General features: G+C 64.5%; 53 protein-coding genes and 1 pseudogene. 21 read left to right on the top strand and 33 right to left on the bottom strand.

The genetic code is table 11. The features are described from left to right. Positions 1-196: 196 nt before the first annotated feature. The 16 genes from ureG to urtA form a co-directional block, all read right to left on the bottom strand. Complete coding sequence (gene ureG / locus QMZ05_RS21290; RefSeq protein WP_353702512.1) at positions 197-853, bottom strand: urease accessory protein UreG; 657 nt, start codon at positions 851-853, stop codon at positions 197-199. Positions 854-1,034: 181 nt separating this feature from the next. Continuing rightward, a complete protein-coding gene (locus QMZ05_RS21285; protein WP_353702514.1) occupies positions 1,035-1,772 on the bottom strand; it encodes an urease accessory protein UreF in 738 nt (245 codons plus the stop codon). Then, on the bottom strand, positions 1,753-2,400 hold the full coding sequence (ureE, locus tag QMZ05_RS21280) for an urease accessory protein UreE (RefSeq protein WP_353702511.1): 648 nt from the start codon (positions 2,398-2,400) through the stop codon (positions 1,753-1,755). The genes QMZ05_RS21285 and ureE overlap by 20 nt, the downstream gene beginning before the upstream one ends. Before the next feature lie 7 nt (positions 2,401-2,407). Continuing rightward, entirely contained in the window at positions 2,408-2,707 is a 300-nt protein-coding gene (locus tag QMZ05_RS21275; protein ID WP_021076828.1) for a putative quinol monooxygenase, read from the bottom strand. Between the two features lie 25 nt (positions 2,708-2,732). Then, on the bottom strand, positions 2,733-3,032 hold the full coding sequence (locus tag QMZ05_RS21270) for a putative quinol monooxygenase (protein WP_353702510.1): 300 nt from the start codon (positions 3,030-3,032) through the stop codon (positions 2,733-2,735). A gap of 112 nt (positions 3,033-3,144) precedes the next feature. Further along, complete coding sequence (gene ureC, locus QMZ05_RS21265; protein ID WP_353702509.1) at positions 3,145-4,860, bottom strand: urease subunit alpha; 1,716 nt, start codon at positions 4,858-4,860, stop codon at positions 3,145-3,147. Positions 4,861-4,896: 36 nt separating this feature from the next. Continuing rightward, positions 4,897-5,436: an HD domain-containing protein gene (locus tag QMZ05_RS21260; RefSeq protein ID WP_353702508.1), complete on the bottom strand. Its 540-nt coding sequence runs from the start codon at positions 5,434-5,436 to the stop codon at positions 4,897-4,899. A gap of 377 nt (positions 5,437-5,813) precedes the next feature. Beyond that, on the bottom strand, positions 5,814-6,287 hold the full coding sequence (locus tag QMZ05_RS21255) for an endonuclease domain-containing protein (RefSeq protein WP_353702507.1): 474 nt from the start codon (positions 6,285-6,287) through the stop codon (positions 5,814-5,816). Positions 6,288-6,451: 164 nt separating this feature from the next. Next, the gene (locus tag QMZ05_RS21250; RefSeq protein WP_353702506.1) at positions 6,452-6,757 is read right to left on the bottom strand and encodes an urease subunit beta; all 306 of its coding nucleotides are present in this window, start codon (positions 6,755-6,757) and stop codon (positions 6,452-6,454) included. Between the two features lie 9 nt (positions 6,758-6,766). Next, positions 6,767-7,069: an urease subunit gamma gene (locus QMZ05_RS21245; protein WP_353702505.1), complete on the bottom strand. Its 303-nt coding sequence runs from the start codon at positions 7,067-7,069 to the stop codon at positions 6,767-6,769. 29 nt (positions 7,070-7,098) lie between these two features. Next, the gene (locus QMZ05_RS21240) at positions 7,099-7,935 is read right to left on the bottom strand and encodes an urease accessory protein UreD (protein ID WP_353702504.1); all 837 of its coding nucleotides are present in this window, start codon (positions 7,933-7,935) and stop codon (positions 7,099-7,101) included. A gap of 51 nt (positions 7,936-7,986) precedes the next feature. Then, positions 7,987-8,682: an urea ABC transporter ATP-binding subunit UrtE gene (gene urtE, locus QMZ05_RS21235; protein ID WP_279707770.1), complete on the bottom strand. Its 696-nt coding sequence runs from the start codon at positions 8,680-8,682 to the stop codon at positions 7,987-7,989. Between the two features lie 2 nt (positions 8,683-8,684). Next, positions 8,685-9,446: an urea ABC transporter ATP-binding protein UrtD gene (gene urtD / locus QMZ05_RS21230; RefSeq protein ID WP_146989055.1), complete on the bottom strand. Its 762-nt coding sequence runs from the start codon at positions 9,444-9,446 to the stop codon at positions 8,685-8,687. A gap of 4 nt (positions 9,447-9,450) precedes the next feature. Then, a complete protein-coding gene (gene urtC / locus QMZ05_RS21225) occupies positions 9,451-10,620 on the bottom strand; it encodes an urea ABC transporter permease subunit UrtC (protein WP_353702503.1) in 1,170 nt (389 codons plus the stop codon). Further along, entirely contained in the window at positions 10,617-12,227 is a 1,611-nt protein-coding gene (urtB, locus tag QMZ05_RS21220; RefSeq protein WP_353702502.1) for an urea ABC transporter permease subunit UrtB, read from the bottom strand. Before urtB ends, urtC begins: the two co-directional genes overlap by 4 nt. A 99-nt stretch (positions 12,228-12,326) precedes the next feature. Then, the gene (gene urtA / locus QMZ05_RS21215; RefSeq protein WP_146989050.1) at positions 12,327-13,655 is read right to left on the bottom strand and encodes an urea ABC transporter substrate-binding protein; all 1,329 of its coding nucleotides are present in this window, start codon (positions 13,653-13,655) and stop codon (positions 12,327-12,329) included. A gap of 532 nt (positions 13,656-14,187) precedes the next feature. On the opposite strand from urtA, the gene QMZ05_RS21210 reads away from it, so the two are divergent. The 3 genes from QMZ05_RS21210 to QMZ05_RS21200 all read left to right on the top strand — a co-directional run bounded on the left by QMZ05_RS21210 (position 14,188) and on the right by QMZ05_RS21200 (position 16,406). Then, a complete protein-coding gene (locus QMZ05_RS21210; protein ID WP_353702501.1) occupies positions 14,188-15,606 on the top strand; it encodes a DEAD/DEAH box helicase in 1,419 nt (472 codons plus the stop codon). Between the two features lie 24 nt (positions 15,607-15,630). Next, positions 15,631-15,924: a translation initiation factor IF-1 gene (gene infA, locus QMZ05_RS21205; protein WP_016842649.1), complete on the top strand. Its 294-nt coding sequence runs from the start codon at positions 15,631-15,633 to the stop codon at positions 15,922-15,924. Between the two features lie 269 nt (positions 15,925-16,193). Next, on the top strand, positions 16,194-16,406 hold the full coding sequence (locus QMZ05_RS21200) for a cold-shock protein (RefSeq protein ID WP_016842648.1): 213 nt from the start codon (positions 16,194-16,196) through the stop codon (positions 16,404-16,406). Positions 16,407-16,592: 186 nt separating this feature from the next. Here QMZ05_RS21200 and QMZ05_RS21195 read toward each other — a convergent pair whose 3' ends face one another. From QMZ05_RS21195 to QMZ05_RS21180, 4 genes are all read right to left on the bottom strand, one after another. Continuing rightward, positions 16,593-17,240, bottom strand: coding sequence for a TadE/TadG family type IV pilus assembly protein (locus QMZ05_RS21195; protein ID WP_353702500.1), 648 nt, complete (start codon positions 17,238-17,240; stop codon positions 16,593-16,595). Beyond that, positions 17,231-17,785, bottom strand: coding sequence for a TadE/TadG family type IV pilus assembly protein (locus tag QMZ05_RS21190; protein WP_353702499.1), 555 nt, complete (start codon positions 17,783-17,785; stop codon positions 17,231-17,233). The genes QMZ05_RS21195 and QMZ05_RS21190 overlap by 10 nt, the downstream gene beginning before the upstream one ends. 171 nt (positions 17,786-17,956) lie before the next feature. Next, positions 17,957-18,463 (bottom strand): pilus assembly protein N-terminal domain-containing protein, encoded by a 507-nt coding sequence (locus QMZ05_RS21185; protein WP_083632777.1) that lies wholly within the window; start codon positions 18,461-18,463, stop codon positions 17,957-17,959. Positions 18,464-18,714: 251 nt separating this feature from the next. Next, positions 18,715-19,047, bottom strand: coding sequence for a hypothetical protein (locus tag QMZ05_RS21180; RefSeq protein WP_353702498.1), 333 nt, complete (start codon positions 19,045-19,047; stop codon positions 18,715-18,717). Between the two features lie 70 nt (positions 19,048-19,117). On the opposite strand from QMZ05_RS21180, the gene QMZ05_RS21175 reads away from it, so the two are divergent. Continuing rightward, positions 19,118-19,840 (top strand): phosphatase PAP2 family protein, encoded by a 723-nt coding sequence (locus tag QMZ05_RS21175; protein ID WP_353702497.1) that lies wholly within the window; start codon positions 19,118-19,120, stop codon positions 19,838-19,840. A gap of 43 nt (positions 19,841-19,883) precedes the next feature. On the opposite strand, the gene QMZ05_RS21170 is transcribed toward QMZ05_RS21175, so the two are convergent. Both QMZ05_RS21170 and QMZ05_RS21165 read right to left on the bottom strand, forming a co-directional pair. Continuing rightward, positions 19,884-21,329, bottom strand: coding sequence for a hypothetical protein (locus QMZ05_RS21170; RefSeq protein WP_353702496.1), 1,446 nt, complete (start codon positions 21,327-21,329; stop codon positions 19,884-19,886). 24 nt (positions 21,330-21,353) lie between these two features. Then, positions 21,354-22,184, bottom strand: a complete 831-nt coding sequence (locus QMZ05_RS21165; RefSeq protein ID WP_353702495.1) for a sterol desaturase family protein — start codon at positions 22,182-22,184, stop codon at positions 21,354-21,356. A gap of 278 nt (positions 22,185-22,462) precedes the next feature. Here QMZ05_RS21165 and QMZ05_RS21160 point away from each other — a divergent pair, with 278 nt between their 5' ends. The 9 genes from QMZ05_RS21160 (at position 22,463) to QMZ05_RS21120 (ending at position 31,213) form a co-directional block, all read left to right on the top strand. Further along, positions 22,463-22,627: a Flp family type IVb pilin gene (locus QMZ05_RS21160; protein ID WP_353702494.1), complete on the top strand. Its 165-nt coding sequence runs from the start codon at positions 22,463-22,465 to the stop codon at positions 22,625-22,627. 165 nt (positions 22,628-22,792) lie between these two features. After that, entirely contained in the window at positions 22,793-23,317 is a 525-nt protein-coding gene (locus tag QMZ05_RS21155) for a prepilin peptidase (RefSeq protein ID WP_353702493.1), read from the top strand. A 127-nt stretch (positions 23,318-23,444) separates the two neighbouring features. Next, positions 23,445-24,239, top strand: coding sequence for a Flp pilus assembly protein CpaB (gene cpaB / locus QMZ05_RS21150; RefSeq protein ID WP_353702492.1), 795 nt, complete (start codon positions 23,445-23,447; stop codon positions 24,237-24,239). 2 nt (positions 24,240-24,241) lie between these two features. Further along, complete coding sequence (locus QMZ05_RS21145) at positions 24,242-25,726, top strand: type II and III secretion system protein family protein (protein ID WP_353702491.1); 1,485 nt, start codon at positions 24,242-24,244, stop codon at positions 25,724-25,726. Between the two features lie 8 nt (positions 25,727-25,734). Next, positions 25,735-26,487, top strand: a complete 753-nt coding sequence (locus QMZ05_RS21140; protein ID WP_353702490.1) for a CpaD family pilus assembly protein — start codon at positions 25,735-25,737, stop codon at positions 26,485-26,487. Next, positions 26,484-27,752, top strand: coding sequence for an AAA family ATPase (locus QMZ05_RS21135; RefSeq protein WP_074126886.1), 1,269 nt, complete (start codon positions 26,484-26,486; stop codon positions 27,750-27,752). The genes QMZ05_RS21140 and QMZ05_RS21135 overlap by 4 nt, the downstream gene beginning before the upstream one ends. A gap of 24 nt (positions 27,753-27,776) precedes the next feature. Beyond that, positions 27,777-29,240 carry a CpaF family protein gene (locus QMZ05_RS21130; RefSeq protein ID WP_146989032.1) on the top strand — a complete coding sequence of 488 codons (1,464 nt, stop codon included), beginning with the start codon at positions 27,777-27,779 and terminating at the stop codon, positions 29,238-29,240. 11 nt (positions 29,241-29,251) lie between these two features. Then, positions 29,252-30,229, top strand: coding sequence for a type II secretion system F family protein (locus QMZ05_RS21125; protein WP_353702489.1), 978 nt, complete (start codon positions 29,252-29,254; stop codon positions 30,227-30,229). A 9-nt stretch (positions 30,230-30,238) separates the two neighbouring features. After that, positions 30,239-31,213, top strand: a complete 975-nt coding sequence (locus tag QMZ05_RS21120; protein ID WP_353702488.1) for a type II secretion system F family protein — start codon at positions 30,239-30,241, stop codon at positions 31,211-31,213. Positions 31,214-31,333: 120 nt separating this feature from the next. On the opposite strand, the gene QMZ05_RS21115 is transcribed toward QMZ05_RS21120, so the two are convergent. Further along, complete coding sequence (locus QMZ05_RS21115) at positions 31,334-32,131, bottom strand: tetratricopeptide repeat protein (RefSeq protein ID WP_353702487.1); 798 nt, start codon at positions 32,129-32,131, stop codon at positions 31,334-31,336. A 208-nt stretch (positions 32,132-32,339) separates the two neighbouring features. Between QMZ05_RS21115 and QMZ05_RS21110 the strand changes: the two genes are divergently transcribed. Further along, the gene (locus tag QMZ05_RS21110) at positions 32,340-33,719 is read left to right on the top strand and encodes a leucyl aminopeptidase family protein (protein ID WP_353702486.1); all 1,380 of its coding nucleotides are present in this window, start codon (positions 32,340-32,342) and stop codon (positions 33,717-33,719) included. Then, a complete protein-coding gene (locus QMZ05_RS21105) occupies positions 33,712-34,554 on the top strand; it encodes an NlpC/P60 family protein (RefSeq protein ID WP_353702485.1) in 843 nt (280 codons plus the stop codon). The genes QMZ05_RS21110 and QMZ05_RS21105 overlap by 8 nt, the downstream gene beginning before the upstream one ends. 112 nt (positions 34,555-34,666) lie before the next feature. On the opposite strand, the gene QMZ05_RS21100 is transcribed toward QMZ05_RS21105, so the two are convergent. The 6 genes from QMZ05_RS21100 to QMZ05_RS21075 all read right to left on the bottom strand — a co-directional run bounded on the left by QMZ05_RS21100 (position 34,667) and on the right by QMZ05_RS21075 (position 43,150). Continuing rightward, positions 34,667-36,292, bottom strand: a complete 1,626-nt coding sequence (locus QMZ05_RS21100; protein WP_353702484.1) for an ABC transporter ATP-binding protein — start codon at positions 36,290-36,292, stop codon at positions 34,667-34,669. Positions 36,293-36,295: 3 nt separating this feature from the next. Beyond that, entirely contained in the window at positions 36,296-37,480 is a 1,185-nt protein-coding gene (locus QMZ05_RS21095) for an ABC transporter permease (RefSeq protein WP_146989021.1), read from the bottom strand. Further along, positions 37,480-38,589, bottom strand: a complete 1,110-nt coding sequence (yejB, locus tag QMZ05_RS21090) for a microcin C ABC transporter permease YejB (RefSeq protein WP_353702483.1) — start codon at positions 38,587-38,589, stop codon at positions 37,480-37,482. The genes QMZ05_RS21095 and yejB overlap by 1 nt, the downstream gene beginning before the upstream one ends. 3 nt (positions 38,590-38,592) lie before the next feature. After that, the gene (locus QMZ05_RS21085) at positions 38,593-40,464 is read right to left on the bottom strand and encodes an extracellular solute-binding protein (RefSeq protein WP_353702482.1); all 1,872 of its coding nucleotides are present in this window, start codon (positions 40,462-40,464) and stop codon (positions 38,593-38,595) included. A gap of 17 nt (positions 40,465-40,481) precedes the next feature. Beyond that, positions 40,482-42,386 carry an extracellular solute-binding protein gene (locus tag QMZ05_RS21080; RefSeq protein WP_353702481.1) on the bottom strand — a complete coding sequence of 635 codons (1,905 nt, stop codon included), beginning with the start codon at positions 42,384-42,386 and terminating at the stop codon, positions 40,482-40,484. Positions 42,387-42,601: 215 nt separating this feature from the next. Beyond that, the gene (locus QMZ05_RS21075; protein WP_050422188.1) at positions 42,602-43,150 is read right to left on the bottom strand and encodes a cytochrome c family protein; all 549 of its coding nucleotides are present in this window, start codon (positions 43,148-43,150) and stop codon (positions 42,602-42,604) included. 201 nt (positions 43,151-43,351) lie between these two features. On the opposite strand from QMZ05_RS21075, the gene QMZ05_RS21070 reads away from it, so the two are divergent. Beyond that, on the top strand, positions 43,352-44,092 hold the full coding sequence (locus QMZ05_RS21070) for a 3-deoxy-manno-octulosonate cytidylyltransferase (protein WP_353702480.1): 741 nt from the start codon (positions 43,352-43,354) through the stop codon (positions 44,090-44,092). Positions 44,093-44,170: 78 nt separating this feature from the next. After that, positions 44,171-45,031: a prephenate dehydratase gene (locus tag QMZ05_RS21065; RefSeq protein WP_353702479.1), complete on the top strand. Its 861-nt coding sequence runs from the start codon at positions 44,171-44,173 to the stop codon at positions 45,029-45,031. A gap of 169 nt (positions 45,032-45,200) precedes the next feature. Here QMZ05_RS21065 and QMZ05_RS21060 read toward each other — a convergent pair whose 3' ends face one another. Then, a complete protein-coding gene (locus QMZ05_RS21060; protein ID WP_353702478.1) occupies positions 45,201-46,223 on the bottom strand; it encodes an LLM class flavin-dependent oxidoreductase in 1,023 nt (340 codons plus the stop codon). Between the two features lie 390 nt (positions 46,224-46,613). On the opposite strand from QMZ05_RS21060, the gene metF reads away from it, so the two are divergent. The 3 genes from metF to maiA all read left to right on the top strand — a co-directional run bounded on the left by metF (position 46,614) and on the right by maiA (position 52,377). Continuing rightward, a complete protein-coding gene (metF, locus tag QMZ05_RS21055; RefSeq protein ID WP_353702477.1) occupies positions 46,614-47,528 on the top strand; it encodes a methylenetetrahydrofolate reductase [NAD(P)H] in 915 nt (304 codons plus the stop codon). Position 47,529: 1 nt separating this feature from the next. Then, a complete protein-coding gene (gene metH, locus QMZ05_RS21050; protein ID WP_353702476.1) occupies positions 47,530-51,384 on the top strand; it encodes a methionine synthase in 3,855 nt (1,284 codons plus the stop codon). Positions 51,385-51,717: 333 nt separating this feature from the next. Beyond that, positions 51,718-52,377, top strand: coding sequence for a maleylacetoacetate isomerase (gene maiA, locus QMZ05_RS21045; RefSeq protein ID WP_353702475.1), 660 nt, complete (start codon positions 51,718-51,720; stop codon positions 52,375-52,377). Positions 52,378-52,735: 358 nt separating this feature from the next. Here maiA and QMZ05_RS21040 read toward each other — a convergent pair whose 3' ends face one another. From QMZ05_RS21040 to QMZ05_RS21030, 3 genes are all read right to left on the bottom strand, one after another. After that, positions 52,736-53,824 (bottom strand): Cj0069 family protein, encoded by a 1,089-nt coding sequence (locus tag QMZ05_RS21040; protein WP_353702474.1) that lies wholly within the window; start codon positions 53,822-53,824, stop codon positions 52,736-52,738. Between the two features lie 121 nt (positions 53,825-53,945). After that, positions 53,946-55,043, bottom strand: a complete 1,098-nt coding sequence (locus tag QMZ05_RS21035) for a nickel/cobalt efflux transporter (RefSeq protein WP_353702473.1) — start codon at positions 55,041-55,043, stop codon at positions 53,946-53,948. A 22-nt stretch (positions 55,044-55,065) separates the two neighbouring features. Beyond that, positions 55,066-55,344, bottom strand: coding sequence for a metal/formaldehyde-sensitive transcriptional repressor (locus tag QMZ05_RS21030; RefSeq protein WP_353702513.1), 279 nt, complete (start codon positions 55,342-55,344; stop codon positions 55,066-55,068). Positions 55,345-55,598: 254 nt separating this feature from the next. On the opposite strand from QMZ05_RS21030, the pseudogene QMZ05_RS21025 reads away from it, so the two are divergent. Beyond that, positions 55,599-55,775, top strand: a pseudogene (locus QMZ05_RS21025) (sulfurtransferase); the annotation flags it as partial.

The following is a 55,775-nucleotide window of genomic DNA, read 5'->3' as shown; positions in this document are numbered from 1 at the left end:
CCCCCGCAAGGGGGGAGGGAGCCTGACCATCGTGCTCACCTTACTTCGTAATGCACGACGCAACTCCGCACACCGATGATCGAGCGTGAGGGAAGCACTGGCGGCAGGGCTCCCTCCCCCCTTTGCGGGGGAGGGCCGGGGAGAGGGGTGCCGCTTGCTCAGCTGGAAAGAACAGTCCGGCCGTTCGCCACAATGATTAACGCGCTACCTCGCCTTGGCCGGCCTTGCCTCCGCCCTCCGACCGAAGGCCGCCCTTGGTCTCGATGAAGCTGATGATGCGGTCGAGGCCCTCGCTCTTCTTCAGATTGGTCATCACAAAGGGCCGCTCGCCGCGCATCCGCCTGGCGTCGGTGTCCATCTTCTCAAGCGACGCACCGACATGGGGCGCGAGGTCGATCTTGTTGATCACCAGGAGGTCGGATCGCGTGATGCCCGGGCCGCCCTTGGAGGGGATCTTGTCGCCGGCGGCGACGTCGATGACGTAGATCGTGAGGTCGGCCAATTCCGGCGAGAAGGTCGCCGCCAGATTGTCGCCGCCGGACTCGATCAGGACCAGATCGAGGTCGGGGAATTTCGCGCGCATGTCGGCGACCGCAGCGAGGTTCATCGAGGCGTCCTCGCGGATCGCGGTGTGCGGGCAGCCACCGGTCTCGACGCCAGCGATGCGGTCCGGCGTCAACGAGCCGGAGCGCACCAGAAACTCGGCGTCCCATTTGGTGTAGATGTCGTTGGTGATCGCCGCGATGTCGTAGCGCTCGCGCATCGACTTGCAGAGCAGATCCATCAGCGCGGTCTTGCCGGAGCCGACCGGACCGCCGACACCGACGCGGAGTGGGCCGTGAGAAGTGGGCATGTGAGTGCTCTCTCCGTTATCGTCGTCCCGGCCTAGTGCGCAATTGCGCACGGGAGCCGGGACCCATAGCCACCGAACTCAATTGTTGCGACGCGCTGGGGCCACAGCCATGCATAACAACAAAGGCCTGTGGTTATGGGTCCCCGCTTTCGCGGGGACGACGCGTGGATGGTATAGCGCATCATGACCGGAACAGCCTCGTATACTGCGTTTCGTGACGCAGGCTTGCGAGATCGGCCCTGAAGGTCGCGCTGCCGAGATCGTCGAGCGCGGCTGCATTGGCCCGCGCGGCGGTCGCGGCGACAACCGGCTCGAGATCGGCCAGCACGCGCTGGCTGTCGGTCTGCCCGAGCGGGATCAGCCGGGCGCCCGCAGAAATCCAGTTGGAGAGCACGGCATGCAGGAAGGCGTGCAGCGATGGCGCCAGCCGGATGCCATGCGCTGCGCTGACGATGCCGACCGCGACCGGATACACGATGGGGCCGTCGCAAGCGACGACAATTGCGTCGAGGCCTGGCGAATTCCAGGCCGCCCGGGCGATCTCGATGAAGGCGCGTCCCTGGGTCGTGGTCTCGAGCTGCCGTTCGCGCGACGGCACGAAGGCGGCGGCAAGCTCGGCGGTCTCCTTCAGCCCGGCGTGGCCGGGCTCCGACGCCGCGCGATAACTCTGCGCAAGAAACACGGCGTCGCAAAATCCGCTGCCGTCGGTCAGCATCGCGGCGAGCCAGTCCCGCAGCGTCGCGGCATCGGTGATGTCGCCGGCCTCGACCGCCCATTCGATGCCGCTGGAATAGGCGAACGCTCCCACCGGAAAGGACGGCGACAGCCACGTCATCAGCCGGTACAGCGCGGCCGCCTCGTCCTCCGCCATCCCGCCGCGCAGCGCGGCGGGATCGGGCTCATTTGTGGTCATGAGCATGGGAGTGGTCGTGGTGATGATGGGCGTGCTCGCAATGCTCATCATGATGATGGTGATGATCGTGGTCATGCCCGTGATCATGGTGATGTCCATCATCGTGGTGATGCCCATCGTCATGACGATGACCATGATCGTGCGCATGGCTATGCGCATGATCGTGCCCGGTGTGAGCATGCGCGTGCGCGTCGGCATGCGCATGCTCGGCATAGGCGCCGCCCTCAGGATCGAACGGCGCTTCGATCTCGATGACACGGGCACCCAAGCCCTTCACCATCGCCTCGATCACGTGGTCCCTGCGGATGCGCAGGCCCTTCGGCATGATCTGCGTCGGCAGATGGCGGTTGCCGAGATGCCAGGCGACCCGGATCAGGTGATGCGGATCGCTGCCGCGGATTTCCGCGAGCGGCTCGGGAGCTGCGACCACCTCGACGAGGCGGCCGTCCTCCAGCACCAAGGCATCACCACCGCGCAGCGCGATGGCGTTTTCGAGATCGAGCAGGAATTCGAGCCCGCGCGTCCCGGTCATGGCCATCCGCCGCCGGTGCCGGTCGTCGAAATCGAGCACGACGGTGTCGGCTGCCGCTTCCTTGAAGCGATGCTGTCCCAGGACCTTGGTTGCGCGGATCATCGATGCCTCAGAGCTTCTGAACCTTGGCGTCGCTGATGATCTCGATCACCGTCGGCCCGGTCTTCATGTCGGCGGAATATTCGCGCCACACCTTCATGTGCGGCGCCTTGCTGTGCGCGGTCAGGTCGTCGCGGGTTTCCCAGCGCTCGACCACCACATAGAGATTCGGATCGTTGACGCTGACATGGCCCTCATAGGAGAGGCAGCCCTTCTCCTTGTGGGTCTCGGCGATGCACGCCTTGTGCCCCCTGATGAAGTCGTCCTTGTTCTCCGGCTTCATCGGCGTGGTGGCGATGACATAGATCATGCTGTTTCTCCCATTCTTGTTTTTATTAGCGGACGTCGACCTTCTCGGGCGTGATCACCTCGATCTTCGGCGGCGCGGCCATGCACTTCACGGCGACCCGGCCGAACGTCTTCATGTGCTCGGCAGTGCGATGCGGCACCGTTGCCTCGACGTTCTCCCACTGCTCGACGAACACCATCTTGCTGTGGTCGGTGACGCTCTCATGCAGATCGTAGGCGATGTTGCCGGGCTCCTTGCGGGTTTCCTTGATGCAGGCCGTCGCCGCAGCGATGAATTCGGCGCGGGTCTCGGGCTTGATGGTCAGCGTAGCAACGACGTAAATCACGGAAATCCCTCCCGGTTTTCTCTTTTGTCTCGAGCCCTGTTGTGGGCGCGTTTTCTTTCCGCAAGCCGGAAATCGGCTTCGTTCGAAAACGCTCTGGCTACCGGGAGCGGTTTTAGAACATAAAATAGCGCTGTGCCATGGGCAGTACCTCGGCCGGCGCGCAGGTCAGAAGCTCGCCGTCTGCACGTACCTCATAGGTCTCCGGATCGACCTCGATCTCGGGCGTCGCATCGTTGTGGATCATGCTCTTCTTGGAGATCTTTCCGCGGGTATTCTGCACCGCGTAGAGCTTTTTGTTGATGCCGAGCTTGCGTGCGAGGCCGCCGGTGACCGCAGCCTTCGAGGTGAACACCACCGAGGACGCGGTGAGCGACTTGCCGAAGGCGGCGAACATCGGCTGGTAGTGTACCGGCTGCGGCGTCGGGATCGAGGCATTAGGATCGCCCATCGGCGCGGCCACGATCGAGCCGCCCTTGATGATGCAGTCCGGCTTGACGCCGAAGAAGGCCGGCGACCACAGCACGAGATCGGCGAGCTTGCCCTTCTCGACCGAACCGATCAGCTTCGAGACGCCGTGCGCGATCGCGGGATTGATGGTGTATTTGGCGATGTAGCGCTTGACGCGGAAATTGTCGTTGTCGTTGCCCTTGTCCTGCGGCAGCGCGCCGCGCTGCTTCTTCATCTTGTCGGCGGTCTGCCAGGTGCGGATGATAACTTCGCCGAGCCGGCCCATTGCCTGCGAGTCCGACGACATCATCGAGAGCGCGCCGAGATCGTGCAGGATATCCTCGGCCGCGATGGTCTCCTTGCGGATCCGGCTTTCGGCAAACGCAAGATCTTCGGCGATCGAGGGATCGAGGTGATGACACACCATCAGCATGTCCAGATGCTCGTCGATGGTGTTGCGGGTGAACGGCCGGGTCGGATTGGTCGAGGACGGCAGCACGTTCTTCAGGCCGGCGATCTTGATGATGTCAGGCGCGTGGCCGCCGCCGGCGCCTTCGGTGTGGAAGGCATGGATGGTGCGCCCCTTGAACGCCTTCACCGTGTCCTCGACGAAACCGGATTCGTTCAGCGTGTCCGAGTGCAGCATCACCTGGACGTCGTAATCGTCGGCCACCGAAAGACAGGTGTCGATCGCCGACGGCGTGGTGCCCCAATCCTCGTGCAGCTTCAGCGCGCAGGCACCGCCCTTGATCATCTCGACCAGCGCCGCGGGGCGCGACGCATTGCCCTTGCCGGAGATGCCGAGATTGACCGGGAAGGCGTCGAACGACTGGATCATCCGCCCCATGTGCCACGGGCCGGGCGTGCAGGTGGTGGCGAAGGTGCCGTGCGACGGGCCGGTGCCGCCGCCCAGCATCGAGGTGACGCCAGACATCAGCGCGTGCTCGATCTGCTGTGGGCAGATGAAATGGATGTGGCTGTCGAACCCGCCCGCGGTGAGGATCTTGCCCTCGCCCGCGATCACGTCGGTGCCGGGTCCGATGATGATGGTGACGTTGGGCTGGATGTCCGGATTGCCCGCCTTGCCGATCGCGGCGATCATGCCGTCCTTGATCGCGACGTCGGCCTTCACGATGCCCCAGTGATCGACGATCAGCGCGTTGGTGATGACGGTATCGGCCGCGCCCTGCGCGTTGGTCACCTGCGACTGCCCCATGCCGTCGCGGATCACCTTGCCGCCGCCGAACTTCACTTCCTCGCCATAGGTGGTGAGATCCTTCTCGACCTCGATGATCAGATCGGTGTCGGCGAGCCGCACCCTGTCGCCGATGGTCGGGCCGAACATGTCGGCATAGACGGAACGCTTGATCTTCACGGACATGTCAGCCCCGTTTGCGTTTGAATTGTTGACCGGCGGTCACAGCGAGTGCCTCGCCCTTCGCACCACGTCGTCGAACTTGGTATCAAGCCAGGAATTGCCGCCACGACAGCCCGCGACCACTTGCTCGGCCCAATCGGTGTAGTCGACCAGGTCGTCGCGCTCCTCCGTCGTTGGATCAGAGTGAATACGCGCGCCGATATTGCTGATCTTGTCGGCAATCTTGATCAGCTTGGCGTCGGCCGACTTCTTCGGCGCGTCGACGACTTGCAGCCGCCGCCGCTCGGCCTTTGGCAGGCTCATGTCATCGGTGCATTCGATGACGAGGGAGGCGACGCGCGCGCTGAACTTTTGCGCGAGCTCTTCGCGTGTGGTGTCGGTGTCCTCCATCGTATCGTGCAGCCAGCCGGCCGCAACGAGTTCGGCATCCGCACCATCGGTTGCGATCGCAAGCAGGCTCGCGACCTCGGCGAGATGGTTGATGTAGGGCTCGTTGCCCCGTCCTTTGCGTGCCATCCCGTTGTGACGGCGCGCGGCGAGATCGGCGGCTTCGGAGACGAGGCGGATTGCGGGAAGCATGGGTTACAACGCTCCCTCGCATCCGAACTCGCGGCGATTGGTGGCGCATCGCAAGATGTCCTCGGCCGGAGCTCGAGGCTTACCCCTCTCCCCAACCCTCCCCCGCAAGGTAGGGCTATCGCATATGGAAATTCCCGAGTCTCTTCCGATAGTTGGATTGGTCTCGCGTTGATGTGCCCCATGCAAGTGTTGGAATCGGATGGAGAACAAATCGGAATCGAACCGCGAATGGCGAGCATGCTCGTTCGAACTGTCCGTCGCAGAACCATCGATTCCACGCGGGTTTCTTTCATATGCGATAGCCCTACCCCGCAAGGGGGGAGGGAGCCTGACCAGTGTGCCCACCTCACGTCGCGTTGCGACTTCTCCAGCTTGCATCACGGCGTCTCCCCTCCATCGACATCAGATGTAAGGGACGCACCAGATGTAAGGGAGGCACCGGCGGAAGGGTTCCCTCCCCCCTTGCGGGGGAGGGTTAGGGAGAGGGGTACCGCTTGCTCCGCTGCTTCCGCGATGCTGAGAACGACGCCCTCCAGATTTTTCAGCACATCATCGTTGGTGAAGCGAAGGACGCGATAGCCGCGCGACTTCAGCCACGCATTCCGCCGCTCATCATGACGGATGCGTTCCTCAAAATCATGGCTCTCGCCGTCAACTTCGACGACGAGCTTGCGGCCGTGCGCAACAAAATCGGCGATGTAATTGCCAATTGGCGCTTGCCGGCGAAAGTTGAGACCGGCGAGACGATCGGCCTTCAGGTGACGCCACAGCAAGGTCTCCGCGCGCGTCATCGTGCGGCAGAGCTGCTTGGCGCGATCGCGCTGGATGTCGCTCACTTGAGTATGCGGCATACCCCTCTCCCCACCCTCCCCCGACGCAAGTCGGGCTCGCCCGACTTGCGCAAATATACGATGCGCAACCGGGGTACACCCCGGTTGCGTGGGGGAGAGAGCCCGACCACGGTGCTCACTTCACTGTCGATCATTGCCAGAGTTCTCAACGCGTCAGGTCAAGTTCACAGCTTCCCCTTCACCTCAGCGCGGAAGCCGTGGATCACGCGCTTGCCGGCGAGGGCGACGAGCTGGACGTCGCGGGTCTGGCCGGGCTCGAAGCGGACGGCGGTGCCGGCGGCGATGTCGAGGCGCATGCCGCGGGCTTGCTTGCGGTCGAATTTCAGCGCCGGGTTGGTTTCGAAGAAATGGTAGTGCGAGCCGACCTGGATCGGACGGTCGCCGGTATTGGCAACCGAGAGCGTCACGGTCTTGCGGCCGGCATTGAGCTCGATCTCGCCGTCCTTGATGAAGAGTTCGCCGGGGATCATGTCGCGCTCCTATCGGATCGGCTCGTGCACGGTGACGAGCTTGGTGCCGTCGGGGAAGGTCGCCTCGACCTGGATGTCGTGGATCATCTCCGGGATGCCGGCCATCACCTGATCACGGGTCAATACCTTGGCGCCGGCCTGCATCAGATCGGCGACGGTGCGGCCGTCGCGCGCGCCCTCGACGATGAAATCGGTGATCAGCGCGATCGCCTCGGGATGGTTCAGCTTGACGCCGCGCTCGAGCCGGCGGCGCGCCACCATGGCCGCCATCGATATCAGCAGCTTATCCTTTTCGCGGGGAGACAAATTCATGCGAGCACTCTGATCGTTCTTTGAAAGGTCTAGTTGAGCCACAGCCGCGGCAGCGGCACGGCGGAGGCGCGGCCGAGCATCGCTATCATGTCGGCGCGCAGCCGGGCCGCATCTTGGGCACAGAAGCGCGCCATTGCAAAGCCATTCCAGGCGGAGATGCCGACTTCGCCACTGAGGCTGTCCGACACCGCGCGGATGCGCTCGACCAGCGCCTCGTCACCCGGCACGATCAGCGCGGTGCCGATCGCAGCGCCGCCACCCGCGCACGCGCGCCGTGCCAGCTTCTCGCCGATCTCGCCGTCGAGCCTGACGGTCTCGGCGAACACCAGCCGGCCGCCACGGCGCATCCGCCAGCGGTCGACGAACTCGCCGTGGCGCATCGTCTCGCCCATCGCGGCGCGGCCGAACACCACGATCTCGCAGAGCAATAGCGAGGCCCCCTCCGCAAGTTCGATGTCGAAGCTCCTGGTGATGCGGGCGCGGTCGAACAGGATGGTCTCCTGCGGCAGCCAGGACAGATGCGCGCCGTCCGCGATCTTCAGCGCGATGTCGAGCCGCGCCGCAGCGCCCGGGGCACGATAGACCTTTTCCGCGGCTGCCGTGGTCAGCGTGAGGCGAGCGCCCTCGCCGGCCGTAATCGCAATGTCGAAGCGGTCACCGCCGGCAATGCCTCCTGCGGTGTTGACGAACATCGCGGAAAGGCCCTCGTCCTCCGGCGACGGAAAGCGGACGCGCAGCGAGCCCGACTCATGCAGGTCGCCGCGGCGGGTGGCGCCATCCCTCAGATGCACACCAAACCGCACCGCGCCCTGGGCGCGGTTGGCCGCAAACGTCGCCGCTGCCGCGCCTGCGATCCCGCTCCGCATTCCCCCGACGCTCCCTTAACGTACGCCGCGAAGGGCGGCGTCACATCCTGTTCACAGCGCCATCTGGCGGCTGATCTCGGCGGGATCGAGGCTTGCGCGGTCGCAGGCATATTTCACCGCGCCCCGGTCCATCACGGCAAAACTGTCGCCGAGTTCGCAGGCAAAGTCGAGATATTGTTCGACCAGCACGATCGCGATGTTGCCGAGATTGCGCAGATAGGAGATGGCGCGGCCGATATCCTTGATGATCGAGGGCTGGATGCCCTCGGTCGGCTCGTCGAGCAGCAGGAGCTTTGGCCGCATCACCAGCGCGCGGCCGATCGCGAGCTGCTGTTGCTGGCCGCCGGACAGGTCGCCGCCGCGGCGGCCGAGCATGGTCTCCAGCACCGGGAAGAGCGAAAAGACATCATTGGGGATGTTGCGGTCTTCGCGCTTCAGCGGCCCGAAGCCGGTCTTGAGGTTTTCCTCCACCGTCAGCAGCGGAAATATCTCGCGGCCCTGCGGCACGAAGCCGATGCCGCGCCGCGCCCGCTCATACGGCTTCAGCGCGGTGATGTCCTTGCCGTCGAAATTGATCGCGCCGGACGCGATCGGATACTGACCGACCATGGCGCGCAGCAGCGAGGTCTTGCCGACGCCGTTGCGGCCGAGCACGCAGGTGACCTTGCCCGGCTCGGCGGTCAACGAGACGCCGCGCAACGCCTGCGCCGCACCGTAATAGAGGTTGATGTTGTCGACCTTCAGCATCGCTAGCGCCCCAGATACACTTCGACCACCCGCTCGTTCGACGACACCTGGTCGATCGAACCTTCGGCGAGCACCGAGCCCTCGTGCAGGCAGGTCACCTTGACGCCAAGCTCGCGCACGAAAGTCATGTCATGCTCGACCACCATGATGGTGTGGTTGCGGTTGATCTCCTTCAGCAGCTCCGCGGTCAGATGCGTCTCGACGTCGGTCATGCCGGCAACGGGCTCATCGACCAGCAGCACCTTCGGATCCTGCGCCAGCAGCATGCCGATCTCGAGCCATTGCTTCTGGCCGTGCGACAGGCTGCCGGCAAGCCGGTTGCGCGCGTCGGTCAGGCGGATGGTTTCAAGCACCTTGTCGATGCGTTCGGACTCGGCCTTGCTGCCGCGCCAGAACAGCGTGCCGCGCACGGAATGATCGACATTGAGCGCGAGCAGGAGGTTGTCCTGCACGGTCTGGCTCTCGAACACCGTCGGCTTCTGGAACTTGCGGCCGATGCCGAGCTCGGCGATGCGGGTCTCGTCGAGCCGGGTCAGGTCGACGGTGCCGTCGAACAGCACGGTGCCCTCGTCCGGCTTGGTCTTGCCGGTGATGATGTCCATCATCGTGGTCTTGCCGGCTCCGTTCGGGCCGATGATGGCGCGCATCTCGCCCGGCGCAAGCGTCAGCGACAAATTGTTGATGGCGTGAAAACCATCGAACGAGACGTGCACGCCGTCGAGATAGAGCATGGCCGAAGTTGCGCGGGTATCCATAACGTTCATCTGCCTACTCCGCCGGGTTCGGTGCGCCGACGCCGTCTTCGCGCGCGGCGCTGTCCGCGTCGGGAGAGCCGTTCCTTGCCTCTGACGTCTCCCACCAGCTGTTGAAAGTGCCGACGATGCCCTTGGGCAACAGCAGCGTGACCAGGATGAACAGCGCGCCCAGCATGAACAGCCAGTACGGCGCGAGCGGGCCGGAGGTGAAGAACGTCTTGGCGTAGTTGACGACGACGGCGCCGAGCGCGGCACCGACCAGCGTGCCGCGACCACCGACCGCGACCCAGATCACTGCCTCGATCGAATTGCCCGGTGCGAACTCGCTCGGATTGATGATGCCGACCTGCGGCACATAGAGCGCGCCGGCAACGCCGGCCATGCAGGCCGACAGCGTGAACACGAACAGCTTGTAGGATTCGACACGATAGCCGAGGAAGCGCGTCCGGCTTTCGGCGTCGCGCACCGCGATCAAGACCTTGCCGAGCTTCGAGGTCACCACCGCGCGGCAGATCAGGAAGGCGATCACGAGCGCAAGGCAGCTCAGCAGGAATAGCACGCAGCGCGTGCCCTCGGCCTGCACATTGAAGCCGAGGATGTCCTTGAAGTCGGTCAGGCCGTTATTGCCGCCGAAGCCGAAATCGTTGCGGAAGAAGCCGAGCAGCAGCGCATAGGTCATCGCCTGGGTGATGATCGACAGATAGACGCCGGTGACCCGCGAGCGAAAGGCGAGCCAGCCGAAGCAGAAGGCGAGCAGGCCCGGCACCAGCAGCACCATCAGCGCCGCGAAGGCGAACTTGTCGAAGCCGTACCAGTACCAGGGCAGCTTGTCCCAGTTCAGGAACACCATGAAGTCGGGCAGGATCGGATTGCCGTAGACGCCGCGGCTGCCGATCTGCCGCATCAAATACATGCCCATGGCGTAGCCGCCGAGCGCGAAGAACGCGCCGTGACCGAGCGAGAGGATGCCGCAATAGCCCCAGATCAGATCGATCGAGAGCGCGAGGATGGCGTAGCAGACATATTTGCCCCACAGCGCCACCAGATAGGTCGGCACCTGGAACATCGAGCCCTGCGGCAGCAGCAGGTTCGACAGCGGGATCAGCACGCCGACCGCGGCGACGATCAGCACGAACGCGGTCGCGGCGCGGTCGAGCGAACGGGTGAGGATGTGCGGCGTCATGCTTCCACCGCCCGGCCCTTGAGCGCGAACAGGCCGCGCGGCCGTTTCTGGATGAACAGGATGATCAAGACCAGGATCGCGATCTTGCCGAGCACCGCACCCGCCACCGGCTCGAGGAACTTGTTGGCGATGCCGAGCGTGAAGGCGCCGACCAGCGTGCCCCAGAGATTGCCGACGCCGCCGAACACCACGACCATGAAACTGTCGATGATGTAGCTCTGGCCGAGATTCGGGCTGACATTGTCGATCTGCGACAGTGCCACGCCGGCAATGCCGGCGATCCCCGAGCCGAGACCGAAGGTCAGCGCATCGACGCGCGAGGTGGCGATGCCCATCGAGGCCGCCATGCGGCGGTTCTGCGTCACCGCCCGCATCTCGAGGCCGAGCGCGGTGTAGCGCAGCATCGCGAGCAGGATCGCGAACACCGCGAGCGTGAAGCAGAGGATCCAGAGCCGGTTATAGGTGATGGTGATCTGGCCAAGCTCGAAGGCGCCGCTCATCCACGAGGGATTGCCGACCTCGCGGTTGGTCGGGCCGAACGCGGTGCGCACCGCCTGCTGCAACACCAGCGACAGGCCCCAGGTCGCGAGCAGCGTCTCCAGCGGACAGCCGTAGAGGAAGCGGATGATGGTGCGCTCGATCAGGACGCCGATGAAGCCGGCGACCAGGAAGGCGAGCGGCACCGCGATCAGCAGCGAATAATCGAACAGCGCGGGATAGCGGGTGCGGATCACCTCCTGCACCACGAAAGTGGTGTAGGCACCCAGCATCACCATCTCGCCATGCGCCATGTTGATGACGCCCATCACGCCAAAGGTGATGGCAAGTCCGATTGCCGCAAGCAGCAGCACTGATCCGAGCGACAGGCCGTACCAGGCGTTCTGCACCATCGACCACATCGCAAGATTGCTCTGGATCGAGGAGACAGCGCTCGCGGCCGCCTTGGCAACCAGCGGCGGCTGGTCGCCAAGCCCGGTGAGCAGCGCCAGCGCCTCCTGGTCGCCGCGCGCCTTGACCACGGCGACAGCGTCGAGCTTGTCGCTGTCGGACGCATCCGACTTGAACAGGACGATGGCCGCGCGCGCCTCGGCGAAGGCCTGCTTGATCGACTTGACGCTCTCCTTGGCGAGCGCGCCCTCCACCGTCGGCAGCAAATTCTCTTCGTGGCTCTTGAACACCGATTGCGCCGCGGCGAGCCGCTTGGCCGGATCCGGCGACAGCAGCGTCAAGCCACCGAGCGCGGCCTCCACGGTGCGGCGCAGGCGGTTGTTGAGCCGGACGGCCGCGGCGTTGTCGGGCAGCTTGTCGACGGCCGCGCCGGTCGTGGCGTCGACGATCTTGCCGTCGCTCTGCGTGATGAAGACCTTCTTGCTGTCGGGATCGGCCGACAGCCGGCCGTCCTGCAGCGCGCTGATGATCGGCGACGCCAGCGCATTGCCCGATGCGGCGACCTCGCCGATCGCAGCCTCGGTGTCGGAGAACTCGTCATTGGCGAATTTGGCGACCGAATCCTCGAACGGGCCAGCCAGCGCCGGCACAGCAAGGCAGCTCAGCAGCAGGATCGAGAGACAAAGCGCACGAAAGCGATCGATACAATTAGCGAACACGTCAGTACCCCGGCAGGAGTGGGAGGAGAAGGCGGCGATCGATGCCGCCTTCTCCAATGTTGGAAGGTTGTGTTGTGTCGTTAGGTCAGCAGCGCTCGATTACGAGCCCTGGCCGCCGCACTTGTTGGTCTTGGTGTTGTAATTGCCGCACTTCTTGCCGACCCAATCGCCGATCAGGTCCTTGGAGCCCTCGAGCTCCTTCGACCAGGCGTCGCCGGCCACCAGGCCCGGGGTCTTCCAGACCACGTCGAACTGGCCGTTGCCCTTGATCTCGCCGATGAACACCGGCTTGGTGATGTGGTGGTTCGGCAGCATCTTCGAGGTGCCGCCGGTCAGGTTCGGCGCTTCGATGCCCGGGAGAGCGTCGATCACCTTGTCCGGATCGGTCGACTTCACCTTCTCGACTGCCTTCACCCACATGTTGAAGCCGATGTAGTGCGCTTCCATCGGATCGTTGGTCACGCGCTTCGGGTTCTTGGTGTAGGCCTGCCACTCCTTGATGAACTTCTCGTTCGCCGGAGTCTTGATCGACTCGAAGTAGTTCCAGGCGGCGAGATGGCCGAGCAGCGGCTTGGTGTCGATGCCGGCGAGCTCTTCTTCGCCGACCGAGAACGCGACAACAGGGATGTCGGTCGCCTTGATGCCCTGGTTGCCGAGCTCCTTGTAGAACGGAACGTTGGCGTCGCCGTTGATGGTCGAGACCACCGCGGTCTTCTTGCCGGCCGAGCCGAACTTCTTGATGTCGGCGACGATCGTCTGCCAGTCGGAGTGACCGAACGGCGTGTAGTTGATCATGATGTCGTCCTGGGCGACGCCCTTCGACTTCAGATAGGCTTCCAGGATCTTGTTGGTGGTGCGCGGATAGACGTAGTCGGTGCCGGCCAGCACCCAGCGCTTCACCTTCTCTTCCTTCATCAGATAGTCGACGGCGGGGATCGCCTGCTGGTTCGGCGCAGCGCCCGTGTAGAACACGTTGCGCTCGGACTCCTCGCCCTCATACTGCACCGGATAGAACAGGATGTTGTTCAGCTCCTTGAACACCGGCAGCACGGATTTGCGCGACACCGAGGTCCAGCAGCCGAACACGACTGCAACCTTGTCCTTGGTGATCAGCTCGCGGGCCTTTTCGGCGAACAGCGGCCAGTTCGATGCGGGGTCGACCACGACGGGCTCGAGCTTCTTGCCGAGCACGCCACCCTTCTTGTTCTGCTCGTCGATCAGGAAAAGGATCGTGTCCTTCAGCGTGGTTTCGCTGATGGCCATGGTGCCCGACAGCGAGTGCAGAATGCCAACCTTGATGGTGTCGTCGGCCGCTTGCGCGGGCGCGAAGGGCGAGGACGCAGCCAGGCCCAAAACCAGGCCGGCCGTCGCCGCGAGTGCGCGGCGGCGGGTCATCGTCGCTATTCCGTGAGTAAGCTGAGTAAGCATGAAATGTCGTCTCCCTGACGCAGGCGTGAACGCTTGCGAACGGCCGCCTGGCCGCCTGCGGTTAAGGGAATCGCAAGAACTGTGCCACGGTGCGTGGGCACCGTAAGTCGATGAACCAGCTGGATAATTCCACGAGTTCCGGGCAAATACGGGGAATGACTGCTCAAACATTGAGCCGCTGATTTGACTGCCGAAAGAGCAATCAGGTTATTTTATAGGCAAAATCGCCTTTCTGGCTAAATTTCCGGCACCGATTTGTGACAGATTGCGCGATGGTTCGGCGCATTCCGGGGCCCAATCCCGGCGATATCATCTTGAAACCGCCCAGTTCCTGGTCCATATCGTCGCCATGCCCGCGAGAGTCGCGGTGCCTTTGCGAGCTGCGTGTTCAAGCTGCCCCAAGCGGCTTCTGGCTCGCCTTTCAGCTAACCCAGCTTGACGCCCCAGACACGCGGGTGTCCCCGAATGCCTTCACACGCTTCCGGCCGATATTGGCCGGGACGACGACGGCTTTTATGGAAAGAACCACCTTTTGACCTCCTTTCAGGATTTCGGCCTCGCCGATCCCATCGCCCGCGCGCTTCGAGAAGAAAACTATCTCACGCCGACCCCCATCCAGGCCCAGACCATCCCGCTCGCACTTGCCGGCCGTGACGTCGTCGGCATCGCCCAGACCGGAACCGGCAAGACCGCGTCCTTCGCGCTGCCGATCCTGCACCGGCTGCTGGAGAACCGCGTCCGCCCGCAGCCCAAGAGCTGCCGGGTGCTGGTGCTCTCGCCGACCCGCGAACTGTCCGGGCAGATCCTCGACAGCTTCAACACCTATGGCCGCCACATCCGGCTGTCCTCGACGCTCGCCATCGGCGGCGTGCCGATGGGCCGCCAGGTCCGTTCCCTGATGCAGGGCGTCGAAGTGCTGGTCGCCACCCCCGGCCGCCTGCTCGATCTCGTGCAGAGCAACGGGCTGAAGCTCAACCAGGTCGAGTTCCTGGTGCTCGATGAAGCCGACCGCATGCTCGACATGGGCTTCATCAATGACATCCGCAAAATCGTTGCCAAGCTGCCGATCCGGCGCCAGACGCTGTTTTTCTCGGCCACCATGCCCAAGGACATCGCCGAGCTCGCCGAGGCGATGCTGCGCGACCCGGCCCGCGTGGCGGTGACGCCGGTGGCCTCGACGGTGGATCGCATCGCCCAGCGCGCGATCCAGGTCGATTTCGCGGCCAAGCCGGCGGTTCTGGCCCAGCTCCTGAAGCAGGAGCCGGTCAACCGCGCCCTGGTCTTCACCCGCACCAAGCACGGCGCCGACAAGGTGGTGAAGAGCCTTGCCAAGGCCGGCATCGAGGCCAATGCGATCCACGGCAACAAGTCGCAGAACCACCGCGAGCGCACGCTGGCGGCGTTCCGCTCCGGCGAGATCCGCACCCTGGTGGCGACCGATATCGCCGCCCGCGGCATCGACGTCGACGGCGTCAGCCACGTCGTGAATTTCGACCTGCCCAATATCCCGGAAACCTATGTCCACCGCATCGGCCGCACCGCGCGCGCCGGTGCCGACGGGGTCGCGATCTCGCTGATCGCCGGCGCCGAGGAGATGGGCTATTTGCGCGATATCGAGCGGCTGATCCGGATTACCGTGCCGCGGGAAGACCGCCGCACACAGGGTAGCCGCGAGGCCACGGCGCCGGCGCAGACCACCCACCCGCATCGGGGCGGCCGCTCTGCGCCCCGCGCGCATAATGTCCGTGGGAATGAGGCCGCTCCAGGCACAAAAGGCCCTCGCCGCCGCCGCCGTCGGGGTGGTAATAATGGCGCGCCGCAGACGAACCGGGGCGAGTCGCCGCGTCCGTCGCAGGCCGGCAACAGCGAAGGCATTCAGGGCGTCGCCTTCTTGCATCGCGAGAGCCGGCCGAATCCGCAACACAACCGCAACAACCGACCGAAGCACTAGCCGTCGCTCGATCTGGAGAACCATATGGCTAAGGAAGAGCTGATCCAGTTCGAAGGACTGGTGACCGAAATCCTCCCCGACGCTCGTTACCGGGTCCAACTCGACGCCGGACACGAGATCGTCGCCTACACCGCCGGTAAGATGAAGAAAAACCGCATCAAGACGCTGGCCGGCGACCGCGTCACGATCGAAATGTCGCCCTACGACCTCGAAAAAGGCCGCCTGATTTTCCGGCACAAGGACGAGCGTCCGAGCGGCGCGCCCGGCGGCCCACCGCGGGGCGGAGCGCAGCGCGGCGGCCAGTTCCGCCGCCGATAGCAGGCGGATTGCAACCGTTGCGCGCATGACGTCCTGGTGTCCTGCGCAACAATTGGCCGGCGGCTGCGCCGGCCAAAAAAAGCGCGCACGTCAGGATTGTTTTGAAGCCTTCTATCGAATAATATCCTACCCATCGATTTTCGGCCGGACGACATTAGCCAATACCGGTACAGCCGGTTCAGACGCTGACGACCCTTCCAAAAATTCGATCTCACCACCCCGCCGATCAGCGGGTCTTGAACTTGTATATCTGAGAAGGGACTACCCACGTGAGCATGGGAACCGTGAAGTGGTTTAACGCGACCAAGGGCTACGGCTTCATCCAGCCGGATGAAGGCGGGAACGACGTGTTCGTGCACATCAGTGCAGTCGAGCGCGCCGGCCTTGGCACTCTGCGTGAAGGCCAGAAGATCTCCTACGAGATCGTTGCTGACCGCCGTTCCGGCAAATCCTCGGCCGACAATCTGCGCGCCGCTGGATAAGCCGATTTCCCGGGAGCGCGAAGCTCCAGGAAATTGTCGTTAAAGCATCAAGGGCCGCACCTTCGGGTGCGGCCCTTTTTGTCTGTATCGCTGTCTTGCCACCGTGACCTGGAGCGTGATCCGGAGCAGTGCGAACCGGTTTTCGCTGCGACAGACGCGAAGCGTCTGCGCGAGAAGATGCGTGCTTTAGTATGTCGAGCAGGTCGTCGGCATGGTGGCGGCGGTCGGGGCATAGAACACGCAAATCGACTGCCGCGGCCGCGTGAAAGCAACGTCGCTGAGAGTAAGGCCAGCCTTGGCCATGACATAGCCGACCGCCGGAACGTATTTGTAGCTCACCTCGCTGAAGATCAGATAGGTGCCCGCAACCAACAGCGCCGGCGGAACGACGCTTGTCACAATGTCACCCTGACTGCGGCTCGAGGCCGTCACCGTGGCCTGCGTCGCGCCCGAGGCGATCGTCCCGGACTTGCTCCACTGGATGTGCGCGATGTTCGAGTTATCGACGTAGATTTCCGACAGCGTGACCTTGGTCGGCGACGCATCGTAGGGCGTCATGATGCCGACGCTGGCGCTGAAGAAGTTCTGCAGGTCGGCATCCACCACCTGCGTCGCCTGCGAGGTGAGATCCGAAGCGGCGCGCGCCATCAACGTGACCTTGCGGTCGACCGCAACGCCCGATGAGAACTCCACGGTGCCGAAGAACATCACCAGCATCAGCGGCATGATGAAGGCAAACTCGACGGCGGCGAGGCCCCGGCGGTCACGCGCGAGAGCAGCAACCGAGCGCAGCAAGGCCGCGGGCAAGTTTTTCACGACCTTGCTCATGAGCATGTGGTCCCGGCGGTTCCGGACGGCTCGTTCTTGAACGTCGCGGTCGCGATCAGGAGCCGCTTGCCATTGGGGAGGTTCGAGGCATTGAAGCCGAGCTGGGTGACGAACAGCTGCCATTGATAGAACAGGCGAACCACCACGACGTCGCCGTCCTTGCCGGGACACCATTTCACCTGGGTCGGATCGGTGATCGGCGTGATGTTGACGCTGCTGAAGCCGGTTGCAGACGGATAGCTGCGAACGTCGACGTAGATGCCGTTGTTGCAGTCGAACAGCGACAGCGTCGTCATCCGGCCACAGACATAGGCCTTGAACTGCGCTTGGGTATAGCTCAAGCCCTGAGCCTGGCCGGTCATGATGAAACGCGACGAATCCTGCGTCACCGTCTCGAGCACCTGGCTGGCGAAGAAGATCATTGCCACTTCGATGATCGCAAACAGCAACCCGAAGAACAGTGGCGCGACCATCGCGAATTCCACCACGGTTACACCGCGGCGGTCTCGGCGAAAGCGACGCAGGAGGCGGGCGAAAGCGGTCAGCGGCATCAACGACCCCGGATCAACATGGCGGCAACAACTACCCAAGAGTCATTGTCGAAGTATTTCGCCGGATCGAGACAGAGCGACCCGATCCGTTAGATCTTCATTAACCATACCGGGTGAACGGCCTGCGATCGGCCAAGACTCCGGCGTGTGAGGCGCCGGAGCGGACACGCGTCAGTTCTGCGGCTTCGCGGCTCCGCCCGAGCCGGTGGCCTGATTGTTGAGCGTACCGGCCTGTTCCATGGTCGCCCTGAAATAGGTGTCGCCATCGCCGAGGGTGATGCGGCGCTGACAGACCGGCATGCAGCTATAGGTCTCGCGATCGATGCCGCGGTAGACGGTGACGAGCTGGTCGGTCGGACCTTCGACCTGGATCTGGCGATCCACCAGCACCTGGCCGGTGCGGTCGAGTGCGATGAAATTGGTCGCGCCATAGCCCTTGCCGGTCACGACGACGACCCCGCCATTTTGCAGGGTGACGTCGGCAATCAGGGGATTGCCGACCACGATCGTGGCGATGCCGCCGGGCAGCTTGACGAGCTTGGCCTGATCGACATTGACCGCAATCCGATCCGGATCCGGCGCAGCGGTTGCGAGCGCGGGCCCCAGCAACATGGCTGCGGCCAGCGAGATGAATCCAATGCGCGCGACGGCGCGAATGCGTTGGGACTGAAACGACATACTCTACCCCGGGACGTTCACAAGCCGGCAAAGGCGATACGCAGCGGACCGGCGCCCGACGCAGGCAAATCTGACGGCAATTCATTTAAGAAGAGCAAAAATCGACCGCCGAATTGCGCGGATGTCACGACTTCCCGAGCCGGCAAGCCTGATGTCCGCGACATCGCCCGGGAATGCCCGGTCGTCGATGCCGTCATCCTGTAGCAGCGGCGGCGCGTGATCGAATCGCACCTTCCGGGGTTATCCCAATCTTAAGAGTCTCCAAGCAGTTTCTGCGCCAGCCACAACCACAGGGCGCACCACGTGTCGTCGATATCACGAATCGAAAAGCGCGCCGCCGGTTCAGGCGCCCGCGGCCTGATTGTCGACCCCGCTCGGATTCGTGAAGCTGCGGCGCGCTGGCTCATGTTCAGCGACTTCGGCGACGCGGCGCAGCGCCACATGGCGATCGCGTGGTCCTGCATCGTCGCATGCATCCTTGCCGACGTGGTCTGGCTGCCAAATTCAGGGCTTTCGTTCGCATCGTCGAACTGGATCACGATCCTGCAAGGCATGGCATATTGCGCGATCGCGGCCGCATTCATCGCCATTGCCTCCAATCGGCTTGGCGCCGACCAGCGACGTCCAGCCGTCCTGTTGCGGCGGGGCCTGTTCATGACCGAACTGTTCTGGCGCGCGCTGCTGCCGATCAGCGCGCTGCTGACCGTGGGCAGCACGCTCAGCTACCTGATCGCGGCATCGAAGCTGCCGCTCAGAGACGACGTTCTGGCAGGCGTCGATCATCTGCTGGGGTTCGACTGGCCGACCTTCCTGGCCGCGACAAACTCGCATTCGTTCGTCGCGACGCTGCTGACGACGGCCTACCAAAGCACCGGCCTGCTGTCGCAAGTGGTCCTTGGGTGGCTGATCCTGCAACGGCGTGGCGACCGGCTCGCGGAGTTCATCGCCGTCCTCAGCTTGAGCGCGGTCGCGCTGTGCATCGGCATGTGGCTGATCCTCGCCGCAGGTGCGTTCGCCTATTTCCGCCCCGCCCCGCACAGCTATGAGCACTTTGCGGCGCTCGGCGACATGTGGACGTTCGGGCGGACCTTCGCGATGTTGCGCGACGGATCGCTGTCGGTCGTCGACATGGCAAGGGTCGACGGCATCGTCAGCTTTCCCTCGTTTCACACCATGCTCGGCGTCATGACGATCTATGCTGCGCGCGATACACGCTGGCTCGTCGTTCCAGTGTTCATCGTGAACGCAACGATGATCGTCGCGACGATGCCCGTGGGAGGTCATCACCTCGCCGACGTCCTGGCCGGCGGCGGCCTGACCATTGCCGCCATCCTCATCGCTCGTCGCTCTGCCAGGCCGTCCTTCAGCAGGACTTAAGCTGCCACTTCGCAGCGACCCCCGTCGTATGACCGCAACGGCTTCAACTGGCGACGCGGACGTGAACGACCACGCGATCGTCGGCGTAGAGGCGCTGCCATCCTCCGATATGATCCAGCAATCTGGAAGCCGGCGTGTCCGGAGCGAGCATCACCGCATCGATATCATTGGTCTCGAGCAGGCTGAGGAAACCGTTGACGTCCTTGAGCTGAAGCGCGCGGGCCAAGCCCATCCCGAACGTCTCGCCGTAGAGCTCGGCGCGCCCGTCGATGAACACCGGCACCTGACGCCAGATCAGATATCCGCCGAACTGCAGATCGTTGAGCACCCGCTTGACGTTGCGCGCCTTCATCGCGTCAACCGCGGCAGCCGGCGAATAGATCGGCGGCGGCGATATGACCTGACGCGCCGCAGCGACTGACGTCCACACGCAAAGTCCGGCGAAGAGAATTGTTGCCGGAACGGCCCTCGGGCGGACGGTACAAGAGCCACGCAGGCGGAACTGGGTTGCGACCGGCGTGAGCACAGCGAGCGGCAGCAGCAGCGCGAACAGCTCGAGATTTCTGATGTGAGACAGGGCCATGTGCAGCAAGCCCAGCACCAGGAGGATTCGCGGCAGCGGCAACCTCGCCCCGTAATAGAGCGCGGCGCCGAGCAGGCCGAGGATGGACAGCGCGAACGGGTCGATCTCGCTGAACGTCGCCGGCCTCCATTCCTGGATGAGATGCAGCAATTCACCGAGACCGAGAATCTTCAGCGAGGCGAGAATCGAGCCCCATCCGTAGGGGGTCACGCAGCACGCCGCCAGCGCGCCGATGCCGAAGGCTGCCCAGCGCAGCGCCAGCGCCCACCTTTGAGCCGGCACGGCATTCCACAGCGCATCGAGGCCAAATGCGCCAACCAGCACCAGGCCGAACAGAAAGCCGCCATGCAGGTTGGCCCACAGCGCGATCAGCGGCAGCAACCAGAACGAAGGCGCCTCGCGCCGTTCGCTGGCGGTCATCAGGCCGTTCGCCCAGACCAGCATGATGGGCATCACCAGCACGTGCGGACGGGCCAGCAGGTGCCCGCAGGTCAGGACCAGCGCCGCAAGGGCGATCAGGCTCGCATAGATCGCCGGCAGCGCGCGGCTGAGGATCGCGGTCAGCAGTGCGAAGCTGGCGGCGGCACAGGCCGCGGCCAGCGCCGCCGGGCCGGTCCACCCGGCGAGGTCGTAGGCCTTCGCGAACAGAACCTGCGCCAGCCAGGAAGACGACACCCACGGCGCACCGGCCTTGGTGAACGAATAGGTGTCGACCGATGGCAGCGTGCGATGGTCGAGGATCCAGCGGCCGACGGCAATCTGCCAGTAGGTATCGGAATCGGCGAGCAGCCGGTCGCCGACGAACAGCAGCAGCGCATAAACGCCGCACGCCATCCAGAACCAGGCCGGGATCTCGGCGAACGCGGAGGCTCTCGCCCGCGAGAAGGTCGCCGTCTCAACGCTCATGATGGCACCTGGCGGCCACCGGCATCACTGCCGGAACGGATAGGCCAGCTGTCCGCCGATCTCGGTCGGCACGCCCTGCTCGGCATCGACGCCGTAATCTTCCGGAAGCTTGCCTTCGGGCATGCGGAACGTCCCGAACAGAATATCCCAGAGCGGGAACGTGCCTGCGAAATTGGTGTCGCCGCCTTCCTCGAGCCCGGTGTGATGCCAGCGGTGAAACACCGGCGTCGCGATCACATATTTGAACGGGCCGAGCGTCCAGTTCAGGTTGGCGTGCACGAACGCCGAGTGGAATGTGGTGAACGGCCCGACCCACAGCATGATGTTCGGCGAGATGCCGGCCATCAGCAGGATCACGTCGACGGTGATCGTGCCGATCAGGAGATTGACCGGATGGAAGCGTGCCGCGGAGATCCATTCAAGATCCTCGGAGGAGTGATGAATGGCGTGGTACTTCCAGAAGTCGCCGCGGTGGAACATCCGGTGCAGCCAGTACAGCATGAAATCGGAGCCGACGAGGAAGATGATGGACTGCAGCCAGAGCGGAAGCTGCGCCAGCGGGCCGTGCCCGTTCTCGTAGAACGCGATCAGATCGTCGGCGCCGTGAACGTTGAACACCACGGCCGCGCCCACCACCAGCAGCCCGATGCGCAGCACACGGGCGAACACCGGCACGAAGAACCAGTAGCAGATGTCGGTGACCAGCTCACGCTTCTGCCACCATGGCTTGCCGGGATTGCAGGCCCAGAAACGGGTGAGCACCGTGAAGAACAGCGCCAGAGCGATGGTGATCGGCACCACCTTCATCATCGTCTGGCCGATCATCTCGATGACTTCAAAGGGAAGACTGGGCATGACGGCCTCATTCGACGGAAGCCCCATGGGTACAGATGTGCACTTAAGGAGCCGTGAACAGGTGTGCCCAGCGGTCCTCAGCAACAATCCGCAATTTGAGCGGATCGCTTAATCCCAAATTTACTGTGCGCAACAAGTGCGGGTTCCCACTGTGTTTGTGCAATCAAATTAACTGCACCGAAATTGTCGAACCGTAGGGTGCCGCAATGGTCACGGTGCTGAGAACGCCGGCGAGACCAAACCTAGTTCGACCAGCCACGTGTACACAGGAGTTACTTATGAAGAACCTCGTTTCGCGCTTCGTGAAGGACGAGTCGGGCGCGACCGCCATCGAATACGGCCTGATCGCCACCGGTATCGCCATCGCGATCATCGCTGCAGTCAACGGCGTCGGCTCCAAGCTCTCGGGCACCTTCAGCACGATCGCCGGTTCGCTGAAGTAAGCCGGTTCCGACGAACTCGCATCAAAGGTCCCGGCATCCCCGGGACCTTTGCTATTTGTCGGGGGGGCACCTCCATCGAAGGCGCCGGCCATCCTTTCCCGATTGTTCACCATTGGCCGCTAGCGTCGGGCCTCGACCGCAGCTCCAGCTTGACGGCATGAATCCATGATCCTCGACCTCGCTCGCTTGATGCTGTTTCCGGCCCTGATGGCCTTCGCCGCGGCGAGCGATCTCCTGACCATGACGATCCCGAACCGGATCTCGCTGGCGCTGGCGGCCGGCTTCTTCGTCATGGCGCCGCTGATCGGGATGGACGTTCATGACATCCTCAGCCATGCCGGCGCAGGTGCGCTGGTTCTGGTGGTGGCGTTCGGCATGTTTGCGATGGGCTGGGTCGGTGGCGGAGACGCCAAGGTCGCGGCAGCGGCCAGCCTGTGGTTCGGCTTCGAGCACCTGCTCCCCTATCTGGTCTTTGCCTCGCTGTTCGGCGGCGCGCTGACCGTGCTGCTGCTGCAGCTCCGGCAGTGGCCGCTGCCCTACCCGCTCGCGTCCCAGGCCTGGCTCAGCCGCCTGCACGACAAGCAGACCGGAATCCCCTACGGCATCGCACTCGCCCTTGGCGCCCTGTTGATCTATCCCGAGACGGACTGGATCAAGACGATCGACCTCGCGCACTTCGCCTTGCGCTGAAAAAGCAGCGGTAACCGCTCGTTAAGGCGATTTAGATACGCCTCATTAACCATGCTTTGACGAATAGCTGGTCAACTCCCATCACGGCGGCGGCAGCGTCGCGGCGTCATGTGGAAAGTGAAGCGTAATGGATAAGGCCCGCATTCTGGTCCTGGCAATTGCAGGCTGCGCCGGCCTTGCGGCGCTTTATTTGGCAAGCGGAAGCGACGACAAGCCGGCGCCTCCCCCGCCGGTCGCGCAGCTGCCCACCGTGGACATCCTGGTCGCACGCACCGACATCGGGCTCGGCCAAGCCGTGAAGCCCGAGGATTTGCAGTGGCAGACCTGGCCGGCAGCCACCGCCAGCGCGAGCTTCATGCGCAAGGACAATAACGCCGACGCCATCAAGGACGTCACCGGCTCGATCGCGCGCGCCCCGTTCATCCAGGGCGAGCCGATCCGCGAGCAGAAGCTCGTCAAGGCCGACGGCAGCGGCTTCATGGCCGCGATCCTGCCGACCGGCATGCGGGCGGTTTCGACCGAAATCTCGCCCGAGACCGGCGCCGGCGGCTTCATCCTGCCGAACGACCGGGTCGACGTGCTGCTGTCGAAGCGCGACAAGAATCCGGACCGCAACGGCGCCGACATCGTCAATTCCGAGGTGATCCTGACCAATATCCGCGTGCTTGCGATCGACCAGGCGCCGAAGGAGAAGGACGGCACCAACGCACTGATCGGCAAGACGGTGACGCTGGAGCTGAAGCCCGAACAGACCGAGACGCTGGCGCGTGCGCGCCAGAGCGGCGTCCTGTCGCTGGCGCTGCGCAGCATCGCCGACAACAACGCGCCCGAAACCAAGACCGACGACAACCACCCGAGGCGCGGTGAGACGATCAACGTCATCCGCTTCGGCGTTGCCAACCAGGCAACGATGCAGAAGTGACCATGAGGACACACGTGATGAAGGGCGGGGCAACTCAACGGACGATGCGGGCCTTCATGGTCCGCGCATTGTCGTTCTCGGCCGTCGCGGCGCTCTCGCTCAACCCGGCGCTGACGCCGGTGGTGGCGAGCGACTATCGCGCTGCGCCTGCCCCTGCGGCATCTGCCGACGGCGGCCAGATGAATGCCCGTTTCCTCTCGCTCGGCGTCGGCAAATCGATCGTGATCGACCTGCCCAGGGACATCAAGGACGTGCTGGTGGCCGATCCCAAGATCGCCAACGCCGTGGTCCGCTCGGCGCAGCGCGCCTACATCATCGGCGCAACGGTCGGCCAGACCAACATCGTGTTCTTCGACGCCGCCGGACAGCAGATCGCGGCCTATGACATCGCCGTCAAGCGCGACCTCAACGGCGTACGTCAGGCGCTGCGCGCGGCGCTGCCGAATTCCGATATCCAGATCGAGGGCGTCGGCGACGGCGTGATGCTGACCGGCAGCGCGGCGAGCCCGATCGATGCGCAGCAGGCCGGCGAGATCGCCACCCGGCTGGTCGGCGGCCCCGACAAGGTCGTGAACTCGATCGCGGTTCGCGGCCGCGACCAGGTGATGCTGAAAGTCACGGTTGCCGAAGTCTCGCGCAGCCTGATCAAGCAGCTCGGCATCGACCTCACCGCGAACCTCAACTACGGCACCGCCGTGGTGAAATTCGCCAACAACAACCCGTTCACGGCGAACAGCGGGCCACTGGTGTCCGGCAACAACCTCACGACGCAGTTCGGATCATCGGTGTCGGCGACGATCCGCGCGATGGAAAGCGCCGGCGTGGTGCGGACGCTCGCCGAACCGAACCTGACCGCGATATCGGGCGAATCGGCAACCTTCATCTCGGGCGGCGAGTTTCCAATTCCGACCGGCGTGACCTGTCAGACTTCGTCGACCGGCACGATCGGGAATTGCGTCCAGACCGTCAGCTTCAAGAAATTCGGCATTTCGCTCAACTTCACCCCGGTGGTGCTGACCGAAGGACGGATCAGCCTGCGCGTGATGACCGAAGTGTCGGAAGTCTCGACCGAGAACGCACTGACGGGCGGCGCGGGCGGAACGACGATCCCCTCGATCAAGACCCGCCGCGCCGAGACCACGCTGGAGATTCCCTCGGGCGGCTCTATGGCCATGGCCGGCCTGATCCAGGACCAGACCAAGCAGGCGATCAACGGCCTCCCCGGCCTGGCGTCGCTGCCGGTGCTCGGCACGCTGTTCCGCAGCCGCGACTTCGTCAACAACCAGACCGAACTGATGGTTCTGGTGACGCCCTATGTCGTTCGCGCGGTGGCGCAGAAGGACCTGTCGCGTCCGGATGACGGCTTCGCCAACGCATCCGATCCGCAGGCCGACCTGCTGGGCAGCCTCAATCGCATCTACGGCGTGCCTGGCCGCACCGAGCCGGCGCGGAATTACCGCGGCACCTACGGCTTCATTACCGACTGAGGCGGACGATGACACAGACCACACCCAGAAAATCCGCCGATCACAAGCGCATCGTCAGTCTCGCCGGAGCGCTCGTCGGCCTTGCCATGACGCTCGGCGCCTGCCAGCACGCCGCCGACAACAGCTTCGCGATGGTGGACTCACCGGCCGACTATCGCCTGCGTCACCCGATCGCCGTCACCGAGGCCGACCGCTCGATCGTGGTCTTCGTCGGCCGCAGCCGCGGCGGCTTGACCGCGGAGCAGCGCGCCGAGGTGATGGGAATGGCGCAGGACTGGATGCGCGAAGGCACCGGCGCCGTCACCATCGACGTTCCCGTCGACACGCCGAACGCCCGGCCCGCGCTGGAATCGCTGCGCGAGATTCAGGCCACCTTCGCCGCGGCCGGCGTGCCGCCGCGCGGGATCCTCGTGCGCAAATATCATCCCGAGAATCCGCGCCTGATGGCTGCGATCCGCGTGAATTATCCCAAGATGAAGGCGGAGGCCGGGCCGTGCGGCCTCTGGCCGGAGGATCTCGGCCCGTCGATGCACAACGGGTCCTACATCCAGAACAAGCAATACTACAATTTCGGCTGCGCCAATCAGCGCAACCTTGCCGCCATGGTCGAAGACCCGACTGACCTCGTGCAGCCGCGCGCGGAGACCCCTGCCTACACGTCGCGCCGCAATATCGCCTTCGACAAGTATCGCAAGGGCACCACCACTGCCACGACCTATCCCGAGGCCGACAGGGCCAAGCTAAGCGACACAGGAAAATGATCACCTACGCGCAGCAAAACTCCGAAGAGCAGACGGACGCCCCGCCGCAGGCCGTGGACGACCATATTGCTCCGGCGCCACGGGTTTCGGTTCAGGCATTCTGCGAGACGGTCGAAACCGCCGCCGCCGTGCAGTCGGCTGGCGAGGATCGCCGGTTGGCCAAGGCTCACCTCAAGATCCAGATGGGCGGCATGGCGGCCGCCATCGAGGCCTATCGCTCGGCGCCGACGCCCAACGTCATCATCCTCGAGACCGAGGGCCGCAGCGACATTCTGGCCGGCCTCGACCAGCTCGCCACGGTATGCGACGCCGGTACAAGGGTTGTCGTGATCGGCCGCGTCAACGACGTCACGCTGTACCGCGAGCTGGTGCGCCGCGGCGTCAGCGACTACGTGATTGCGCCGGCGCATGCGATCGACGTGGTGCGCGCGGTCTGCAACCTGTTCTCGGCGCCGGAAGCCAAGGCGGTCGGCCGCGTAGTCGCCATCGTCGGCGCCAAGGGCGGCGTCGGCGCCTCGACGATCGCGCACAATGTCGCCTGGGCGATCGCCCGCGATCTGGCGCTCGATTCCGTGGTCGCCGATCTCGACCTTGCGTTCGGTACCGCCGGCCTCAACTACAACCAGGATCCGGCGCAGGGCATCGCGGATGCCGTGTTCTCGCCGGACCGCGTCGATACCGCTTTCGTCGACCGCCTGCTGTCGAAATGCACCGACCATCTCAGCCTGCTGGCGGCGCCGGCTACGCTCGACAAGGTCTACGATTTCGGCGCCGAGGCGTTCGATGCGATTTTCGATACGCTGCGCACCACGATGCCCTGCATCGTCCTTGATGTGCCGCATCAATGGTCCGGCTGGACCAAACGAGCGCTGATCGCGGCCGACGACATCCTGATCGTGGCGGCGCCCGACCTCGCCAATCTGCGCAACGCCAAGAACATGTTCGACCTCCTGAAGGCGTCACGGCCGAACGACCGCGCGCCGTTGTACTGCCTGAACCAGGTCGGCGTGCCGAAGCGTCCGGAGATCGCGGCCGGGGAATTCGCCAAGGCGATCGAAAGCCAGCCGATCGCCGCCATCCCGTTCGATCCGCAGATCTTCGGCTCGGCCGCCAACAACGGCCAGATGATCGCGGAAATCTCCGCCAATCACCGCGCAGTCGAGATGTTTCTGCAGATGGCGCAGCGGCTGACAGGCCGCGGCGAAACCAAGAAGCCGAGGGGGTCCTTCCTGTCGCCCCTGCTCGAAAAGCTGCGGTCCAAATAGTGGTCCGCGTGGAGTCAAGACGTCGTGTTTGGTAAGCGTAGCGGAAACGATGGGGACGTGCGGGCACCCAAGCCCGCTTTTCAGACGCCGGAGCCTGCCGGATCGTCGCCGATGGCTCGCGAGTCCGCCGCCCCGACGATATCGTCGCCGCCGCTGGCCCCCGCCAAGCCGCCGCCGGCTCCCGCCGTCGAAGCCCGCCGCTCGGACAACTACTATCAGGTCAAGGCGACGATCTTCGGCGCCCTGATCGAGGCGATCGACCTTGCCCAGCTCGCCAAGCTGGACAGCGAGTCGGCGCGCGAGGAAATCCGCGACATCGTCAACGAGATCATCGCGATCAAGAACATCGTGATGTCGATCGCCGAGCAGGAAGAGCTGCTCGACGACATCTGCAACGACGTGCTCGGCTACGGACCGCTCGAGCCCCTGCTGTCGCGCGACGACATCGCCGACATCATGGTCAACGGCGCGGGCACGGTGTTCATCGAAGTCGCCGGCAAGATCCAGCGCACCGGTATCCGCTTTCGCGACAACCAGCAGCTTCTCAACATCTGCCAGCGCATCGTCAGCCAGGTCGGCCGGCGCGTCGACGAATCCTCGCCGATCTGCGACGCCCGCCTCGCCGACGGCTCGCGCGTCAACGCCATCGTGCCGCCGCTGGCGATCGACGGGCCTGCGCTCACCATCCGCAAATTCAAGAAGGACAAGCTGACGCTCGAGCAGCTCGTCAAGTTCGGCGCGATCACGCCGGAAGGGGCGACCATCCTGCAGATCATCGGCCGGGTCCGCTGCAACGTGATCATCTCGGGCGGTACCGGCTCGGGCAAGACCACGCTGCTGAACTGCCTGACCAACTATATCGAGCACGACGAACGCATCATCACCTGCGAAGACGCCGCCGAACTTCAGCTGCAGCAGCCGCATGTGGTGCGGCTGGAAACCCGGCCGCCGAACATCGAAGGCGAGGGCCAGGTCACGATGCGCGAGCTGGTCCGCAACTGCCTGCGTATGCGTCCCGAGCGCATCATCGTCGGCGAAGTCCGCGGACCCGAAGCGTTCGACCTGTTGCAGGCGATGAACACCGGCCACGACGGCTCGATGGGCACGCTCCACGCCAACAATCCCCGCGAAGCGCTGTCACGCTGCGAATCCATGATCACCATGGGCGGCTTCTCGCTTCCCTCGCGCACCATTCGCGAGATGATCTGCGCCTCGGTCGACATCATCGTGCAGGCTGCGCGCCTGCGCGACGGTTCGCGCCGCATCACCCACATCACCGAGGTGATGGGCATGGAAGGCGACACCATCATCACACAGGACATCTTCCTCTACGATGTGGTCGGGGAAGACGCCAACGGCAAGATCATCGGCAAGCACCGCTCGACCGGCATCGGCCGGCCGCGCTTCTGGGAGCGGGCGCGCTACTACAATGAAGAGAAGCGGCTTGCGGCGGCGCTGGACGCCTCCGACTCGCCGGCGCCGGTCTAGGGGAGCGCAGGATGCAGACGCAAACGCTTGCTCTGGCCTTCCTCGCCGCCACCACGGTGGGCGGCATCGCCTGGGTCTTCCTCTATCCGTACCTTTCGGGAGAGAAGAAGGCCGAGTCGCGCCGTGCATCGGTGGCGCGCAACGAGCAGTCGACGACGCGCGGCAGTGAGCGCACGCAGCGCTCCCGCCGCGAGCAGGTCGAGGGATCACTGAAGGAGCTCGAGGCGCGGCGGCAAAAGGACAAGAAGGTCCCGCTCGGCGTCCGCATCTCGCAAGCCGGACTGGAATGGTCCGAGCAGAAATTCTGGATGATCTCCGGCGCCCTCGGCCTGTTCGGGTTCGGTGTGGCCTTCATAATCGGCGGAGGACTGCTCGGTGCGGCCGGCATCGGCTTCGCCATGGGTCTCGGCGCACCGCGCTGGCTGCTCGGCTTTCTGAAGAAGCGGCGGGAGAAGGCGTTCCTGAAGGCGCTGCCCGACGCCGTCGACGTCATCGTGCGCGGCATCAAGGCCGGCCTGCCGCTGTTCGAATCGCTCAAGGCGGTCGTCAACGACGCGCCCGAGCCGCTGCGCAGCGAATTCCTCGCGATCATCGAGACCCAGGCGATCGGCATGCCGCTCGGCGAGGCCTGCGCCCGGCTCTACGAACGCATGCCGCTGCCGGAGGCGAACTTCTTCGGCATCGTGATCGCGATCCAGCAGAAATCCGGCGGCAATCTGTCGGAAGCGCTCGGCAATTTGTCGCGGGTGCTGCGCGACCGCAAGAAGATGGCCGAGAAGATCCAGGCGATGTCGATGGAAGCGAAGGCCTCCGCCGCCATCATCGGCTCGCTGCCGCCGATCGTGATGATCCTGGTGTTCCTCACGACGCCGGACTACATCGCCCTGCTGTGGACGAACTCGATGGGCCAGCTGATGCTGGTTGGCTGCGCCCTCTGGATGACGTGCGGCGTGCTGGTGATGAAGAAGATGATCAACTTCGATTTCTGACGGTGCCGCATGATTGATATTCTGGTCGCCAAGCTTCACGACGTCAGGTTCATGACCATGCTGCTTGCCTTCTTCGCGGCAAGCGCGACGGTCTACACGCTGGTGATGCCGCTGCTCGCCGGCGGCGACCTCAACAAGCGCATGAAGGCCGTCGCCAGCGAGCGCGAACGCCTCCGGCAGCGCGAACGCGAACGCCTGGCCAAGTCGGAAAAGGTGACGCTGCGCCAGACGCCGCGGCAGGCCGTCTCCAAGATGGTGGATGACCTGAACCTCACCAAATGGCTGGCTCAGGAGGCGGCGATCGAGAAGCTCGTGATGGCCGGCTATCGCGGCCACGCGCCGTATGTCTACTTCCTGGCAGCACGCGCGGTCACGCCGATCCTGATGCTGATCGGCGCAATCATCTACACGTTCTTCATCGCCGGCGCGAACTGGTCGCTGACGCTCAAGATCGGCATTTGCGTCGGCGCGGCCTATGCCGGCCTGCAGGCGCCGATGCTGTTCCTGAAGAATGCGATCTCCAAGCGCCAGCTCCAGATCAAACGCGCTTTCCCGGATTCGCTCGACCTGCTGCTGATCTGCATCGAGTCGGGCATGTCGGTCGAGGTCGCGTTCCGCAAGGTCGCCAACGAGATCGCCGGACAGTCGATCGCGCTGTCGGAGGAGTTCGCGCTGACGACCGCGGAATTGTCCTACCTGCAGGACCGCAAGTCGGCCTACGAGAACCTGGCGCGCCGCACCGGCCTCGAAGGCGTGAAGTCGGTCTGCATGGCCTTGCAGCAATCCGAACGCTACGGCACCCCGCTCGGCCAGAGCTTGCGCGTGATGGCCCAGGAAAACCGCGACATGCGCATGAACGAGGCCGAGAAGAAGGCCGCGGCGTTGCCGCCCAAGCTGACGGTGCCGATGATCCTGTTCTTCCTGCCCTGCCTGTTCATCGTGATCCTCGGGCCGTCCTACATCAAGATCGCCACGATGCACTGAGCTGCGCAGCAGCGCCTACGAAAACGCCCGGCAATGCCGGGCGCTTTCTTTTGTGGGCACATGAAGCACGATGCTTCGCGAGCTGAGAGCTTCGCCATCAAGCGCAAGAGCAGTGGAGCGCTAATCGTCCTTGGCGACGACAGGTGCGGCGCGCGATGCGGTCCGCGGCCCGTCCTTGCGGTTCAGCATGTCGCGGAGGTAGGCGACGTTGGCCGCCGCCTCTTCCGCCGGCAGATCGGCCTTGACGATGGTTTCGGCCTCCGCGAAGCGACCCTGCAGGCCGACCACCAGCGCAAGGTTCTGCCGGATGCGGGTATCGGCGCGTGCGCTGGCATAGGCCTGGCGCAGCGTCTCTTCCGCCTTCGGCAATTCCTTGGTCAGCATGTAGGACAGGCCGAGATTGGACAGCACCGACGGCTCATCCGGAGCCAGCCGCAGCGCGCTCGCGTAGTAGCGCCGCGCTTCCTCGTGCCGGTTCAACTTGTCGAGCGTGGTGCCCTGCACCGACAGGATCCGCCAGTCCGGATTGTCCGGACTGTGCGCACGGCTCAGCACGTCGAATGCTGCCTGCGAATTGCCGTTGTCGGCCAGCGCACGACCATAAGCGGCGAGCAGCGGCTTGCTGCCGGGGCTGGCGAGCGTGGCCTGCTCCAGCACGGCGCAGGCCTGCGAACGCTGTCCGCTCATGCGCAACGCCTGGCCGTAGGCGATCGCCGCGTCGACATCCTTGGGGTTCTTGCGATAGCGCTCGCCATAGAGCTCGACGACGCGACGCGGATCGTCGGGCGTGGGATCTGGCCGCGACGCGATCGATCCGGTCACGTCGGACATGGTCTGGCAGCCGCCAAGCCCTGCGGCCAAAAGCGCCACGAAGGCTGCGGAAGCGAGATGCCGGGTCAAATTGGACTGTCGACGCATGGCACTGTGACTCACGAAATCGGGCGAATGGATCCAACTGAGCGTGCCAGCAATAGACTGTTAACCCTAACGTCTGGTTAACTGGCACTGTCAGAGATCGGCGCGCCCGGTTCCAATGCCGCAGGTCACGTCAACCGCTCCCGCGCTACCATCCGCCATGAAAGGCGTGTAGTAGCCAACCAGCGCCGCCAGAACAGCCGAGAGCCCCATGCCATCCGTGTTCGAGACCGCACCCACGACCGCCGTTACACCGATCACCTTCGTTACCAAGGCGACATGGGATGCGATCCGCAGCGAGTTGCCGGCGCCGGCCCGCCAGTTCGCCGAGGCCAACGGCTTTGAGGCCAAGCCCGGCAAATCCCTTGCCTTGCCGGCGGCTGACGGCGGCATCGCGCAGGTGCTGTTCGGCCTCGAGGATTCCGATCACAAGGCGCGCGATCCGTTCCGGCCCGGCGCCCTGCCCGGCCTGCTGCCGCCGGGCGTCTACCGCTTTGCCAATGCACCGCATGACACGCGGCTTGCCGCGCTCGCCTTTGCGCTCGGCTGCTACCGCTTCGGCCGCTATCGCAAGAACAAGGCGCCCGAGGTCCGCCTGGTGCCGCCCGATGGCGTCGACGCCGCCGAGATCGCGCGGATCGCGGATGCCGCCGCGCTGGCGCGCGACCTCATCAACACGCCGTCCAACGACATGGGCCCGGCCGAGCTCGCCGAGGTGGCACGCGATCTCGCAAGCCGGTTCGGCGCCGCCTTCAATTGCATCGACGGCGACGAGCTCGCGCAGAACTTCCCGCTGATCCACGCCGTCGGCATGGCCTCGACGCGCGCGCCGCGGCTGATCGATCTCTCCTGGGGCGATCCGGCCCATCCAAAGGTGACGCTGGTCGGCAAGGGCGTCTGCTTCGACACCGGCGGGCTCGACCTGAAGCCGTCGAGCGGCATGCTGATCATGAAGAAGGACATGGGCGGCGCCGCCAACGTGCTGGCGCTGGCGCAGATGGTGATGGACGCGAAGCTGAAGGTGCGGCTGCGCGTGCTGATCCCGGCGGTCGAGAACGCGGTTGCCGGCAACGCGTTCCGCCCGCTCGACATCTTCAAGTCGCGCAAGGGCATCACCGTCGAGATCGGCAACACCGACGCCGAGGGGCGGCTGGTGCTCGCCGACGCGCTGGCGCTGGCCGATGAGGAGACGCCGGATCTGCTGATCGATCTCGGCACGCTGACCGGCGCGGCGCGCGTGGCGCTGGGCCCGGATCTGCCGCCGTTCTACACCAATGACGAAGCGCTCGCCGCTGACGTCGCAGCTCACGCAAAGGGCGAGAACGACCCGTTGTGGCGAATGCCGCTGTGGCCGGCCTACGATGCCTGGCTCGACTCCAAGACCGCCGACATCACCAACGCGCCGTCAGGCGGTTTCGCCGGCTCGATCACCTGCGCGCTGTTCCTGCAGCGCTTCGTCGAGCACGCCAGGAGCTGGCTGCATGTCGACATCTTCGGCTGGACGCCGTCGGCAAAGCCCGCCCGCCCCGAAGGCGGCGAATGCCAGGCCGCGCGCGCGATCTATAAATTGCTGAGCCAGCGTTATGGATGATCCCCGCCTCACTCCTGCTCGCGACGACGTCGCCGCGAAATATCTCGAAGGCAAGGTCAAGGCTGCGCGCTTCGTCGAAGGCGAGACCTTCGAGGTCGTTGACGCGATCGCGCCGCTGCGGCGGGCGCCGGCGGCCGATGCCGAACAGATGACGCAGGCGCTGAAAGGCGAGCGCGTCACGGTGTATGACCGCAATGGCGAAGGCTGGGCCTGGGGCCAGCTCGCCGATGACGGCTATGTCGGCTGGATTCCCGAGGCCGCGCTGGCCAAGCCCGGTGCCGCGGCCACGCACAAGGTGACGGCGCTGCGCACGCTGGCGTTCCCGGGACCGTCGATCAAGCTGCCGCCGGCCGAGGCGCTGGCGATGGAGAGCAAGCTCGCAATCGTCCGCGAGGACGGCGCCTTCGCGGTGAGCCGCGAGGGCTGGCACCTGCCGCGACAGCATCTCGCGCCGCTCGACGCGATGGCGCCGGATTTCGTCGCCATCGCCGAGCAATTCGTCGGCACGCCTTATCTGTGGGGCGGCAAGTCCAGTCTCGGCATCGACTGCTCCGGCCTGGTGCAGATCGCGCTGACCGCCGCCGGCACCGGCTGCCCGCGCGACAGCGACATGCAGCTGGAAGGGCTCGGCCGCGAATTGACGGCTGCGGAATCCAAGCATCTGCAGCGCGGCGACCTGATCTTCTGGAAGGGCCATGTCGCAATTGCGCGCGATGCGACGACGATCGTGCACGCCAATGCGCATCACATGGCGACGGTGGTGGAGAACACGCACGCTGCGATCGCAAGGATCAAGGCCGCCGGTAGCGAGGTGCTGGCGATCAAGCGGCTGTAGCCGCTTCCGTCATTCCCCGGTGCGCAATTGCGCACCTGAGGGCGATGCGAAGCATCGAACCCGGAATCTCGAGGTTCCGGGTTCAACGCTGCGCGTTGCCCCGGAACGACAGTCAGGTCGCCACCGTCCCCTCGCCGGCCGCTTCGATGCGGAACGCGGCGGCGAACAGGGCGCGGGTGTAGTCGCTCTTCGGGTTCTTGAACAGCTCGGAGGCCGGCCCCTCCTCCTCGACCTTGCCGGATTTCATCACGATCAGATGGCTCGCCAGCGAAGCGACCACGCGCAGATCGTGCGAGATGAACATGTAGGTGAGATCGCGCTTGCGCTGCAAATCGCGCAACAGGTCGACCATCTGGGCCTGGAGCAGCATGTCGAGCGCGCTGGTCGGCTCGTCCAGCACCACGAAGTTCGGCTCCAGCACGATCGCACGCGCGATCGAGATGCGCTGGCGCTGCCCGCCGGAGAATTCGTGCGGATAGCGGAACCGCCAGTCGGGATCGAGACCGACATCCTTCAATGCCTTGATCACCCGCGCCTCGCGCTCCTCGCGCGACAGCTGCTTCTGATGCACCTCAAGCCCCTCGGCGATGATGTCGGCCACCGACATGCGCGGGCTGAGCGAGCCGAAGGGGTCCTGAAACACGATCTGCATGTCGCGGCGGAACGGCCGCATCTGCTTGAAGCGCAGGCCCTGAATGTCCTTGCCGAGGAACACGATCGGTCCATCGGACGAAATCAGCCGGAGTAGCGCCAGCCCGAGCGTGGTCTTGCCGGAGCCGGATTCGCCGACGACGCCGAGCGTCTCGCCTTTGCGCACCGCGAGGCTGACGCCATCGACTGCCTTGATGTGGCCGACGGTCGAGCGCAGCAGCCCGCGCTTGATCGGAAACCAGACCTTGAGATTGTCCGCCGACATCACGACCTCGGCGCCTGGCTGCGGCGGTGCCGGATCGGGCTTCGGCTCGGCCGCCAGCAGCGCCTTCGTATAGGCGTGCTTCGGTGCAGTGAAGACCTGCTCGACCGGGCCCTGCTCGACGATCTTGCCGTTGTTCATCACGCAGACCGTGTCGGCGATGCGGCGGACGATGCCGAGGTCATGGGTGATGAACAACAGGCTCATGCCGAGCCGTGCGCGGATCTCGGCGAGCAGCGCCAGGATCTGCGCCTGCACGGTGACGTCGAGTGCCGTGGTCGGCTCGTCGGCGATCAACAGATCAGGCTCGTTGGCGAGCGCCATCGCGATCATCACGCGCTGGCGCTGGCCGCCGGACAATTGGTGCGGATAGCTCTTGAGCCGCGTCTCCGGCTCGGGGATGCCGACCTGGCCGAGCAATTCCAGCGTCCGCGCCCGCGCCGCCGCACCGCTGACGCCCCGATGCAGCGACAGGATCTCGCCGATCTGGGTCTCGATGGTCTGGAGCGGATTGAGCGAGGTCATCGGCTCCTGGAAGATGATCGAGATGTCGTTGCCGCGAACCTCGCGCATCTCATGGTCGGATGCGGCCAGGAGATCGCGGCCGCGGAACCGGATCGCGCCGGAGGGATGCGAGGCCGTCGGATAAGGCAACAGCTTCAACACCGACAGCGCGCTGACGGATTTTCCCGAACCGGATTCGCCGACCAGCGCGACGCATTCGCCGCGCTTGATCGAGAACGAGATGCCGTCCACCGCAACCGAACGGCCGAAGGCGACCGAGAGGTCGCGGACATCGAGCAAAGGCTGGTTGGTCGCGTCCATGCGTCAGCCCTTCGAGAACGTCTTGCGCGGATCGAAGGCGTCGCGCGCGGCTTCGCCGATGAAGATCAAGAGCGACAGCATGATCGCGACCGAGAAGAAGCCGGTGAGGCCGAGCCACGGCGCCTGCACATTGGCCTTGCCCTGCGACAGCAATTCACCGAGCGAGGGCGAGCCGGGCGGCAGGCCGAAGCCGAGGAAATCCAGCGCCGTCAGCGTCATCACCGAGGAGGAGACGATGAAGGGCAGGAACGTCATGGTCGCGACCATCGCGTTCGGCAGCAAATGGCGAAACATGATCTTGCCGTTGGAGACGCCGAGCGCGCGCGCCGCCTGGATATATTCGAAATTGCGGCCACGCAGGAATTCGGCGCGTACCAGGCCGACCAGCGAGACCCAGGAGAACAACAGCAGGATGCCAAGCAGGATGAAGAAGCCCGGCGGCAGCACCGCCGAGATGATCAAGAGCAGATAGAGCGAGGGGATCGCGGTCCAGATCTCGATCAGCCGCTGGAAGATCAGATCGGTCCAGCCGCCGAAATAGCCCTGCACGCCGCCGGCGGCGATGCCGATGATGGAGGACAGGATGGTCAGCGTCAGGCCGAACAGCACCGAAATGCGGAAACCGTAGATCAGCCGCGCGACGACGTCGCGGCCCTGATCGTCGGTGCCGAGCCAATTGTATTCGAGGTCGCGGCAGCCAGTCAGCCCCTTCCGCTTCACCACATCCGCGCACTGCTTCTCGGTCAGCAGCCAGGTCGGCTTCGACGGCACCGCCGTCGGCGGATCGAGGTTCCGGCTGTCATAGGAATAACGGATCGGCGGCCAGATCATGCTGCCGCCCTTGGCGGCGATCTGCTTCTGCAGATAAGGATCGCGATAATCGGCCGCGGTCTCGAAGTCGCCGCCGAAGGTGGTCTCGGCATAGGTGAAGATCACCGGCCAGTAGAGACGGCCGTCATATTTGACGAGCAGCGGCTTGTCGTTGGCAATGAAATTGGCGAACAGCGACGCCACGAACAGGAAGAGGAAGATCCAGAACGACCAGTAACCGCGGCGATTCGCCTTGAAGTTCTGCCAGCGCCGTTTGTTCAGCGGCGACGGCGAGAAGCCGTGGCGCGTGGCGGGCACGGCCTCGCCGAGCGGCGATTGCGTCGAGGTCTCGACCGGCTGGGGTGCGAGCAGTGTCATCAGACCTCCCGCGCCTCGAAGTCGATCCGCGGATCGATCCACATATAGGCGAGATCGGACAGCAGGTTGACCACCAGTCCGACCAGCGAGAAGATGAACAGCGTTCCGAACACCACCGGATAGTCGCGGTTCAGCACGCTTTCGAAGCCGAGCAGGCCGAGCCCGTCGAGCGAGAAGATGGTTTCGATCAGCAGCGAGCCCGAGAAGAACGCGTGGATGAACGCGCCCGGGAAGCCGGCGATCACGATCAGCATGGCGTTGCGGAAGACGTGGCCGTAGAGCACCTGACGCTCGCTGCAGCCCTTGGCCCGCGCGGTCATCACATATTGCTTGCGGATCTCGTCGAGGAACGAGTTCTTGGTCAGCAGCGTCATGGTGGCGAAGGCACCGAGCGCCATCGACACCAGCGGCAACGTCAAATGCCAGAAATAGTCGATGATCTTCCAGTACCAGGGGAATTGCGACCAGCCGTCCGAGGTCAGGCCGCGCAGCGGGAAGATATTGAGGAACGAGCCGCCGGCGAACAGCACGATCAAGAGGATCGCGAACAGGAAGCCCGGGATGGCAAAGCCTACGATGATCACCGCCGAGGTCCAGGTGTCGAACCGCGAACCGTCCTTCACCGCCTTGCGGATGCCGAGCGGGATCGAGATCAGATAGGTCAGGAGCGTCATCCAGATGCCGAGCGACATCGAGACCGGCAGCTTTTCCTTGATCAGCTGGATCACGCTGACGCTGCGGAAATAGCTGTTGCCGAAGTCGAACCGCGCGAAATTCCAGACCATCAGCGCGAAGCGCTCGGGCGCCGGCTTGTCGAAGCCGAACTGCACCTCGAGCTTCTTGATGAAGTCAGGATCGAGGCCTTGCGCGCCGCGGTATTTCGAGTTGATGGCAGCGCCGGCGCCCGCACCCTGACCACGCTGCGCACCGAAATCGCCGCCGCCACCCGACACGCGCGAGGTGCCGCCGGTATCGGCGCCGTTGATCTGCGCGATGACGCGCTCGACCGGACCGCCCGGAGCAAACTGCACGACCACGAAGGACACGAACAGGATGCCGAGCAGCGTCGGCAGCATCAGCAGGATACGTCGGGCGATATAGGCGCTCATCGGCTACTTCGCCTGCTCGAGCTTGGCGGCCTTGGCGGCATCGTACCACCAATTCTCCGGCGCGCCGACGCCCTGGGTATATTTCGCCAGCTTCTCGGTATGACCGAACTGATCCCAATAGGCGATCGGATGCGTGTTGCGGTACCACTGCGGCACCCAGTAACGGCCGGCGCGGAACACGCGGTCGAAGGCGCGGCAGGCGACCGTCAACTCGTGGCGGCTGTTCGCGCCGATGATCTTCTCGATCAACGCATCGATCGCCGGGTTGGAAATGCCTGCGAGATTGTAGGAGCCCTTGGTCTTCGCCGCCTGCGAGGAGAAGAACGGCCGCATGCTGTCGCCGGGCGTCGCCGAGAAGCTGAAGCGCTGCATGGTCATGTCGAAATCGAAATCCTCCACCCGGGCGCGGTACTGCACCGCGTCGACCAGGCGGAACGTCGCCTCGATGCCGAGCGTTCCGAGATTCTTGATGTAAGGCCCATGATGTGGCTGCAGCGAGGGCTCGTCGTTGAGAAATTCGATGGTGATGGGCTCGCCGTTGGGCAGCACGCGCTTGCCTTCCTTGACGACACAGCCAGCTTCGTTGAGCAGTTGCACCGCCTTGCGCAGCAAAGCGCGGTCCTGGCCGGAGCCATCGGACATCGGCGGCACGAACGGCAGGCCGAACACCTCATCGGGTACCTGGCCGCGGAACGGCTCGAGCAACGCAAGCTCCTCCGGCGAGGGCGGTCCCTCCGCGACCATATCCGAGTTCTGGAACGGCGAGACGGTGCGCGCATACGCATCGTACATGATGGTCTTGTTGGTCCACTCGAAGTCGAAGGCGCAGATCAGCGCCTCGCGCACGCGCGGATCCTTGAACTTGTCGCGGCGCAGGTTGATGAACCAGCCCTGCGCGCCGGACGGCGTGTCGTCGGGCAGCGTCTCGCGCTTGACGCGGCCGTCCTTCACCGCGGGGAAATCGTAGCGTGTCGCCCAGACGCGCGCGGTGAACTCCTCGCGGAACAGATAGCTCTTCGAGGTGAAGCCCTCGAACGCCACATCGCGGTCGCGATAGAATTCGTAGCGGACGGTATCGAAATTGTAGCTGCCGCGGTTGACCGGAAGGTCCGCGCCCCACCAATCCTTGACGCGGTCGTATTCGACGTAGCGGTTGACCTCGAAGCGACCGACCTTGTACGGCCCCGAGCCGAGCGGCGCATCGAGCGTCGAGTCCTCGAACGGTCGCGTCGCGTAATAGGCCTTGGAGAAGATCGGCAGGCTCGCGACAAACAGCGGCACGTCGCGCGCGCGACCCGCCGCGAAGGTCACCACCACGGTCGCGTCATCGGGCGCCTCGGCCTTGACGAAGTCGCGCAGCTGCACCTGGATCAGCGGGTGACCTTTTTCCTTCAGCGTGGTGAGCGAGAAGGCGACGTCCTGCGCGGTCAGCCCCACACCGTCATGGAAGCGCGCCTCGGGACGCATGGTGAAGCGGTAGACCAGCTTGTCCGGCGAGATCTGCACCGACTTCGCGGCAAAGCCGTACATCGCGTCGGGCTCGTCATTGGCGCGCGACATCAGCGTCGCGAACGTCATGTCCATGCCCTGCGCGCCTTCGCCCTTCAGGACATAGGCGTTCAGTGAGTTGAAGGTGTAGTAGGACTGGTTGTAGGCCCGCACCCACGGGATCACCGAGAAGGCGCCGCCCTTCGGCGCTTTCGGATTGACGTAGTCGAAGATCTGGAAATCCGCGGGATATTTCAGGTCGCCGAACACCGACATGCCGTGCATCTCGGCTCCGTTGTCGGCCGCTGCCGGTGCGACACGCAAGCCTGCAGCACTCAACGCACCGATGCCGAGACCGAGTGCGTGCCGACGGGAGAATAGCGCCATGCGCGAATCCTTCGATCTTATGAACGCTTGAGCTTGGCCGCCTTGTCGGCGTCGAACCACCAAAGGTTTGGGAATCCTGCAACCGCGTATTTCGGCAGCGGATCGGGATGGCTGAAGCGATCCCAATAGACATAGCGCTGCTTGTCGTAATTGAAGTGTGGAACGCAATAGAAGTTCCAGAGCAAGACCCGGTCCAGCGCCTTGGCGGCGGCGACCTGATCGGCGCGGCTGTTGGCAAAGATGATCTTTTCGATGATGGCATCGACGGCCGGATTCTTGATGCCCGGAAGATTGTTCGAGCCCGTCCGATCGGCAGCCTGCGAGCCGAAATTGTCGCGCTGCTCGTTGCCGGGCGAGATCGACTGCCCCCAAACCTGGGTGACCATCTCGAAATCGAAATCGCGCACACGGTTCTGGTACTGCACGGTGTCGACGGCGCGCAGATTGACGGTGATGCCAAGGCGCTCCAGGCTCGGCTTGTAGAACAGCGTGATCCGCTCCATGCCGGAATCGCCGCTGTTGCCGAGGATCTCGACCGTAAACGGCTGGCCGGATGCGTCGACCAGCTTGCGGTCGCGGATCTCGAAGCCGGCTTCCTTCAACAGCCGCGTCGCCTCGCGCAGATTGGCGCGCACGTTTTCCGGCGTGCCGCCGACCGGATCCTTGTATGGCGTCGTGAAGACTTCCGGCGGCACCTTGTCCCGCACCGTCTCCAGGATCTCGAGCTCCTTGCCTTCCGGCAGACCAGTCGCCATCAGATCGGGGATGCCGTCGAAATAGCTGGAATCGCGATGGTACTCGCCGGTCGAGAGCACGCGATTCATCTCTTCGAAATCGAACGCGTAATTGAAGGCGCGGCGCAGCCGGGCGTCGGCGAATTTCGGGCGCCGCAGATTGAACACCCAGCCCTGCATCCGGCCCTGATTGCGCACGGTGAACAGCTCCTTGAGCAGCCGCTTGTCGCGCACCGGCGGAACGTCGTAGGCCGACGCCCACTCCTTGGCGCTGCGCTCGTTGTACCAGTCGAACTGGTCGGCCTTCAGCGCCTCGCGGGCGACGGTGTCGTCGCGGAAATACTCGTAGCGCAGCTCGTCGAAATTGTTGTGGCCGATCGCGATCGGAATGTCCTTGCCCCAGTAATCCTTGACGCGTTCGAGCACCACCGAGCGTCCGGCGACGAACTCCTTGATCCGGTAGGGTCCGGAGCCAAGCGGCGGCTCCAGCGTGCTCGCAGTGATATCGCGCTTCTTGCCCTGCGCGTCGGTGCCTTCCCACCAATGCTTGGGCAGGATTGTAAGCTGGCCGGTGATCATCGGCAGCTCCCGGTTGCCCGGGCTATCGAAGGTGAACTTGACGTCGCGATCGCCGACCTTCTCGGCCTTCTCGATGTGGCGATAGTAAGCGCTGAACATCGGGCTGTTCGCCTTCCACGCCTCGAAGGAGAAGATCACATCCTCGGGCGTGACGGGCTTGCCGTCGTGCCAGCGCGAATTCGGACGCAAGCGATAAATCACATAGGAGAAGTCGTCGGGGAAGGCTGCGGCCTCGGCAAGTTCGCCGTAATACGTATCGGGCTCGTCGAGCGAGGCTTCCATCAGCGAGTCATAGATACGGCTGACAGCCACCGAGACTGCGCCCTTCAGCCCGGCAACGACCAGATTGAAGCTGTCATAGGTGCCGGGTTGGAACAGCCGCACCACTCCGCCCTTCGGCGCGTCCGGCTTGACGTAGTCGTAGCGCTTGAAGTCGGCGGGATATTTGATTTCGCCGTAGGTGGAGACGCCGTGGCGCCATTTGAGCCCGTTCGGGGCGCCGTCGGCGAGAGCCGGCGTGATCGCCGGCAGGCCGGAGTTGATACCGAGCGCCGGCGCGAGTGCCGCCAGTGCGCTGCCTTGAAGGAGGTGTCGTCGGGTGATCGCCAAATTCGCTCTTCCTGCTTGCGGCCCCGGTTACATGGGACCCAATATAAGGCAACGGTTCGACAAATTACGTTGCTTTTTCCTCATGATATTGACCCGGGAACAATATCGGTGCGGCGAAACGTCCCGATAACAACCCCGCGACAGCGGATTGCCCATGCGAAAACGGCCAGGCATTGCCTGGCCGTTTCATCCACATGCTTGCGCGAAGCAATTCGTTACTTCGAGGCGGTCGGGAGCGGAGCCGGATGCTCCGAGTTCGAATTCAGATACGCAATGATGTCGGCGCGCTCGCTGTCCTTCGGCACGCCGGCGAAACCCATCGCGGTGCCGGGGACGAAGCCCTTCGGGTTGGTCAGGAACTTGTTGAGGTCGTCAAACGACCAATCGCCGCCCTTGCCCTTCATCGCAGCCGAGAAATTGAAGCCGCGGCCCTCGCCCTTCTTCTCGCCGACGATCCCGTAGAGATTTGGACCGACGCGGTTGGGGCCGCCCTTCTCGAAGGTGTGGCAGGCCTGGCACTTCTTGGCGGCCGCCGCGCCCTTCTCGACCGAGGCGGTCTGCAGCAGCTTCTCGATCGGCTCGGAGGCGGCCGCAGCAGCCTCGCCGCCACCGCCATGGGACTCTTCCTTCACCGCGATCTCAAAACCCGGCTTCTCCGGCATCTTGGCAGAAAACACCGATCCGGCGGTAAAGCTCATCACCAGAACGACGATGCAGGTGCCGAGAACCGCACCGAGGATTTTGTTGAGTTCGAAGGAGTCCATTTTGGGTCAGGCTCCGGGCCTTGAATGTCGACTTCAGGCCGGGAATACGGCCGCGGGGAAAGACCCGGGAATCGACCTTTCGTGCCTCCCCCCAGGCAGGGTTGAGATATCGGTTTGCCCGCGCTCTGGCAACCCGTATAAACGCGCCGAATTGAACCTCCTCCCCGGCAATTTCCGTAGCCCGGACGGGCCCCGACACGAATGACGCAATCCCGTACCTTGGTGCTGATTCCGGCCCGCATGGCCGCTACGCGCCTCCCCGGCAAGCCGCTGCTCGACATCGGCGGACTGCCCATGATCGTCCATGTGCTGCGGCGGGCGGAGGCGGCCGGGATCGGCCGGGTCGCGGTCGCGACCGACACGGCCGAGATCGCAGCCGCAGTGAAGGCTGCCGGCGGCGAGGTGGTGATGACCCGCCCCGACCATCCCTCCGGCTCGGACCGGATCCATGAAGCGATGACGACCCTCGACCCGCGCGGCGCAGCCGAGATCGTGGTCAATCTGCAGGGCGATTTCCCGACCATCACGCCCGAGACCATCCAGAGCGTGATGCCGGCGCTCGACGATCCCGCGGTCGACATCTCGACCCTGGCCTCGCAGATTCATACCGAGGATGAGGATCGGGCCCCCAGCGTGGTCAAGGCGGTCGGCTCGCCAATCGGAGCCAGCCGGTTGCGCGCGCTCTATTTCACCCGCGCCACCGCGCCCTATGGCGACGGACCGCGCTACCATCATATTGGCCTCTACGCCTACCGCCGAGCAGCGCTGGAGCGGTTCGTGAAGCTGCCGCCCTCGCCGCTGGAGCAGCAGGAGAAGCTCGAGCAGCTGCGCGCGCTGGAGGCCGGAATGCGGATCGATATCACCATCGTCGACACCGTCCCCCGCGGCGTCGACACCCCGGCCGACCTCGAAACCGCCCGGCGGATACTTTCCAAAGCCTAACCGGCATCTCTTTGTTGAGCATGATCTTTTCGGAAAACCGGTTTCCACTTTTCCGGATCATGCTCTAAAAGGCCACCCATGACCAAGAAGCTGAAAATCGCGTTCCAGGGCGAGCCTGGCGCCAATTCCCACATCGCGATCGCCGAGGCCTATCCCGACGCCGAGCCGATGCCCTGCCCGACCTTCGAGGACGCGCTGGCCGTGATCTCGTCGGGCGAGGCCGATCTCGGCATGATCCCGATCGAGAACTCGGTCGCCGGCCGCGTCGCCGACATCCATCACTTGCTGCCCGCCTCGGGCCTGTTCATCGTCGGCGAATGGTTCCTGCCGATCCGCCACCAGCTGATGGCGATCAAGGGCGTCAAGCTCGCCGACATCAAGAGCGTGGAGAGCCACGTCCAGGCGCTCGGCCAGTGCCGGCGCACGATCCGCCAGCTCGGCATCAAGCCGATCGTCGCCGGCGACACCGCCGGCAGCGCCCGCGACGTTTCCGAACGCGGCGACAAGACCGTGGCGGCGATCGCCTCCCGCCTCGCCGCCGAGATCTATGGCCTCGACATTCTCGCCGAGGACATCGAGGACGAGGCCCACAACACCACCCGTTTCGTCGTGTTGGCGCGCGAGGAAAAATGGGCCGCGCAGGGCTCGGGCGCGCTGGTCACCAGCTTTGTGTTCCGGGTGCGCAATCTGCCGGCCGCGCTCTACAAGGCGCTCGGCGGCTTCGCCACCAACGGCGTCAACATGACCAAGCTCGAAAGCTACATGGTCGACGGCAACTTCTTCGCCACGCAATTCTATGCCGATGTCGACGGCCATCCCAACGACCGCGGGCTCGCCTTTGCGCTGGAGGAATTGAAATTCTTCTCGCGCGAATTCCGCATCCTCGGCGTCTATCCCGGCAACCCGTTCCGCGCGACGTTCAGCGAGACGCAGGACTAGGCCGAGCGAACGCAATCTCTCCAAGCGTCGTCCCGGCGCAGGCCGGGACCCATAACCACCGGCTTGGGTTACAGGAGGGATAGCGGCTCCAGCAAAGCACAACAATTTTGATCCGTGGTAATGGGTCCCGGCCCCCCGTGCGCAATTGCGCACTAGGCCGGGACGACGATCATGATGCGGCTTCCGTTTTCTCCAGCCCGAACGCCTCGGCGAGCAGACTGTAGGACTTCTTCCGCGCTGCGTGGTCGTAGACCGCGGTGATCACCATCAGTTCGTCGGCCTGTGTCGCTGAGATCAGCGGCTGCAGCTTCGTCAGCACGGTCGCGGGGCTGCCGACGAACAGCCGTGCGCGGCTGCGTGCGATCGAGGCGCGCTCGGCGTCGGTGTAGGGATAGGCCTCCGCCTCCTCGACACTTGGCAACGGCAGATACTGGCCGCGGTCGCGGCGCAGCCGGTTGAGATCCATCGACATCGCAAGCCGCTCGGCTTCCGCATCGGTCTCCGCCGTGACGACGGCGACCGCGAGGATCGATTGCGGCGTCGCGCGCCAGCCCGACGGCTTGAAATGCGCCCGATAATTCGTCATCGCCGCGATCGCGTCGTGGGTGGCAAAATGGTGCGCGAACGCAAAGCCCATCCCGACCTGCGCCGCGAGCTCGGCGGAATAGTCGCTCGAGCCGAGCAGCCAGATCGGCGGCAGCGGCGAATCATCCGGCATCGCCACCACATTGTTGTAGGGATGGCCGGCCGGGAAATCGCGCGTCTCCCAAAGCGTCAGCTCGTGCAGCCGCTCGAGGAAGTCATCGCCCTCACGGCGATCGAGCCGGCTGCGCAACGCGTAAGCGGTGGCGCCATCGGTGCCGGGCGCACGGCCGAGACCGAGATCGATGCGGCCGGGAAACAGCGCCTCCAGCATCTTGAAGCGCTCGGCGACCACGAGCGGCGCATGGTTGGGCAGCATCACGCCGCCCGAGCCGACCCGGATGTGCTGCGTCACCGCCGCGATCTGCCCGATCATCAGGTCGGGCGCCGGGCTCGCGACCGAGGCAAGGTTGTGGTGCTCGGCGAGCCAGTAGCGGACATAGCCGAGACCATCGACATGGCGCGCCAGGTCGATGCTGTTGCGGAGTGCCGCGGCGGGCTTGGTGCCTGTAGTGACGACGGACAGGTCGAGGACGGAGAGCGGGATCATGGCCGACAACCTAGTGTGACGTCAGGAGGCGACAAAGAGCCCGGCTGCGCAGAGCAGTCCCGCACCCGAGGGCTGGTGGAGAGAGCAACAGGACTTGGGACGAAACAAGATGATTCGTTGACATATTATTCTACCCACAATTCATTTCGGCAGCCTCACTCGCTGCACATTCAGATTTATTCTATATAATACAATTAATTAACTCATCTTCGCGACAAGTCGATCGTCGCCCATCACGCATGCCCCGCAGTCGATTTTCCTCATTTCTACGTCAACTATGGGCAATTTCCCATATCCGATGGGCTGTTTTGGCCCACCGGTTTCGCCTATCTTAGGGCCTTCATATCCAGGCCGGACGTCGACCCTCCAGTTGCGGAGCCCTTGCGTATCATGACCGAGACCATTTCCTCCGTGCCGAACGGACAGCGCGCACCGAAAGCGCCGAAAATCTCCTTCGAGTTCTTCCCGCCGAAGACCGAGGAGATGGAGCGCAATCTCTGGGAGACCATCAACCGCCTGGCGCCGCTGACGCCGAACTTCGTCTCGGTGACCTACGGTGCCGGCGGCTCGACCCGCGAGCGCACCCACTCGACCATCACCCGCATTCTCCGCGAGACCGATCTGCTGCCGGCCGCGCACCTGACCTGCGTCAGCGCCTCGCGCGGCGAGATCGACGAGATCGTCGACCGCTATCACGAGGTCGGCGTCCGCCACATCGTGGCGCTGCGCGGCGATCCGCCCGGCGGCATCGGCACGCCCTACTTCACCCATCCCGACGGCTACCAAAGCTCGGCCGAGCTCGTCGCCGGCATCAAGAAGCGCCACGCCGATATCGAGATCTCGGTGTCCGCCTATCCGGAGAAGCATCCGGAAGCCGCCGACTTCGACACCGACATCGACACGCTGAAGGCCAAGGTCGACGCCGGCGCGACACGCGCGATCACCCAGGTGTTCTTCGATAACGACCTCTATCATCGCTATGTCGACAGGGTGCGGGCGCGCGGCATCGAGATCCCGATCGTTCCGGGCATCATGCCGATGCACAATTTCAAGCAGGCGCGCAACTTCGTCACCCGCGCCGGCACCAGCGTGCCGGACTGGCTCGCCGAGAAGTTCGAGGGCCTCGACAACGACGCCGAGACCCGCAAGCTGGTGGCGGCAACCGTCGCCGCCGGCCAGGTGCAGAAGCTGTTCAAGCACGGCGTCGACACCTTCCACTTCTACACCATGAACCGCGCGGACCTCGTGTTCGCGATCAGCCATCTGCTCGGCATCCGGCCGAACGGTGCCCAGAAAGCTGCCTGACATGTCCGTTCCCGTTTCTCCCAAGCGTAACGCTTTGCTCGCGGCTGCCCGTGAGCGCATCCTGGTGCTCGACGGCGCCATGGGCACGATGATCCAGGGCCTGCAGTTCGACGAAGCCGCCTTCCGCGGCGCGCGCTTTGCGGACTTCCATCGCGACATCAAGGGCAACAACGATCTCCTGATCCTGACCCAGCCCGAGGCGATCACCGACATCCACGCCGCGTATCTGCGCGCCGGCGCCGACATCGTCGCGACCAACACCTTCTCCTCGACCTCGATCGCGCAGGCCGACTACGACATGTCGGACCTTGCCTATGAGATGAACCTGCAAGGCGCTCGCCTGGCGCGCGCCGCCGCCGAGCGCGTATCGGCCGAGGACGGCAAGGAGCGCTTCGTCGCCGGCGCGCTCGGCCCGACCAACCGTACCGCCTCGATCTCGCCGGACGTCTCCAATCCCGGCTATCGCGCGGTGACCTTCGACGATCTGCGCAAGGCCTATGGCGAACAGGCCAAGGGCCTGCTCGATGGCGGCGCCGATCTGCTGCTGGTCGAGACCATCTTCGACACGCTGAACGCCAAGGCTGCGCTGTACGCGATCGCCGAGATCATCGAGGAACGCGGCATCGACGTGCCCGTGATGATCTCCGGCACCATCACCGACAAGTCCGGCCGCCTGCTCTCCGGGCAGCTGCCGGAGGCGTTCTGGCATTCGGTGCGGCACGCCAAGCCGATCACGATCGGTTTCAACTGCGCGCTCGGCGCCGAGGATCTGCGCGCGCACATCGCCGATATCGGCCGCGTCGCCGACACGCTTGTGTGCGCATATCCGAATGCCGGCCTGCCCAACGAGTTCGGCCAGTATGACGAGACGCCGGACTACATGGCGCGGCTGATCGGCGAGTTCGCCGCCGCCGGCCTCGTCAACATCGTCGGCGGCTGCTGCGGCACCACGCCCGACCATATCGCGGCGATCGCCAGGGCCGTCGCCCCGCACAAGCCGCGCGTGGTGCCCGAGATCGAACCGCGGCTCAGGCTGTCCGGCCTAGAACCGTTCACGCTGACCAACGCGATCCCGTTCGTGAACGTCGGCGAGCGCACCAACGTCACCGGTTCGGCGCGCTTCCGCAAGCTGATCACCGCGGGCGACTACACCGCCGCGCTGCAAGTCGCGCGCGACCAGGTCGAGAACGGCGCCCAGGTCATCGACGTCAACATGGACGAAGGCCTGCTCGATTCCGAGAATGCGATGGTGACGTTCCTCAACCTCGTCGCCGCCGAGCCCGACATCGCGCGCGTGCCCGTGATGGTCGATTCCTCGAAATTCCACGTCATCGAGGCCGGCCTGAAGTGCATCCAGGGCAAGCCGATCGTGAACTCGATCTCGATGAAGGAAGGCGAGGACAAGTTCCTGCACGAGGCGACGGTGGCCAAGCGCCACGGCGCCGCCGTGGTGGTGATGGCGTTCGACGAGACCGGCCAGGCCGACACGTTCGCGCGCAAGACCGAGATCTGCAAGCGCGCCTATGACATCCTGGTCAATCGGCTCGACTTCCCGCCCGAGGACATCATCTTCGATCCGAATATCTTCGCGATCGCGACCGGCCTCGAGGAACACAACAATTACGGCGTCGACTTCATCGAGGCGACACGCTGGATCCGGCAGAACCTGCCCGGCGCCCACATCTCCGGCGGCGTCTCCAATTTGTCGTTCTCGTTCCGCGGCAACGAGCCGGTGCGCGAGGCGATGCACTCGGTGTTCCTGTATCACGCGATCCATGCCGGCATGGACATGGGCATCGTCAATGCCGGTCAGATGATCGTCTATGACGACATCGATCCCGAACTGCGTCAGACCTGCGAAGACGTCATCCTCAACCGCGATCCCGGCGCGTCCGAGCGGCTGCTGGCGCTCGCCGAGAAATTTCGCGGCAAGGAGAAGCAGACCAAGGAGGCCGATCTCGCCTGGCGCGAATGGCCGGTCGAGAAGCGACTCAGCCACGCGCTGGTGCATGGGATCACCGAGTTCATCGAGCAGGACACTGAAGCCGCGCGCGTCAATGCGTCCCGCCCGCTCGATGTGATCGAGGGCCCGCTGATGGCCGGCATGAACGTGGTCGGCGACCTCTTTGGCGACGGCAAGATGTTCCTGCCGCAGGTCGTGAAGTCGGCGCGCGTGATGAAGCAGGCGGTGGCCTATCTGATGCCGTTCATGGAGGAGGAGAAGGCGCGCAACCTCGCCAACGGCATCACCGGCGGCCGCAACGCCGCGGGCAAGATCGTGCTCGCGACGGTCAAGGGCGACGTCCACGACATCGGCAAGAACATCGTCGGCATCGTGCTCCAGTGCAACAATTTCGAGGTCATCGACCTCGGCGTCATGGTGCCCGCCAACAAGATCATCGAGACTGCGAAGGCCGAGGGCGCCGACATCATCGGCCTGTCCGGCCTGATCACGCCCTCGCTCGACGAGATGAGCTTCCTCGCCGGCGAACTGGAACGGCAGGGCATGAACGTGCCGCTCTTGATCGGCGGCGCCACCACGAGCCGCGTGCACACCGCCGTGAAGATCGACCCGAACTATCCGGGCGGCCCGGTCGTGCATGTCAACGACGCGAGCCGCGCCGTCGGCGTCGCCTCCTCGCTGCTGTCGGCCGAGAAGAAGCAGGCCTATGCCGCCGAGGTGCGTGCCGAATACGCGAAAATCTCGACCGCGCATTTCCGCGCCCAGGCCGACAAGAAGCGGCTGAAGCTCAACGATGCCCGCGCCAACAAGGTCGCGATCGACTTTGCAGCAGTGCCGCCGAAGCAACCGGCCTTCTTCGGGTTGAAGAGCTTCGACGCCTACGATCTGGCGGAGCTTGCCGACTACATCGACTGGACGCCGTTCTTCCAGACCTGGGAGCTGACGGGGCGCTTCCCGGCGATCCTCGACGATCCCAAGGTCGGCGAGGTCGCGCGCTCGCTCTATGCCGACGCGCGCAAGATGCTGGACACGATCATCAGGGAGAAGTGGTTCACGGCCCGCGCCACCGTCGGCTTCTGGCCGGCGAATGCCGTCGGCGACGACGTCGAGGTCTATGCCGACGAGACGCGGAAGCAAAGGATCGCGACCTTCCACACGCTGCGCCAGCAGCTCGAGAAGCGCGAGGGCCGCTTCAACGCCGCGCTGTCCGACTTCGTCGCGCCCAAGGAGACCGGCGTGCCCGACTATATCGGCGGCTTCGTCGTCACGGCGGGGATCGGCGAGGATGCGGTCGCCGACCGCTTCAAGAACGCCAATGACGACTACTCCTCGATCCTGTGCAAGGCGCTGGCCGATCGTCTCGCCGAGGCGTTTGCCGAGCGCATGCACCAGCGCGTGCGCAAGGAGTTCTGGGCCTATGCACCTGACGAGGCGTGGTCGGCGGACGAATTGATCCTCGAGAAGTACGACGGCATCCGCCCGGCGCCCGGCTATCCGGCCCAACCCGACCACACCGAGAAGCGGACGCTGTTCGCGCTGCTCGACGCAGAGAACACCGCCGGCGTGAAGCTGACCGAGAGCTTTGCGATGTGGCCGGGCTCGTCGGTCTCGGGCCTGTATTTCTCGCATCCCGAAAGCTTCTATTTCGGAGTCGGCAAGATCGAGCGCGACCAGGTCGAGGACTATGCCGCGCGCAAGGCCATGACGGTCGCCGAGGTCGAGCGCTGGCTGGCGCCGGTGTTGAACTACATCCCGTCGCAGGACGGCGCCAAGGGCCAGGCGATCGCGCCCGCCGCGACGCCCGCCAACGACGAGGAACTGGCCTCGCATCCGCAGGGCTGCACCTGCGCGGTGCACCTCGCCTGGCGGAAGAAGAAGGTGGGAGCGGGCTAGGCCCTTCACCCTCCCCTGGAGGGGGAGGGTCGGAGCGCATGGAGCGCAGCGGAATGCACTCCGGGGTGGGGTGATCCCTCCACGCGGGCACCGCCCGACACGACAGACCTTCACCCCACCTCGGTTCGCATTTCATGCGAACCGATCCTCCCCCTCCAGGGGAGGATAAGACCGCCTCTCTGATACGTTTAATCTCCATGGCGCGCGCCGTAGCCCGGATGCAGCGAAGCGCAATCCGGGATAGACTGCGACCGCACGCTGGCCGCTTCCGGATTTCGCTTGCGCTTCATCCGGGCTGCGGGCCTCGTCGTTTGACGCAGAGAGAAATCCCCCATGCAGTTCTTCTCCTTCTGGCGATCGCTGGCGAGCTTTCGGGTGCGGACCGCGCTCAACCTGAAGGGCGTGCCGGCCGATGTCGTGTTCGTCGACCTCGATGCCGACGCGCATCGCGCTGACGCCTACCGCAAGATCAATCCGCAGATGGCGCTGCCGGCGCTGGTGACCGACGACGGCACCGTGCTGTTCCAGTCGCTCGCGATCATCGACTATCTCGACGAGACCTATCCCGACCCGCCGCTGCTGCCATCCGACGCGCTCGGCCGCGCCCGGGTGCGCGGGCTCGCGCTGATGGTCGCCTGCGAGGGTCATCCGCTGCTGACGCCGCGGGTGCGCCGCTATCTCGACCGCGAGCTCGATTTGCGCGACAGCCAGCAGAACGCCTGGCGGCGGCACTGGACGGTCGAGACGCTGGCGGCGCTCGAGGGCCACCTCGCCGGCCACAAGGCAATCGGCCGGCTCTGCCACGGCGATGCGCCGACCATCGCCGACATCTGCCTGGTCGGCCACGTCACCGCGGCGATCAATCAGCAGATCAGCCTGTCGCCCTGGCCAACCGTGAAGCGAATCCACGAGACCGCGATGGCACTGCCGGCATTCGCCAAGGCCCATCCCTCGGCGCAGCCGGACACGCCGGAGGCGGTGCGGGCGAAGTAGGCGCGCGACGCCGGCTGTTGCGCGCAGTCTCCTCCACGGGTCGTCCCGGCGAAAGCCGGGACCCATAACCACAGGGTTGGGTTGTGAACGGGATCGCGGCCCCAGCGTCGCGCAACAACGAATATTGGGGGTATTGGGTCCTGGTTTCGCCAGGACGACGCGGTGGATGGTTCTCGATTCAAGATATCAAGCAACCGATGTCATCACCCGCGAAAGCGGGTGATCCAGTATTCCAGAGACAGTCGTAATTGAACCGAGAAGCCGCGGCGTACTGGATCGCCCGGTCGAGCCGGGCGATGACAGATGAGGATGAGGGCACAGCTTCGCGTTCTCGCGATACGAATGCTCCGAGCTTTGCTTATCCGCCGGTATCGCTCTCCACATTCCGGGCAATGCGATCGCTGACCGTCCGCGCGATCGCGGCCGGCGCCTCGTCGGGGATCGCAAAGCACGAGCTGGCGTTGATCTCACACAGCACGTAGGTATCGGCACCATCAGCATCGCGCGGGCCGTAGAGGAAGTCCGCATCCCAGATCACCGGCAGTGACGCTTCGTCGATCGCCAGCGTCTCCATCAGCTGCGGAATCCATTCGTCCTCCATCAAACGTCGCAGCGCCTGGAATTGCGGCGCATCGGGGCCGTGCATGATGCGCGGGCCGGGCTGGGCTTGCGGTGAATCCGGGCCTTCTGGAGGCGGCGGGATCAAGGCCTTGATCAACTGGTGCCCAAACCCCGCGACCTTCGGGCCGCTGACATAGCAACGGATCATGCCCTCGGGCAGCCGCGGCTCGAATGGCTGATCGATGATGCAGCCGCCCCAGGCGAAGTATGGCTCGCAGCGCGCCATGAAGGCCTCCAGCGGCAGCTCCTCGGGCTGGCTGCCGCGCAGCGCGTGCAGCACGCGCACCGTCGTGTCCGGCAAGGCTTCCACCTTCCAGACGCCTTGCCCGCCATTTCCGCGGTTCTGCTTGAGGACACGCGGACCGGCCACGCGAAGCCGCGGCGGGAATTCGGCGCGGAAAGCATCGGCCGTGGCGTATCGATGCGTATCGGCGCCCCAGCCGAGGTGACGCGTGCGATGGAGCACCTCCTTGACGCCCATCTTCAAGATGACGTCAGGATGGGCGCTGACCCACGGACGCTTCGCCGCGACCTCGCGCAGCAGCGCGTCGAGCGCCGCCCGCGTCTTGCCCTGGTGGATCGGATCGACCCAGACCAGGACGCCGTCCATGGTCAGCAGCTGGTCGCGGACGAGATCGGCGAATGTCTCGTCATAGACGACGGGCACGGCCTCGATGCCGGCGGCATCGAGCGCTTCGAAGACGCGAACGAAGCGGCTGTTCTGCGGCGTCGCCGCGCGGCGCGCTGCGGCATCTCCACGCCACAGGATCGCGATCCTGGAACGGCGATTTTCGGAACGAAGAAATGTGTGTGGTTCGGTGTCCATATCAAAGCTCCACGACGGTTGATGTCGCGCAGAGCTTGGACCGAAGTCTCACGGGGAGTCTGCTTGTCCCCGTGGGCGTAACTCTAGACGACTTCGCGCAGGTTTCAAGATCGACGTAGGATCACGCCATGATCCCGTGCAGCCCCAGCCAGCCGGTGTAGAGGCCGACCAGCACGATCAGCGCGGCCGACACGTAAGGCGCGCGCTGTGCGAATCGGCTGAAGCCGCCCCAGTGACGCTCGACATGGCGAAGGCTGAGCGCGGCCGCGACTCCGGCGGAGACCATGGTAATGGCGAGCCCGATGCCGAAGCAGAGCACCAGCACGAAGCCGAGGCTGAACTGCTTGAGCTGAAGGCAAAGCAGCAGCACGGTGATCGCCGCCGGGCACGGGATGAGCCCGCCGGTCAGGCCGAACAGGATGATCTGCCACGTCGTGACGGTGCGTCCGGCAAAGCGCTTGCGGATGTCGGCCGCGTGCGCGCGGGCATGCGCATCGTCCGCCTCGCCGAGGTTCATATGCGCATGGTCGTGCTCTTCGAACAGAACTTCCGCGAAGTCTGCCCGCACCGACACGCGTGCCTTGAATTCATGCGGCTCCGGAATTTCATCGATGCTTTCCAGATAGCCGTTCTGCTCGGCGAAGCGAAAATGTTGCTCGCTGCCGTCGGGGCGGATCGTCACGACAACAACCTCGCCGGCCGCCGGCAGCGCCCCGGCCTCACTCCGCAACCGCCAGCGCGGCGGCACGCCGTCCTCGAAGACTTCGAGCGACAGCGGCTGCCCGGCCAGGGTCAATTGGCGCGTTTCGTCGTGATGGTGATGACCATGGTCATGGTCATGATCGTGGTCATGGCGATGATCGTGCTCCGAAGTCTGCTCGCGCCAGGTGCGCCAGGCCATCCAGGCCGCGATCGCGATGATGATCACCGCCGAGGCCAGTTGCAGATAGGCTTCGCTGCGTTCGCCGGACCATTGCTGGCCGAAATGCAGACCCGCCAGCGCGACGAGCCAGACGATCGCGGTGTGCGAGATCGTCGCCGACAGGCCGAGCAGCACCGCCTGCGCCACCGTGCCGCGGATCGCGACGATGAAGGCCGCCATCATCGTCTTGGAGTGGCCGGGCTCGAGACCGTGCAGTGCGCCGAGCAGGATCGCACTGGGGATGAACAGCCATGCATGCGCGCTGCTCTGCTGCAGCAACTGAGACAGATCGGTCATAGGCTTCGTTTCAGGAGAGGCGTTACTTCAAATAGGTACGAACGACGTCGATCAGATCCGCGGCGCCCTGGGCCTTCTCGGGATCCATTTCCCGGGAGGGATCCACGACGTGGTGGCGGATGTGATCCTCGAGCAATTCGGCGGTGAGGCCGTTGATGGCGCCGCGAACCGAGGCCACCAGCATCAACACGTCGGCACAGCCGATCTCGGATTCCAGGGCCCGCTCGACGGCCTCCAACTGACCCTTGATGCGGCGAACCCTGCCGACGAGCTTGGACTTGTGCTTGATGGTGTGCGACATGCGAATAATATAGGGGGGTACCCTATATTGGTCAATATCGCTGTCGGCCCGTTTCGGCGGAATCCGCGACGTCACGGGCTGAAACTCAGCGCTGTGATTGTTCCTGTCATAATTGCTGAATTCTTGGTGATCCGCCGGTCCGGCTGTGCGGTTGACAGCAACGCGTATTGGTCTTCTATTGACGGCACGGGGATGTGCGATCTCCCCGCGAGGCGACATGCCCAAGAATCGCGTCCTGTCACCAAGGGCGCACCATGTCGTCATACACATCGATCTCATCCGAAAAACTGTCTCGTCTCATCGGCACGGCCAAGGCGCCGACGCTCGTCGACGTTCGCATCGATGAAGACTTCACCGCCGATCCGCGCCTGATCCCGGGCGCGATCAGGCGTTCGCATCTCGACGTCCAGGACTGGGCTTCCAGCCTCAGC

Source organism: Bradyrhizobium sp. INPA03-11B (assembly GCF_040446015.1).
Lineage (GTDB): Bacteria > Pseudomonadota > Alphaproteobacteria > Rhizobiales > Xanthobacteraceae > Bradyrhizobium > Bradyrhizobium macuxiense_A.
Note: the sequence above shows the minus strand (reverse complement) of the source record. Positions and strands in the feature narration are given on the sequence as shown.

Bases quoted from the DNA above. Each gene is read 5' to 3' on its own strand.
- urtE (WP_279707770.1), bottom strand. From the start codon at position 8,682: ATGCTGAAGGTCGACAACATCAACCTCTATTACGGTGCGGCGCAGGCG.
- QMZ05_RS21125 (WP_353702489.1), top strand. From the start codon at position 29,252: ATGCAGACGCAAACGCTTGCTCTGGCCTTCCTCGCCGCCACCACGGTG.
- QMZ05_RS21170 (WP_353702496.1), bottom strand. From the start codon at position 21,329: ATGAGCGTTGAGACGGCGACCTTCTCGCGGGCGAGAGCCTCCGCGTTC.
- infA (WP_016842649.1), top strand. From the start codon at position 15,631: ATGGCTAAGGAAGAGCTGATCCAGTTCGAAGGACTGGTGACCGAAATC.
- QMZ05_RS21110 (WP_353702486.1), top strand. From the start codon at position 32,340: ATGCCATCCGTGTTCGAGACCGCACCCACGACCGCCGTTACACCGATC.
- QMZ05_RS21190 (WP_353702499.1), bottom strand. From the start codon at position 17,785: ATGCCGCTGACCGCTTTCGCCCGCCTCCTGCGTCGCTTTCGCCGAGAC.
- QMZ05_RS21185 (WP_083632777.1), bottom strand. From the start codon at position 18,463: ATGTCGTTTCAGTCCCAACGCATTCGCGCCGTCGCGCGCATTGGATTC.
- QMZ05_RS21140 (WP_353702490.1), top strand. From the start codon at position 25,735: ATGACACAGACCACACCCAGAAAATCCGCCGATCACAAGCGCATCGTC.
- QMZ05_RS21085 (WP_353702482.1), bottom strand. From the start codon at position 40,464: ATGGCGCTATTCTCCCGTCGGCACGCACTCGGTCTCGGCATCGGTGCG.
- yejB (WP_353702483.1), bottom strand. From the start codon at position 38,589: ATGAGCGCCTATATCGCCCGACGTATCCTGCTGATGCTGCCGACGCTG.
- QMZ05_RS21285 (WP_353702514.1), bottom strand. From the start codon at position 1,772: ATGCTCATGACCACAAATGAGCCCGATCCCGCCGCGCTGCGCGGCGGG.
- urtD (WP_146989055.1), bottom strand. From the start codon at position 9,446: ATGAACGTTATGGATACCCGCGCAACTTCGGCCATGCTCTATCTCGAC.
- ureG (WP_353702512.1), bottom strand. From the start codon at position 853: ATGCCCACTTCTCACGGCCCACTCCGCGTCGGTGTCGGCGGTCCGGTC.
- cpaB (WP_353702492.1), top strand. From the start codon at position 23,445: ATGGATAAGGCCCGCATTCTGGTCCTGGCAATTGCAGGCTGCGCCGGC.
- QMZ05_RS21065 (WP_353702479.1), top strand. From the start codon at position 44,171: ATGACCAAGAAGCTGAAAATCGCGTTCCAGGGCGAGCCTGGCGCCAAT.
- QMZ05_RS21060 (WP_353702478.1), bottom strand. From the start codon at position 46,223: ATGATCCCGCTCTCCGTCCTCGACCTGTCCGTCGTCACTACAGGCACC.
- QMZ05_RS21180 (WP_353702498.1), bottom strand. From the start codon at position 19,047: ATGAATGCGGCCGCGATCGCGCAATATGCCATGCCTTGCAGGATCGTG.
- QMZ05_RS21175 (WP_353702497.1), top strand. From the start codon at position 19,118: ATGACCGAACTGTTCTGGCGCGCGCTGCTGCCGATCAGCGCGCTGCTG.
- QMZ05_RS21040 (WP_353702474.1), bottom strand. From the start codon at position 53,824: ATGGACACCGAACCACACACATTTCTTCGTTCCGAAAATCGCCGTTCC.
- QMZ05_RS21135 (WP_074126886.1), top strand. From the start codon at position 26,484: ATGATCACCTACGCGCAGCAAAACTCCGAAGAGCAGACGGACGCCCCG.
- QMZ05_RS21070 (WP_353702480.1), top strand. From the start codon at position 43,352: ATGACGCAATCCCGTACCTTGGTGCTGATTCCGGCCCGCATGGCCGCT.
- QMZ05_RS21275 (WP_021076828.1), bottom strand. From the start codon at position 2,707: ATGATCTATGTCATCGCCACCACGCCGATGAAGCCGGAGAACAAGGAC.
- QMZ05_RS21120 (WP_353702488.1), top strand. From the start codon at position 30,239: ATGATTGATATTCTGGTCGCCAAGCTTCACGACGTCAGGTTCATGACC.
- QMZ05_RS21115 (WP_353702487.1), bottom strand. From the start codon at position 32,131: ATGCGTCGACAGTCCAATTTGACCCGGCATCTCGCTTCCGCAGCCTTC.
- metF (WP_353702477.1), top strand. From the start codon at position 46,614: ATGACCGAGACCATTTCCTCCGTGCCGAACGGACAGCGCGCACCGAAA.
- ureC (WP_353702509.1), bottom strand. From the start codon at position 4,860: ATGTCCGTGAAGATCAAGCGTTCCGTCTATGCCGACATGTTCGGCCCG.
- QMZ05_RS21155 (WP_353702493.1), top strand. From the start codon at position 22,793: ATGATCCTCGACCTCGCTCGCTTGATGCTGTTTCCGGCCCTGATGGCC.
- QMZ05_RS21245 (WP_353702505.1), bottom strand. From the start codon at position 7,069: ATGAATTTGTCTCCCCGCGAAAAGGATAAGCTGCTGATATCGATGGCG.
- QMZ05_RS21160 (WP_353702494.1), top strand. From the start codon at position 22,463: ATGAAGAACCTCGTTTCGCGCTTCGTGAAGGACGAGTCGGGCGCGACC.
- QMZ05_RS21260 (WP_353702508.1), bottom strand. From the start codon at position 5,436: ATGCTTCCCGCAATCCGCCTCGTCTCCGAAGCCGCCGATCTCGCCGCG.
- metH (WP_353702476.1), top strand. From the start codon at position 47,530: ATGTCCGTTCCCGTTTCTCCCAAGCGTAACGCTTTGCTCGCGGCTGCC.
- QMZ05_RS21100 (WP_353702484.1), bottom strand. From the start codon at position 36,292: ATGGACGCGACCAACCAGCCTTTGCTCGATGTCCGCGACCTCTCGGTC.
- QMZ05_RS21195 (WP_353702500.1), bottom strand. From the start codon at position 17,240: ATGCTCATGAGCAAGGTCGTGAAAAACTTGCCCGCGGCCTTGCTGCGC.
- QMZ05_RS21255 (WP_353702507.1), bottom strand. From the start codon at position 6,287: ATGCCGCATACTCAAGTGAGCGACATCCAGCGCGATCGCGCCAAGCAG.
- ureE (WP_353702511.1), bottom strand. From the start codon at position 2,400: ATGATCCGCGCAACCAAGGTCCTGGGACAGCATCGCTTCAAGGAAGCG.
- maiA (WP_353702475.1), top strand. From the start codon at position 51,718: ATGCAGTTCTTCTCCTTCTGGCGATCGCTGGCGAGCTTTCGGGTGCGG.
- QMZ05_RS21250 (WP_353702506.1), bottom strand. From the start codon at position 6,757: ATGATCCCCGGCGAACTCTTCATCAAGGACGGCGAGATCGAGCTCAAT.
- QMZ05_RS21240 (WP_353702504.1), bottom strand. From the start codon at position 7,935: ATGCGGAGCGGGATCGCAGGCGCGGCAGCGGCGACGTTTGCGGCCAAC.
- QMZ05_RS21035 (WP_353702473.1), bottom strand. From the start codon at position 55,043: ATGACCGATCTGTCTCAGTTGCTGCAGCAGAGCAGCGCGCATGCATGG.
- QMZ05_RS21145 (WP_353702491.1), top strand. From the start codon at position 24,242: ATGAGGACACACGTGATGAAGGGCGGGGCAACTCAACGGACGATGCGG.
- urtA (WP_146989050.1), bottom strand. From the start codon at position 13,655: ATGCTTACTCAGCTTACTCACGGAATAGCGACGATGACCCGCCGCCGC.
- QMZ05_RS21165 (WP_353702495.1), bottom strand. From the start codon at position 22,184: ATGCCCAGTCTTCCCTTTGAAGTCATCGAGATGATCGGCCAGACGATG.
- QMZ05_RS21030 (WP_353702513.1), bottom strand. From the start codon at position 55,344: ATGTCGCACACCATCAAGCACAAGTCCAAGCTCGTCGGCAGGGTTCGC.
- QMZ05_RS21075 (WP_050422188.1), bottom strand. From the start codon at position 43,150: ATGGACTCCTTCGAACTCAACAAAATCCTCGGTGCGGTTCTCGGCACC.
- urtC (WP_353702503.1), bottom strand. From the start codon at position 10,620: ATGACGCCGCACATCCTCACCCGTTCGCTCGACCGCGCCGCGACCGCG.
- QMZ05_RS21095 (WP_146989021.1), bottom strand. From the start codon at position 37,480: ATGACACTGCTCGCACCCCAGCCGGTCGAGACCTCGACGCAATCGCCG.
- QMZ05_RS21105 (WP_353702485.1), top strand. From the start codon at position 33,712: ATGGATGATCCCCGCCTCACTCCTGCTCGCGACGACGTCGCCGCGAAA.